This is a genomic window from Butyricicoccus sp. AM32-19 (genome assembly GCF_003480365.1).
GTDB classification, from domain to species: domain Bacteria; phylum Bacillota; class Clostridia; order Oscillospirales; family Butyricicoccaceae; genus Agathobaculum; species Agathobaculum butyriciproducens.
Genome location: NZ_QUIX01000002.1, coordinates 1 through 57,671, shown reverse-complemented (window position 1 = coordinate 57,671; position 57,671 = coordinate 1). Strand labels below are relative to the sequence as shown.

At 50.9% G+C, this 57,671-nt stretch carries 46 protein-coding genes; 40 read left to right on the top strand and 6 right to left on the bottom strand.

The features are described from left to right. Positions 1-196 precede the first annotated feature (196 nt). The 10 genes from DW806_RS02375 (at position 197) to lysS (ending at position 10,370) form a co-directional block, all read left to right on the top strand. Positions 197-1,138, top strand: a complete 942-nt coding sequence (locus DW806_RS02375; RefSeq protein WP_116704996.1) for a magnesium transporter CorA family protein — start codon at positions 197-199, stop codon at positions 1,136-1,138. Positions 1,139-1,227: 89 nt separating this feature from the next. Continuing rightward, complete coding sequence (locus tag DW806_RS02370) at positions 1,228-1,716, top strand: DUF4830 domain-containing protein (RefSeq protein ID WP_118728977.1); 489 nt, start codon at positions 1,228-1,230, stop codon at positions 1,714-1,716. A gap of 181 nt (positions 1,717-1,897) precedes the next feature. After that, the gene (locus DW806_RS02365) at positions 1,898-2,617 is read left to right on the top strand and encodes a pseudouridine synthase (RefSeq protein ID WP_118728976.1); all 720 of its coding nucleotides are present in this window, start codon (positions 1,898-1,900) and stop codon (positions 2,615-2,617) included. Between the two features lie 224 nt (positions 2,618-2,841). Further along, positions 2,842-3,933: a PucR family transcriptional regulator gene (locus tag DW806_RS02360; protein ID WP_117554966.1), complete on the top strand. Its 1,092-nt coding sequence runs from the start codon at positions 2,842-2,844 to the stop codon at positions 3,931-3,933. A 208-nt stretch (positions 3,934-4,141) separates the two neighbouring features. Next, positions 4,142-4,822, top strand: a complete 681-nt coding sequence (gene ftsE / locus DW806_RS02355; protein ID WP_110436343.1) for a cell division ATP-binding protein FtsE — start codon at positions 4,142-4,144, stop codon at positions 4,820-4,822. Next, positions 4,819-5,706 carry a permease-like cell division protein FtsX gene (gene ftsX, locus DW806_RS02350; RefSeq protein ID WP_118728975.1) on the top strand — a complete coding sequence of 296 codons (888 nt, stop codon included), beginning with the start codon at positions 4,819-4,821 and terminating at the stop codon, positions 5,704-5,706. The genes ftsE and ftsX overlap by 4 nt, the downstream gene beginning before the upstream one ends. A gap of 29 nt (positions 5,707-5,735) precedes the next feature. Next, positions 5,736-6,980 (top strand): murein hydrolase activator EnvC family protein, encoded by a 1,245-nt coding sequence (locus DW806_RS15865; RefSeq protein ID WP_118728974.1) that lies wholly within the window; start codon positions 5,736-5,738, stop codon positions 6,978-6,980. A gap of 61 nt (positions 6,981-7,041) precedes the next feature. Next, a complete protein-coding gene (locus DW806_RS02340; protein WP_118728973.1) occupies positions 7,042-8,205 on the top strand; it encodes a S41 family peptidase in 1,164 nt (387 codons plus the stop codon). A 130-nt stretch (positions 8,206-8,335) separates the two neighbouring features. Then, positions 8,336-8,809: a transcription elongation factor GreA gene (gene greA, locus DW806_RS02335; RefSeq protein WP_117489347.1), complete on the top strand. Its 474-nt coding sequence runs from the start codon at positions 8,336-8,338 to the stop codon at positions 8,807-8,809. Positions 8,810-8,864: 55 nt separating this feature from the next. Beyond that, positions 8,865-10,370: a lysine--tRNA ligase gene (lysS, locus tag DW806_RS02330; RefSeq protein WP_199677250.1), complete on the top strand. Its 1,506-nt coding sequence runs from the start codon at positions 8,865-8,867 to the stop codon at positions 10,368-10,370. Positions 10,371-10,412: 42 nt separating this feature from the next. Here the strand turns inward: lysS and DW806_RS15000 are convergent, their stop codons facing one another. Beyond that, positions 10,413-10,706, bottom strand: a complete 294-nt coding sequence (locus DW806_RS15000) for a hypothetical protein (RefSeq protein ID WP_147358066.1) — start codon at positions 10,704-10,706, stop codon at positions 10,413-10,415. Between the two features lie 328 nt (positions 10,707-11,034). On the opposite strand from DW806_RS15000, the gene DW806_RS02325 reads away from it, so the two are divergent. The 5 genes from DW806_RS02325 (at position 11,035) to DW806_RS15360 (ending at position 16,940) form a co-directional block, all read left to right on the top strand. After that, positions 11,035-11,361, top strand: a complete 327-nt coding sequence (locus DW806_RS02325) for a hypothetical protein (RefSeq protein WP_110436349.1) — start codon at positions 11,035-11,037, stop codon at positions 11,359-11,361. 68 nt (positions 11,362-11,429) lie between these two features. Further along, positions 11,430-12,257: a ParA family protein gene (locus tag DW806_RS02320; protein WP_118285606.1), complete on the top strand. Its 828-nt coding sequence runs from the start codon at positions 11,430-11,432 to the stop codon at positions 12,255-12,257. Beyond that, on the top strand, positions 12,211-13,149 hold the full coding sequence (locus DW806_RS02315; RefSeq protein WP_118285605.1) for a ParB/RepB/Spo0J family partition protein: 939 nt from the start codon (positions 12,211-12,213) through the stop codon (positions 13,147-13,149). Before DW806_RS02320 ends, DW806_RS02315 begins: the two co-directional genes overlap by 47 nt. A gap of 263 nt (positions 13,150-13,412) precedes the next feature. Further along, positions 13,413-16,682, top strand: a complete 3,270-nt coding sequence (locus DW806_RS02310; RefSeq protein ID WP_118285604.1) for an S-layer homology domain-containing protein — start codon at positions 13,413-13,415, stop codon at positions 16,680-16,682. 108 nt (positions 16,683-16,790) lie between these two features. Next, positions 16,791-16,940, top strand: coding sequence for a hypothetical protein (locus DW806_RS15360; protein ID WP_199677249.1), 150 nt, complete (start codon positions 16,791-16,793; stop codon positions 16,938-16,940). Positions 16,941-17,139: 199 nt separating this feature from the next. Here DW806_RS15360 and DW806_RS02305 read toward each other — a convergent pair whose 3' ends face one another. Then, positions 17,140-17,751, bottom strand: a complete 612-nt coding sequence (locus DW806_RS02305) for a stalk domain-containing protein (protein ID WP_118285603.1) — start codon at positions 17,749-17,751, stop codon at positions 17,140-17,142. Between the two features lie 120 nt (positions 17,752-17,871). Here DW806_RS02305 and DW806_RS02300 point away from each other — a divergent pair, with 120 nt between their 5' ends. The 8 genes from DW806_RS02300 to DW806_RS02265 all read left to right on the top strand — a co-directional run bounded on the left by DW806_RS02300 (position 17,872) and on the right by DW806_RS02265 (position 29,772). Next, positions 17,872-18,591 carry a hypothetical protein gene (locus tag DW806_RS02300; protein ID WP_118285602.1) on the top strand — a complete coding sequence of 240 codons (720 nt, stop codon included), beginning with the start codon at positions 17,872-17,874 and terminating at the stop codon, positions 18,589-18,591. Beyond that, positions 18,588-19,139: a hypothetical protein gene (locus tag DW806_RS02295; protein ID WP_118285601.1), complete on the top strand. Its 552-nt coding sequence runs from the start codon at positions 18,588-18,590 to the stop codon at positions 19,137-19,139. The genes DW806_RS02300 and DW806_RS02295 overlap by 4 nt, the downstream gene beginning before the upstream one ends. A 15-nt stretch (positions 19,140-19,154) precedes the next feature. Continuing rightward, positions 19,155-19,604: a hypothetical protein gene (locus tag DW806_RS15355; RefSeq protein WP_199677247.1), complete on the top strand. Its 450-nt coding sequence runs from the start codon at positions 19,155-19,157 to the stop codon at positions 19,602-19,604. Positions 19,605-20,031: 427 nt separating this feature from the next. Continuing rightward, a complete protein-coding gene (locus DW806_RS15585) occupies positions 20,032-27,186 on the top strand; it encodes an N-6 DNA methylase (protein ID WP_442861137.1) in 7,155 nt (2,384 codons plus the stop codon). A 12-nt stretch (positions 27,187-27,198) separates the two neighbouring features. Then, entirely contained in the window at positions 27,199-27,693 is a 495-nt protein-coding gene (locus DW806_RS02280; protein WP_118285600.1) for a hypothetical protein, read from the top strand. Between the two features lie 86 nt (positions 27,694-27,779). Next, positions 27,780-28,109 (top strand): DUF3848 domain-containing protein, encoded by a 330-nt coding sequence (locus tag DW806_RS02275; protein ID WP_118285599.1) that lies wholly within the window; start codon positions 27,780-27,782, stop codon positions 28,107-28,109. Further along, a complete protein-coding gene (locus tag DW806_RS02270) occupies positions 28,109-29,044 on the top strand; it encodes a toprim domain-containing protein (protein WP_118285598.1) in 936 nt (311 codons plus the stop codon). Before DW806_RS02275 ends, DW806_RS02270 begins: the two co-directional genes overlap by 1 nt. After that, positions 29,041-29,772 carry a DUF3846 domain-containing protein gene (locus DW806_RS02265; RefSeq protein ID WP_118285597.1) on the top strand — a complete coding sequence of 244 codons (732 nt, stop codon included), beginning with the start codon at positions 29,041-29,043 and terminating at the stop codon, positions 29,770-29,772. Before DW806_RS02270 ends, DW806_RS02265 begins: the two co-directional genes overlap by 4 nt. 180 nt (positions 29,773-29,952) lie before the next feature. Here the strand turns inward: DW806_RS02265 and DW806_RS02260 are convergent, their stop codons facing one another. Next, positions 29,953-30,672: a Fic/DOC family protein gene (locus DW806_RS02260; RefSeq protein ID WP_110436359.1), complete on the bottom strand. Its 720-nt coding sequence runs from the start codon at positions 30,670-30,672 to the stop codon at positions 29,953-29,955. Further along, positions 30,665-30,868, bottom strand: a complete 204-nt coding sequence (locus tag DW806_RS02255) for an antitoxin VbhA family protein (protein WP_110436360.1) — start codon at positions 30,866-30,868, stop codon at positions 30,665-30,667. The genes DW806_RS02260 and DW806_RS02255 overlap by 8 nt, the downstream gene beginning before the upstream one ends. A gap of 55 nt (positions 30,869-30,923) precedes the next feature. On the opposite strand from DW806_RS02255, the gene DW806_RS02250 reads away from it, so the two are divergent. The 17 genes from DW806_RS02250 to DW806_RS02170 all read left to right on the top strand — a co-directional run bounded on the left by DW806_RS02250 (position 30,924) and on the right by DW806_RS02170 (position 55,241). Continuing rightward, positions 30,924-31,247, top strand: a complete 324-nt coding sequence (locus tag DW806_RS02250; RefSeq protein ID WP_118285596.1) for a plasmid mobilization protein — start codon at positions 30,924-30,926, stop codon at positions 31,245-31,247. Between the two features lies 1 nt (position 31,248). Beyond that, complete coding sequence (locus DW806_RS02245; RefSeq protein WP_118360351.1) at positions 31,249-32,667, top strand: relaxase/mobilization nuclease domain-containing protein; 1,419 nt, start codon at positions 31,249-31,251, stop codon at positions 32,665-32,667. Then, complete coding sequence (locus DW806_RS02240; RefSeq protein WP_110436363.1) at positions 32,609-33,388, top strand: PcfB family protein; 780 nt, start codon at positions 32,609-32,611, stop codon at positions 33,386-33,388. Before DW806_RS02245 ends, DW806_RS02240 begins: the two co-directional genes overlap by 59 nt. 2 nt (positions 33,389-33,390) lie before the next feature. Further along, entirely contained in the window at positions 33,391-34,278 is an 888-nt protein-coding gene (locus DW806_RS02235; protein WP_243022613.1) for an ArdC-like ssDNA-binding domain-containing protein, read from the top strand. Positions 34,279-34,283: 5 nt separating this feature from the next. Beyond that, a complete protein-coding gene (locus DW806_RS02230) occupies positions 34,284-34,475 on the top strand; it encodes a hypothetical protein (protein ID WP_110436364.1) in 192 nt (63 codons plus the stop codon). Further along, entirely contained in the window at positions 34,462-36,282 is a 1,821-nt protein-coding gene (locus DW806_RS02225; protein WP_118728971.1) for a VirD4-like conjugal transfer protein, CD1115 family, read from the top strand. Before DW806_RS02230 ends, DW806_RS02225 begins: the two co-directional genes overlap by 14 nt. Further along, complete coding sequence (locus DW806_RS02220) at positions 36,272-36,613, top strand: glutamyl-tRNA amidotransferase (RefSeq protein WP_110436366.1); 342 nt, start codon at positions 36,272-36,274, stop codon at positions 36,611-36,613. Before DW806_RS02225 ends, DW806_RS02220 begins: the two co-directional genes overlap by 11 nt. A gap of 60 nt (positions 36,614-36,673) precedes the next feature. After that, positions 36,674-37,510, top strand: a complete 837-nt coding sequence (locus tag DW806_RS02215) for a hypothetical protein (protein ID WP_110436367.1) — start codon at positions 36,674-36,676, stop codon at positions 37,508-37,510. Positions 37,511-37,523: 13 nt separating this feature from the next. Then, on the top strand, positions 37,524-37,889 hold the full coding sequence (locus tag DW806_RS02210) for a PrgI family protein (RefSeq protein ID WP_118285593.1): 366 nt from the start codon (positions 37,524-37,526) through the stop codon (positions 37,887-37,889). Continuing rightward, positions 37,882-40,221, top strand: a complete 2,340-nt coding sequence (locus tag DW806_RS02205) for a VirB4-like conjugal transfer ATPase, CD1110 family (RefSeq protein WP_118684101.1) — start codon at positions 37,882-37,884, stop codon at positions 40,219-40,221. Before DW806_RS02210 ends, DW806_RS02205 begins: the two co-directional genes overlap by 8 nt. A gap of 36 nt (positions 40,222-40,257) precedes the next feature. After that, the gene (locus tag DW806_RS02200; protein ID WP_243022137.1) at positions 40,258-42,201 is read left to right on the top strand and encodes a CHAP domain-containing protein; all 1,944 of its coding nucleotides are present in this window, start codon (positions 40,258-40,260) and stop codon (positions 42,199-42,201) included. A 69-nt stretch (positions 42,202-42,270) separates the two neighbouring features. After that, the gene (locus tag DW806_RS02195) at positions 42,271-42,501 is read left to right on the top strand and encodes an LLM class flavin-dependent oxidoreductase (RefSeq protein ID WP_118285591.1); all 231 of its coding nucleotides are present in this window, start codon (positions 42,271-42,273) and stop codon (positions 42,499-42,501) included. After that, positions 42,480-43,109 carry a recombinase family protein gene (locus DW806_RS02190; RefSeq protein WP_199677244.1) on the top strand — a complete coding sequence of 210 codons (630 nt, stop codon included), beginning with the start codon at positions 42,480-42,482 and terminating at the stop codon, positions 43,107-43,109. The genes DW806_RS02195 and DW806_RS02190 overlap by 22 nt, the downstream gene beginning before the upstream one ends. A 300-nt stretch (positions 43,110-43,409) precedes the next feature. Next, complete coding sequence (locus DW806_RS02185) at positions 43,410-46,316, top strand: S-layer homology domain-containing protein (RefSeq protein ID WP_158578264.1); 2,907 nt, start codon at positions 43,410-43,412, stop codon at positions 46,314-46,316. A 13-nt stretch (positions 46,317-46,329) separates the two neighbouring features. Then, on the top strand, positions 46,330-49,905 hold the full coding sequence (locus DW806_RS02180) for an S-layer homology domain-containing protein (RefSeq protein WP_118728969.1): 3,576 nt from the start codon (positions 46,330-46,332) through the stop codon (positions 49,903-49,905). 58 nt (positions 49,906-49,963) lie between these two features. Beyond that, positions 49,964-53,119 (top strand): S-layer homology domain-containing protein, encoded by a 3,156-nt coding sequence (locus tag DW806_RS02175; protein WP_118728968.1) that lies wholly within the window; start codon positions 49,964-49,966, stop codon positions 53,117-53,119. Between the two features lie 325 nt (positions 53,120-53,444). Then, complete coding sequence (locus DW806_RS02170) at positions 53,445-55,241, top strand: sensor domain-containing diguanylate cyclase (protein WP_110436375.1); 1,797 nt, start codon at positions 53,445-53,447, stop codon at positions 55,239-55,241. 427 nt (positions 55,242-55,668) lie between these two features. Here DW806_RS02170 and DW806_RS02165 read toward each other — a convergent pair whose 3' ends face one another. Continuing rightward, the gene (locus DW806_RS02165; RefSeq protein ID WP_118285582.1) at positions 55,669-56,853 is read right to left on the bottom strand and encodes a tyrosine-type recombinase/integrase; all 1,185 of its coding nucleotides are present in this window, start codon (positions 56,851-56,853) and stop codon (positions 55,669-55,671) included. Between the two features lie 82 nt (positions 56,854-56,935). Next, positions 56,936-57,127, bottom strand: coding sequence for a helix-turn-helix domain-containing protein (locus tag DW806_RS15085; protein ID WP_158574641.1), 192 nt, complete (start codon positions 57,125-57,127; stop codon positions 56,936-56,938). Between the last annotated feature and the right edge of the window lie 544 nt (positions 57,128-57,671).

Below are 57,671 nucleotides of genomic sequence, written 5' to 3'. Positions count from 1 at the left end.
TATTGCAAGAAACCGCGCCTCATCAGTACGCAAAATTTATTCGCAAATCGCTCTTGTTCAATTATGCGGTATTGCCTTAAATGAAATCCATATTAAAGGAGAGTGATCACCGTGAGTACGGACCCTGGAAGTAGACAGATGAATATTACTCGCGGTGGCATTTTCGAGGAGTGCCGCTGCTGAAAGGCGGTATAATATGGTTGAATTTTTCAAAACGGTGGACGGCCGCATCACAGAAGTGAGCGAATTCACCGAGGGCTGCTGGGTCAACATGGTGCATCCTAGCTCGGACGAGCTGGAGCAGATCGCGCAGGCGGCTCAGGTTGAGGAAGAGTTTGTTCGCGCGGCGCTCGACCCAGAGGAAAGCTCGCGTGTCGATACCGAGGACGAGCAGCTTCTCATGATCGTCGATATCCCGATGGTGGAGAAAAGCTCGGTCGAGGACGGCGGACAGATGTTCACCACCATTCCTATGGGTATTGTTGTAGCGCAGAATGCGGTCATCACGGTTTGTCTGGAGGACAGCATCATCTTGCGCTCCATCGCGGAAGGCGCGGTAAAGGGCGTGCATACCTCACTCAAGACGCGCTTTGTGTTCCAGATTCTGCTCCGCATCGCGGGCCGGTTCCTGAAAAACCTGCGTATGATCGAGCGCGACTTTACCCGCATCGAGAAGCGTCTGTACGACTCCCTCAAAAATGAGGAGCTCATCCAGCTGCTCGGCCTGAGTAAATCGCTGGTTTACTTCTCCTCGTCCCTCAAGGGCAACGAGGTTACGATGGAAAAGGTGCTGCGCGGCCGCGTGCTCAAGCTGTATGAGGACGACCGCGACATTCTGGAGGACGCGCTGATCGAGGTCCGTCAGGCCATTGAGATGGCGAATATCTATTCCAACATTATGGCGGGCACGATGGATGCTTATGCTTCTGTCGTTTCCAACAATCTGAATATTATCATGAAGGTTTTGACCATCCTGACCATCATCATGACGATTCCGAATATTGTGTTCGGCTTCTTCGGTATGAATATCGGTGAAGGACGGATACCGGGCGACTGGGTCTGGTGGATGCCGCTGGCTATTACAGTGGTCGGCTGCTTCTTTGCATGGTGGATGCTGAAGAAGAAAAATCTGGACTGATACAAGCTGCGCTTCCGAGAAATACTCGGAGGCGTTCTTTTTTGCCTTCTGTACACATAGGATAAAGTAAAAGCAGGAGGGACAATGCCATGATCGTTTTTGCGGCAAAGGTATCGGTGAGGAAAATCGTAGTGGGCGTGCTGGCGGTCGGGCTGGTGCTGGTCGGCGCGGCAGCACTGCTGCCGAAAACGGCAGAGGCGGATACCGCGGTCAGCGCTGAAGGTGCAGCGCTCAGTGCAAAGCTGAAAACGAACGAGGACCGGGTAGCTCTGCTGACCGCCTGCGGATGGTCGGTGGAGAACGAACCGGTCGGCACACAGGAGGTGCAGATACCCGACACCTTCGACGAGGTATATGAGCAGTACAACGCTATTCAGCAGGCGCAGGGACTGGATCTTACGCCGTATCAGGGCAAACGCGCCACGCTGTATACCTACGCGCTGACCGCCTATCCTACCGGAGAGCAGGGCGTGACCGCCAACCTTTTGGTGCGCAGCAACCGCCTGATCGCAGCGGATATCACATCCGCGCAGACGGATGGATTTGTGCATGGCCTGCTGGATATGCCGCAGACCTGACAGTGGTTGACAATGACTTTCGGAAATTGCATAACTGTGCAATTCAACGAAAAAGTTATCATAGGTTTATGGTATCTATTGGTAACTTTCGGGGGATTGCACTTTTTTTGCATTTAGCTATTGTGCAATTTGCGAAAAAGTGTTATCCTTATAAAAGAAATGTATTGGCGGAGGGGACAAAATGCCACAGATGCGATTGGACAAATTGCTGTCCCACCTGAACTGCGGCAGCCGCAAGGAAGTGCAGGCACTCATTCGTGCGGGACGCGTCTCGGTGGACGGCACCGTGCAGAAGGATCCGGCGTTTAAGGTCGATCCCGACCGGTCGCAGACGGCGGTGGATGGCACCGTGCAGCGCTACCGCGCACAGCGGTACTATATGCTCAACAAGCCGATGGGTGTTATCACGGCAAGCCGCGATGAGCGTCACGATACCGTGCTTGAGCTGTTTCCGGCCGAGCTGCGACGCGGCCTGTTTGCGGTGGGAAGGCTGGACAAGGACACCGAGGGACTGCTGCTCATCACGGACGACGGCGCGCTCAGCCATGCGCTGATGAGTCCGAACCGCCATGTCGAAAAGGAGTACGAGGCGGTCGTGGACGGCGCACTGGCAGCGGATGCAGTCTTGCGTTTTGAACAGGGCATGACCCTGCGGGACGGCACGGAATGCAAGTCGGCGAAGCTGGAAATCCTCGAGACCGAGCCGGAGCTGCGCGTGCATGTGACGCTTAAAGAGGGCAAATACCATCAGGTCAAGCGCATGATCGCGGCAGTCGGCGGTACGGTAACGGCGCTCAAACGCCTGCGGCTGGGTGGTCTCTGGCTGGATAAAATACTCGCGCCCGGCGAATTTCGGGAACTGACACAGGAGGAATTGGAAAAACTTACCTCGCAAACTTGAAAAACTTAAAAAATCTACAAATTTTTTTGAGTTTTTTGTACAAAAATGCGCGGACATGTGATATAATGACTTAAAATGTATAGGGAACTTTTGGCGTTCTTGTGAAGAATGTCATAGGCAGAATCACCATTAGCGGTGAGAACACCATAAAGAGTAAGCGTTTCGGCGAACGGATGCGGAGTAAAGCGCCGGGGCGCGTGAAAAAGACGGGAAAGGTGATGGAAATGGCTTCGAGATTGTTCCAGTCGATTGTTTTGCAGATGAAGGATACGGTGGATCGTACGATCGGCATTGTTGACGCAAGCGGTGCGGTCGTAGCATGTACCGATCTGCCTCGTATCGGTGAAATGCGGGAGGAAGCAATCACTGAGCTGGGCTTCGCCGGCGAGATCGTTCGTTTCGGCGGTTATACTTATCATACAACGGGCGACCGTGCGTCGCGTCTGGAATACGCTGTATTCGTACAGGGCGAGGACGAACTGGCGCGCAGTATCTGTTCGCTGGTTGCGGTTTCGATCAACAATATCAAGACGCTGTATGACGAAAAGCACGACAAGGCTACCTTCGTAAAGAATATCATTCTGGATAATATCCTGCCGGGCGATATTTATATCAAGTCCCGCGAGCTGCACTTCGGCAACGATGTGCCGCGCGTGGTATTCCTCGTGCGCCAGCAGGCGCCGGCTGATGTTGCCGCGATCGACGTGGTAAACGGCATGTTCCCGGACAAGCAGAAGGATTTCGTGCTGCATATCTCCGAGACGGACATCGTTGTTGTCAAGGAGGTCAAGGCAGGCAGTGAGATCAAGGATCTGGTCAAGCTGGCAGGCTCTATCGAGGAGACGCTGCTCAGCGAGCTGTCGGTCAAGTGCCTGATCGGCATCGGCTCGGTATCCTCTCAGATGAAGGATATCGCAAAGTCCTTCAAGGAGGCTACGACCGCAATCGAGGTCGGTGCGGTATTCGACACCGAGAAGAACATCATCAGCTTCGAGAATCTGGGCATTGGCCGTCTGATCTATCAGCTGCCGATCACGCTGTGTGAGATGTTCCTGTCCGAAGTATTCCGCAAGGGCTCGATCGACTCGCTCGATCAGGAGACGCTGTTCACGATTCAGAAGTTCTTCGAGAACAACCTGAACGTGTCCGAGACGTCGCGCAAGCTGTTCGTACACCGCAATACGCTGGTGTACCGCCTTGAGAAGATCAAAAAGCTGACCGGTCTGGATCTGCGTGAGTTCGATCACGCGATCGTATTTAAGGTAGCGCTCATGGTTCGAAAATACCTTGCAAGCCGCGAAGAAGGTACCAGATAATCGCTGTCTGTTCATAAAATCTACACAGAAAAAGCGTAAATTGTGCAATAATGCCACAGTTTGTCGGCTTGCACATAAACATGATATCTGTTATAATAGACAAAGGTGTATATGTTTACACCTTTGTCTTTTTTGTTTGCTAGAAGGCGAAAATGCCCAATCCGGGGCATTCGCACGCCTTCTGCGTTGGCACCGAGGAGGATTGCCTGTGATACGAATGAGTGAAGCCACCGTGGTTTACGAAAACGGGACCCGGGCGGTGAACAAGGCGAGTCTGCGTGTAGACGAGGGAGAATTTGTCTTTCTGGTCGGCGCGTCCGGCTCGGGTAAAACCACGATCATCAAGCTGCTGACCGGTGAGGTTCGGCCGAGCGAAGGCCGCGTTATCGTCAACAACTACGATATCGGCAGAATGAAAAAGCGGCAGATTCCGTATCTGCGCCGTACATTGGGCGTTGTCTATCAGGATTTCCGCCTGATCAACACCAAAACCGTTTACGAGAACGTCGCATTTGCCATGCGCGCCATCGGTGCCAAGGGCAAGGCCATCAAGCAGCGCGTGCCGTATGTGCTCGATCTGGTCGGCCTGGCCGACAAGGCGCACGAGAAGCCGATGAATCTTTCCGGCGGTGAGCAGCAGCGTGTCGCAATCGCGCGTGCGCTGGTCAACAACCCGCGCCTTATCATCGCGGACGAGCCGACCGGCAACCTTGATCCTGCGCGTTCGCTGGAGCTGATGACCCTGTTTGAAAAGATCAACGAGCTTGGCACGACCGTGCTGATCGTAACGCACGAAAAGGGTCTGGTAGACGAATTTGAAAAGCGCGTTGTTGTGATCGACAACGGTGAAGTCATCAGTGATCAGACAGGTGGGTATTATCAGATATGAGATCAATCGCTTACTATTGGAAGGAAGGCCTGCGCAACATTTTTAAGCACGGCTTCATGTCCGTGGCGGCCGTGGTGATCATGGTCGTAAGCCTGCTGCTGACGGGCACGGTTACGCTGGTGGCCTACAACATTACGAATAACATTACGAGACTGCAGCAGTCCAACCAGATTGTAGTCTGGATTGACGAGTCGCTCACCACGCGTGAGGCGAAAACGCTGCAGACGCAGTTCGAGAAGATCGACAACATTGCGTCGATCGCCTTCGAGGACCGCGATGTCGCGCTGGAGCAGTACCGCAAGGAGCTGGGCGACGACGCAGACATCCTCGAGGATTACAACGCGGACAACAATCCGCTGCGCAACAGCTATGTGTTTACCCTGAATGATTCTACGCAGGCGGACGCAACGATCAAAGAAATCGAAGCGGTTGACGGGGTTGCAAGCGTACGCGCGGATGAGGATGTTATCCGCAAGCTGATTCAGATTCAGCGCGTGTTCAACATGATCGCGGCGGCGATGATCGTCGGTCTGGCCGTTATCTCGATCTTCATTATCTCCAACACGGTAAAGCTGGCTATGTTTGCCCGCCGTGAGGAGATCTCCATCCAGAAGATGGTCGGCGCGACCAACTGGTTTATCCGCTGGCCGTTTGTCATCGAAGGCATGGTGCTCGGTCTGGTTGCCGGCGGACTGGCATTCCTCGCGGAATGGGGTCTGTACACCGAGCTGTATAACGTGGCAGGTACGGTTTCTCTGTCCTCGTTCCATCTGCTCTCGTTCGATGTGCTGCGCTGGTGGGTGCTGGGCGTGTACGCAGGTGCAGCCGCACTGTTCGGAATCGGCGGCTCGGTAACGAGTATCCGCAAGTTTATGGATGTATAACGACTGCATAAAGGAGCGAATGTTTCAATATGATGAAAAAGAAAACCGTGCGCCTGATTTCCTGCATTATTGCGGGCATCCTGGTCGCAGCGATGGTGTTCTCGATGATTGCCTCCGGTCTGGTTTATGCCGGTGCGGTGAGCAGTAAGGAACTGAAAAGCAAGCTGTCCGATCTGGAGGATCAGAAGACATCGGTCAAGGCGGAGCTGGATAGTCTGGCAGGCAAGGTGGATGAGGTTGCAAAGACCCGTGCCGCCCTGCAAAAAGAGATCAAGCTCACCAAGGAAGAAATTACGACGGTAACCGCGTATATCGACCGCCTGCAGGACCAGATCGACGTCAAGACGACCGAGCTGGATGCTGCGATCAAGGCGCTGGACAGCAAGAAGGAGCGTTTTTCTGAGACTGTCCGCACGACGTATGAGCAGGGCGAGACCAGCTATCTGGAGGTTCTGCTGAACGCGTCCAACTTCTCTGATCTGCTCAGCCGTCTGGAGATCGTTTCCGCGATTATGGACGATAATAAGAAGATCGTAGCGGAGTACACCGCTGCCAAGGAGGATATTCAGCAGAAGCGCGATGACCTGCAGGCCACCCAGGACGAGCAGGTACAGTATCAGGAAAACCTGAAGTACAAGGCTGAGGAGCTGAAATCCAGCGAGGAGCAGCAGAAGGCACTGCAGCAGAGCCTGCAGGCGTACCAGAAGGAGCAGAAGGCCGAGTACGAGCGCATCACCAGCGAGATGGACACCGTAAGTGACCAGATCGCAGAGCAGTCCCGCAAGGAAGCTGCTGCGGCAGCAGCAGCGGCTGCTAAGAAGAAGGGCGGCAGTTCGTCCTCGAGCACGACCACCACGACCAGCAGCGGCGCGACCCGTTACAGCGGCACGTTCACCTGGCCGCTTCCGGGTTACACCAATAATTCGAGTGCCTATGGCTGGCGTGTACATCCAATCTTCGGTACCCGCAAGTTCCACAAGGGCGAGGATATTCCGGCACCGACCGGCACACCGATCGTAGCAGCCGCATCCGGCACGGTTACTACCGCAGGCTGGGTTTCCGGCTACGGCAACTATACGGTCATCAATCACGGCGGCGGCGTCATGACGGCTTACGGCCATCAGTCTGCCATCCATGTTTCGGTTGGCCAGACGGTTTCCGCCGGTCAGACCATCGGTCTGGTAGGCTCTACCGGCAACTCGACCGGTCCGCATCTGCACTTTGAGGTGTATGTAAACGGTTCGACGCAGAACCCGATGAGTTACTTCAACTAACGCAATTACATAAAAGGGGAGAGTGTAACGCTCTCCCTTTTCTCGTGGAGGAGGACAAACCATGAAAAAACTGCGGGAGAGACAGGTCTCTCTGCGGATAGCGCTGACCATGTGTGCCGCGGCAGGCGCGATAACGGCAGTCATCTGCCTGATTTCCACCGGCTGGAACACCAACGAGGTCGGGAAAAAGCTGCGTGAGATCGACCGGCTGGTATCGGACAAGTACGTTGGTGAACTGGACGCGGACAATGTTGCGGATTATGCTGCGGCAGGCTACATTACCGGTCTGGGAGACAAGTGGTCGTCATATATTCCGGCGGAAAACTACGAAGCCTACCGCATGAGCGGTGAGGGCAAGGGCTGCGGCATCGGCGTTTCGGTGACGAGCACCGAGACGAGTATTCGCGTTACGCTCGTGTACGATGATTCGCCTGCGGCGAAGGCCGGCATCGAAAAGGGCGATTACATTCTCGGTACGGGAGATCTGACGACCGAAAAGGACGGTTCGAGTGCGGTTATCAGCGCGATTTCCGGCAAAGAGGGAACCGATGTGACCGTCACGGTCAAGAAGGCAGACGGCTCCGCCAAGGAGCTGACCATGCAGCGTGCCGTTGTCACGCAGAAGATGGCATGGGGAAAAATGCTGAATGATAAAATCGGCTACATCCGCATCGAGAATTTCCATGACGGCTGCGCCGATCAGTTCAAGACGGCGCTGCAGTCGCTGACCGACAGCGGCGCACAGTCGCTTGTCATTGACGTGCGCCACAACGGCGGCGGTCGTGTCAAGGAGATGAGCGCGGCACTCGATCCGCTGCTCGGCGAGGGCACCATTATGACGCTGCGCATGAAAAACGGCTCGGAGACCGTTTACACCTCGGATGCAGACCGTATTGACCTGCCAATCGCGGTGCTCATTGACGACCAGAGCATTTCGGCAGCAGAATTTTTCGCGGCGGCGCTGCAGGAGTACGACCGCGCAACGCTCGTCGGCACGCACACCACCGGCAAGGGACGCGCTCAGCGCACCTACCAGCTGAGCGACGGCTCGGCGGTCAATCTGTCTGTCGAGGAATACTTTACGCCCAAGGGCAAAAGCCTTGCAGATGTCGGCATTGTGCCGGACATTGAGGTGAAGCTGACCGATGAGCAGACACAGAACTTTTTCTTCCTGACGCCGGAAACCGATCCGCAGCTTCAAAAAGCGATGGAAACTGTGGGATAATCGAGCACTCCGGCAGAAAATCGGACAGAAAATGGTCGAATCGCTTGACATGGCATTGGTGCTTAATTTATAATATAGTGTACTGTACGGCTCGAAAGCCGATGACACTGAGTAAGAAGGGTTTGCAAACATGGCAAAAGAAATTAAACTGACACAGGAAAGTCTGGACGCATATAAGGACGAACTGGAATATCTGAAAACTACCCGTGCGGATGAGGTTGCAGAGCAGCTGAAGGAAGCACGCTCTTTCGGCGACCTGTCCGAGAACGCCGAGTATGATGAAGCCAAGAACGAGCAGGGCAAGCTGTATTCCCGCATTGCCGAGCTTGAGGAGATCATCAAGCACGCAGTCGTTGTAACCGGCGACAGCTACGCTGCAGACGAGGTTTCTCCCGGCTGCCGCTTTATTGTTAAGGATCTTGAGGAGGACGAGGAAGAGGAGTACCACTTCGTCGGCTCTCAGGAGGCCGATCCGATGGACGGTAAGATCTCCGATGAGTCTCCGTTCGGTAAGGCTATGCTGGGTAAGAAGGTCGGCGATGTTGTTGAGGTCGAGGCACCGATCGGCATCGTAAAGTACGAGATCATCAAGATCGAGAAGTAATTCGATTCGTCCTAACGGACGTTAAATGTAAATCTATATGAAAGATGGGGAAGATATGGCAGAACAGCATCAGGCGCAGGATCAGCACGAGCAGACCGCGGAGGAACTGCACGAGCTGAAGCGCATTCGCCGCGAAAAGCTGGCAGAGCTGCAGGCTGCGGGCAAGGACCCGTTCCAGCAGGTGCGCTTTGAGCGCGATCATTATACCACCGATATTCACGAGCATTTTGACGAGCTGGAAGGCAAGACCGTCCGTCTGGCAGGCCGCATGATGTCCAAGCGCATCATGGGCAAGGCTTCCTTCTCGGATATGCGCGACCGCTACGGCCGTCTGCAGCTTTACATCAAGCGCGACAACGTAGGCGAGGACGTATACAAGGGCTACAAGAAGTTCGATATCGGCGATATCATCGGTATCGAGGGCGAGGTATTCCGTACCCAGAAGGGTGAGATTTCGGTTTCCGTAACCGAACTGACGCTGCTCTCCAAAAACCTTGCACCGCTGCCGGAGAAGTGGCACGGTCTGAAGGATACCGATATGCGTTACCGTCAGCGCTATGTTGACCTGATCGTCAACCCGGAGGTACGCGATACCTTTGAGAAGCGCTCCGCTATCGTGCGCGAGATCCGCAACTTTATGGATTCCCGCGGCTTTATGGAGGTTGAGACCCCGTGTCTGAACACCATTCCGGGCGGTGCTGCGGCTCGTCCGTTCATCACCCATCACAACGCGCTGGATATTGATATGTATCTGCGTATTGCGACCGAGCTGCACCTCAAGCGCCTGATCGTAGGCGGTCTGGAGCGCGTATACGAGATCGGCCGTATTTTCCGCAACGAGGGCATGGACACCAAGCACAATCCGGAGTTCACCACCATCGAGCTGTATCAGGCTTACACCGATTACCACGGCATGATGGATATTACCGAGGACATGGTAATCCATGTCTGCGAAAAGGTTCTGGGCGGCACCAAGGTGATGTACCAGGGCACCGAGATCGACTTCACCAAGGGCTGGAAGCGCATGACCATGGCCGAGGCGGTCAAGGAGTACGCCGGCATCGACTTTATGGCGCTCTCTCCGGAGGAGGCGCTCGAGGCTGTCAAGGCCAAGGGCCTCGAAATCGAAAAGGGCAAGGAGAGCTGGGGCGACCTGATGAGCCTGTGCTATGACGAGTACGTTGAGGAGAACCTCATGCAGCCGACCTTCATCACTGATTACCCGGTTGAGATTTCTCCGCTGGCAAAGCGCAAGCCGTCCGACCCGCGTCTGACCGAGCGCTTTGAGTGCTTTGTTTACGGCCGCGAGCTGTGCAACGCATTCTCCGAGCTGAACGACCCGATCGACCAGAAGGAGCGCTTCGAGCGTCAGGTTGCTCTGCGCGCCGCAGGCGACGAGGAAGCCGGCATGATGGACGAGGATTTCATCAACGCGCTGGAATACGGTATGCCTCCCACGGGCGGCATGGGCATGGGCATCGACCGTCTGGTTATGTTCCTGACCGACGCGGCATCCATTCGCGACGTTCTGTTGTTCCCGACAATGAAACCTTTGGACTAAAAAGTTCGAAAGTTTGCCGTGTTTGTAGGAATTTCTGCATGATTATGATACAGAAAAGCCGGGCTGTATGCCAACGTGTGCCAAGCGTATGCCAATCCGTGTCGAAGTCGGTAGAATGCCCCAAAAATCACACATTTGCAAAAGTTTTACCGTCGCATCAGAGTAATCTGGTGCGGCGGTTTTTGCGTTTACAACTGATTTCGTGTACTGAAAAATAACCTCTGTTTCCAATGTGGAAGCAGAGGCTTTTTTTATGTTCCAAAATTTTTTGAAAAATCTCAAAAGTTTTTTATCAGTTTTTGAGGTTGAAGGTTGTAGTTGATTAGTGAGAGGCAAAGTTGATGGCCTCCCGCAGAACTGAATAACAGTCATCAGGTACGTTACCTGCACCGAGGGAAACCTCAAGCCGCTATCGACGGTGCGCCATGATTCCGGAAACGGAGGAGCGATCCAACCGATTCGATTGAAATCCGGACTGCTACCGGCGGAGGCGATGAAAGGTGCAAGGGATAATGATACTTCCGTAATTCGCGGCCCGGTCATAAAGAAGGCGGGGAGGTGAGATGCCTATGGAGCTGGTTCGCAGCCAGCCGCCTGATGATGCCCGGCACACAGGGCATAGAGAAGAACAGTGTGCGTACATAACCCAAAGGAGGAAAATGTTATGAATGAAGAATTAACTCTCGAAAAGCTGGCAGATCTGGCAGTCCATTACCCGGAGTACCTGATTGATGCGGCGGCAGAACACTTTAACGGTGATGAATGTAAACTGGAGGCTATCGCGGTTGTGGTCAGTGGACTTAACGATCTGTATATGCCGAGTTCCACACTGCTCTTTATTCGGGTGCTTTCCAAAATGCTTGATATGGAAGTTGAACTTCCGGCTGAACTGATGGACGACCCGTATCTCTGCGCATGGTTTATGCGTGAATTCGCCTATTGGCTGCTTCAGTATGTGGATGACTACTGCAAACTGTCGCAGGATGAGTGAGCGCCTGGGCGCTCACATACATAGCTGCCTGATTCAGACAGCTTAAAATGAGAAAGGAGGAAACCAATATGGAACAATGCAGAGTAATCGCAATTACCAATCAGAAAGGCGGCGTTGGAAAGACCACCACAACGGTGAATCTGGGTGTCGGCCTGGCGAAACAGGGAAAGCGAGTGCTGCTGATTGATGCAGACCCGCAAGGCAGTTTAACAATCAGCCTTGGAGAGCGTAATCCGGATCAGCTGAGCGAAACACTCTCTGATGTAATGGAATGCATCATCAACGATAAGTCGTTACCGGAAAACTTCGGGTTATTGAGAAGTTCGGAGGGCGTTGACCTGATGCCTGCGAATATCGAACTGTCCGGTACAGAAGTCGGCTTGTTCAATGTGATGAGCCGAGAGTATGTGCTGAAAAGCTACATTGATTCGGTCAGCAAAAACTATGACTATATCCTGATTGACTGTATGCCGTCACTCGGCATGATGACCATCAATGCGCTGGCAGCGGCTGACCGGGTGATTATCCCGTCGCAGCCGAGTTTTCTGTCAACGAAAGGTCTGAATCAGCTGATGCACTCGGTTGCCAAGGTCAAACGCCAGATCAATCCACGTCTGAACATCGATGGCATTCTATTGACGATGGTGGATAACCGAACTAACAACGCAAAAGCCATTTCTACGGCGTTGAGAGCCGCTGTAAGCGATCGAGTCCGCGTCTTTGATACGCAGATCCCCTTTTCTGTTCGTGCCGCTGAGAGCGCCCAGGAAGGGCAAAGCATCTTTGCCTATGATAAGGGCGGAAAGGTTGCGGCTGCGTATGAGGCGGTGACGAAGGAGGTGTTGGAGCATGAGTCGAAAGAAAGACATCGATCTCGATCTGACGGGGTTCGCTGAACTGTTTATGAATGATGAGGGGCGCGCAGAAAGTCGCTTGCCGCGTATCTATGATATTCCCTTATCTGAGATTGACGATTTCCCGAACCACCCATTCAAAGTCAAAATGGACGAGGACATGAACCAGCTTGTGCAGAGCGTGAAAGAGCGCGGTATTATCACGCCGGTTACGCTTCGTCAGAAAGAAGATGGCCGGTATGAGATCGTGTCAGGGCATCGACGGCGAAAGGCTTGTGAACTGGCAGGACTGGAGCGCGTTCCCGCAGAAATCAAGGAGTTGTCCAGAGATGAAGCAATCATTCTGATGGTGGAATCCAATTTGCAGCGCTCAATCATTCTTCCGAGTGAAAAGGCGTTCAGCTACAAGATGCGTCTGGAGGCGATGAAGCGACAGGGTCAGAGAACGGATTTAACTTCGACACCAGTGGTGTCAAAGTCGCGTAGTAATGAAGAACTTGCTGAACAGATAGGAGAAAGCAGAGAACAAGTCAGACGCTATATCCGCTTGACAGAACTCATTCCTGAGCTTCTGGATATGGTTGATGAGAACAAGATTGCGTTTCGTCCTGCGGTGGAGCTTTCCTATCTGACGGAAACGGAACAGCACAATCTTCTGAACAGCATCAGCTACAATGATGCCACGCCATCACTCCCGCAGGCCATTCGGCTCAAAGAGTTCTCCAAAGCTGGAAAGCTGAGTGCGGAGGTCATCGAAGCGATTCTTGGTGAGGAAAAGCCAAACCAGAAAGAGAAAATCAGTTTCAAGGCAGAACGGCTGCGTCCGTATATTCCCTCGACAGTGCCGCTGGAAAAGACCGAGGATTATATCATCAAGGCGCTGGAATATTATCAGCGTGCAAGGGAGCGGCAGAAAAGGGAACAAGCAAGATAACCTTCATCATGGGGAAAGTATGCCCATTTGCGGTACAACTGTCCCCACTTCCCTGCTCTTTCATTCCCCCTCTCACACTCTCCCCTTTAGTAAACCATCTGTATTACTACCTGAGAAGTAAGTATAGGGGCTGCAAAATCGCGAAGGAGGTGGTTGCAATGTAGCTATGATTGGACACAAGAAAACAGCGGCGGATTTTCCTCCACAGCAAGGACTGTGGAGTTTTTTCATGCCGCAAATCAAGACAAACGGAGGTATCTCAAATGAAAGCTAGAACGAAAAAGTTCGGCACGAGAGCCGTTGCCATGCTGCTTTCGGCAGTGACGGCATTTTCGCTGTTTCCTGTTTCGGCTGGTGCGGCACAGGTAAACAGCTATCACGATCCTGCGGAGCACTGGATGCAGGCTTCCGGTCGAACGAATGAGCTGGATGTCAATGCGGTTGTAACGCATGAAACCTTCAACTGTGGTGTATGCGGTAAGGCAACTTCTTTTCAGGCGTTCCGCATTCCGGAGTATACGAGGGACGGACAGACTGCTATGAACCGGAATGTGAAGTATTCGGACGGTACGATGGTCGGCGGCTCGGGTACGGGCACGATCCTGGATGGCGTTCCCGGTCAGAACGCGAGCTATACGGGTTATCACTGGACGAAAGCCGTGTGTGAGATCTGCGGTACGGTCAACAGCAACATGAGCATTAACGATTATGGTTTCGGCAAGAACGTCTATTGGCTCTATGACTGTGACTCGAAATTCATGCAGGAACTGCCCGAACAGAAAAACTATGACTATGTGGACAGTACCTATCACAAGGTCACAACGACCGGCGGTGAGTATTGCGCGTTCTGTTACGGCACGAATCACACCAAGAGCAGTGTTCTGGAACGGCATGACATGGAGAAAGAAATCCTTTCTCAGCCTGCCAATGGCCGGTTTGCCATCGTAGAGAAGTGCAAGGACTGCGACTACGCAAAATACGAGTATGTGGGTGCAAAGTCCGTTGTTGCCAGCTACTACGGTGTTGTGGACGGAGCACCGCACACCATCAGTGTGACAGACCTTTCTGATGCCGGTGTACGCACGGAAATCCGCTACGGCAACAGTGCAGACAGCTGCACAATGACCAGCGCGCCGAACTATACCGACAAGGGACAGTACGATGTGTATTATCAGATTACCTACACCTATCAGGGCGTAGAGATGACCGAGAACGGTGTAGCAAACGTCTGGCTGCATGATGAAACCACTAAGGATGACGGTAAGTGCAGCTGCGGCTGCTCTGACCCGAACTGCGGCTGCGAGGATAAAAACTGCGGCGGCAACTGCTGCACAGATAAAGGCTGCGGAGAAAAGCATCATTTCACGCTGCTGGATTCTGTAAAGGCCGGCTGCAAGACGCTAGGTTATGATCGTTATTTATGCACAGCCTGTGGAAAGATCGAAAAGCGCGATTATGTAGATTCTCTGGGTCATGTATGGCAGAGTGTAAAGATTCGCGAAGCCACCTGCGAAGCAGACGGCAAGCAGCTGGAGCTGTGCTCCCGCTGTGGTGAAATGAAAGAAACGGCAACGCCCAAGGGTGAGCACAAGTTTGAAACCCATTCGGTTGCGGCTACCTGCACCAATCCCGGCTATACCGTTCGTGAGTGCTCGATTTGCGGAGAGCGGCACATCGAAGATATTACTGCGACTCTGGCACACAAGTACGAAGACCATGTGATTCCCGCCACCTGTGAATATGGCGGCAAGACCATTCATCGCTGCGATGGCTGCGGCAGTGCATTCGTAACAGATTATACGGAACCGCTCGGCCATAGCTGGGACAAGGGTACTCTGGTGACGAATGCAACCTGCACCGGTGAGGGCGTGATGGAATATCACTGCGTTCGCTGCGGTGAGCACAAAATCGAGGGAAATGCTGCTGCCGGTCATGTTCCCGGTTCTGCGGCTACCTGTACGGAGCCTCAGCTTTGTACAAAATGCGGTGCGGTTCTGAATAAGGCACTGGGCCATGACTATAAGACCGAAATCACTAAGCCGACTTGCACGGAGATGGGTTACACCATGATGACCTGTACTCGCTGCGGCGATTCCAGCAAGACCGATTATACCAAGGCAACCGGTCACAAGCCGGGTGACTGGATCATCGATAAGCAGCCTACTGCGGACTCCGAAGGCAGCAAGCACAAGGAGTGTACTGAGTGCGGCGAAAAGCTGGATACGCAGCCGATCGAGAAAATCTACAACAGCGGTATGACTGACAGCAAGGGCCAGGCTGTTGTGGGCGGTTATCTGGTGACGGTAACGGATACGGAGGATAAAACGCCTGTTTCCAATGCGTCCGTGGTGCTGAACAAGGACAACAGCATTTCCATCCGTCTGCCGAACAGCAGACTGCTGGACTATGATGATCAGACCACTGTTCTGGTACAGCTGGTAAAGGATAAGAGCGCCGTTCAGGGTATGCGTATCGCTGTGACCGACAAGAATGATAACTATGCAGCAGATCAGACCGACAAGGCCGGTCAGATTACGGTTCCCATTGGAAACGGAAAGACCAACGAGGATGGCAAGATTACGGAGGGTTACGAAGATGCAGATCGTGACCGCTGGACGCTGACGATCAAGGTGGTTCACACTGACACCGGACGTCCGATTCAGGGTTCTGAGGTGTCCATTGGCAAGACCGGCAATATTACGGTTGAACTGCCCAAGGGCGTTGATATGGACAACAAACATCAGGTGACGGTGATTGTAACCGACCCGCAGAAGGTGCCGCAGAAGAATATCAATGTGATTGTGAAGAACGATCTGGGTGACAAGGCCACCGGCAAGACTGATAAGAACGGTGAGGTTACGGTTCCCGAAGTCGAGAGAACGGAACATCACAGCGCTTATGTCGTTGGCTATACGGACGGTACGTTCGGACCGGAACGCAACATGACCCGAAGCGAAGCAGCGGCGATTTTTGCACGACTGCTGGCAGATAAGAATGGGGACAACATTTCCCCTGTGGCAAAGACCAAGTTCAGTGATGTGCCTGCGTATGCGTGGTACAGCGGCTATGTGAAATACCTGAACAACAACGGTGTGACCTATGGCCACAGCAAGACTATTTTTGCGCCGGACGAGCAGATTACCCGTGCCGAGTTTACAACTATGGCGGTCCGCTTCTTTGATGTGTACGGCGATGGTGATGCTGAAATCATGGAGCAGTTCAAGAGCTTTGATGATGTGAGCGACGGCTACTGGGCGGCAGAGTATATCAAGGCCGCTGCAAAGCATGGCTGGATCACCGGCTATGGGGACGGTTCGTTCCGCGCTGACCGTCAGATTACTCGCGCAGAGGTCATGACGATTGTGAACCGACTGCTTGGCCGTGCGGCTGATCTGGAGTATGTCAGCGATAATCTGAGGAAGCTGAACACCTTCCCCGATGTAAGCCGCCGTTACTGGGCGTACAGCGATATTCTGGAAGCAGCAAACGCACACAATGCCATTCTGGGCACTGAGGAAAGCTGGTACAAGTAAGGCTTTCCAGTGGTCTGTCAATCGACAGGCCACATACATACCGTTTGCATATTTGCAAACACTTCTTACGGCATATATGATGAAGTCAAGAGAAAGGAGTGCTTGCAAATGTTCAAACGAGAGAATACAGTTCAGCTGGAAATCACATATAAGGAATTGCAGATGCTCCGGAGATATCTGCTCATCTGGAGAAATAAGCTGCTGGCGCAGGGACATATTACCGATCCGGTTGATGAACTGCTGGTCAAACTGGGCTGAAAAGCGAATAGACTTACATACATCGGCTGTTGCTGTGCAATGGCCGATGTTCTTTTATCCAGGAGGAGGGTTGAAAATGAGAAAGCGTGTAATCTGCGGCACAGCGGCAGCAGCGACTGTCATTGGTGTATTGCTTTGGCGCTGGTGGCGAAAGTAGAACAACACCCTGTCCATTATGGACAGGGTGTTGTCATGAGAATTACTTGATCCAGACAGAGGCGGGGTCGAAGTTGCTGAATGTGCAGCCGGATTGTGCAAAGGCAGTGCCGAGATTATAAGAACCAAAGCTGAAATACATGGTGATTTCGGAGCCGAGGAGGTCAGACTGAGCCTTCAAAGCCATTTGTTCTGCCTGCGCCTTCAGATCAGCGGCATTCATTGACTTCCACCAGCTTTTGAATTTGTCCATGGAAAGCGGGCCGGAATAAACGGCAGTGAAGATATGCTCATTACCGTATCGGGTGACCGGCTTTTCCGTGACCGTCCACTGAGAGGAAAAACTGCCAGTTTGATTAGCGGCCTGTGCAGCACCGTCAACAGTAGCCATGTTTTTGGCCGAATCATAACCGACGGTCAGACCATATGCTTCAGCCAGCGCACGAACCGGTGCATAGGTCGTGCTGTTGTAAGTGAAAACAAGAGCATCACGACCCTGTGCATCTTTAGGCTGAAAAACCTCGCCGTTGACCATGACCTGTGCCGGCTGGACGTTGAGGGTGATAAGACCGCCGGCTGCAAAGGCGGAAACTGTTGCAGAACTGATCAGCAGAGCCGCCAATGCACCGGACAGAAAGTATGTAATTCGTTTCATGGGAGTACCTCCGATTCATTTTGATGAATTTAGTATAAGGGCGAAACTGCACAAGCGCAAAGGTACGGCTACATACACTGCAAGCAGCGTATAAAATCACATAGATGAGGAGGAAAGACGATGGATATTGAAGTAAGACCTGCCACAAAGACCGAGCAGATGTACTGCTATACGCAGTCTGACCAGATTATGGGACAGACCGGCTGTATCGGTCATTTGCGTGCAGATATGGGTGACAGCGGCGATCAGTTCTTTCATGACTGGACCAGTCATTGTGAGAGGCTTCTGACGCCCGAGTTTGATGACGAGTTTAATCAGTTAATCAATCAGCTGAGAGAAGATGACGGTTTTCTGAAAAGCAGAGCGGCGGTATCAGCGTACTGTTACCGTCAGATCGACAGTGCGATTGACCTTGCGGGTCAGGATTTCGCGTTCCGTGCGGATACAAAGGATTATTCTTATCTTCTGCGGCTGAATCCACAGAAAGGAATGTATACGGTTTACTGCTACTGCTACAAGAGAGAGTTTCTGGACCATCATTTGCATCAGGCAGAAAAAGGGATTCGCTTTATCACATCGGATTATACGGCGCTCTTTCGCCTGCCAGATGGCGGTAAAATTCGTATCCTGCGGCAAGACGGAACCCATATAGACAGGGTTTGCAGGTACATCGACGATTACCATGTAGAAATCGGCTCCAGCTGGGACTCGATATATCATATCTGCCAGTTTGCCGAACAGATGGAACGTTGCCATAACACGGTGCTGCCGCTGGATACGATGGAGAATACTACCCGAAATACACGCAGCCGCCCAAAGGATCGAGGTGATGCGCGATGACAGAGCCGAAATACCTGATTTGGAGCAATTACTCGTTGGATTACGAGGATTGGCGTGAGGACCTGGAGGCAGAGTATCCCGAACTTTCCGAACAGGAACGGGAGGAAAAGATGTATGAACGGAATAGCGAATATCTGGACGATGAACGCATGAATCTCGATATTCAGCTGGATAAGCCGATTCTGGTGATTGTCGATCTCGGCCTCTGGAATGGACGTTACAGCGGCTACAAGGAAATCAAGAGCGGCAACATCAAGGACTGCCTGTTCTCGGAGTGCGACTATGTAACCTGGTATGTTGACAGGCTGGGTGATATGCGCTGTGATGCGGTTCACCATGATGGCACCAACCATTATCTCTATCGAACCTATAAGGACGGTGTCAGCGATGCGAAGATTGAGAATCTGAAAGAGAAAATTTATCGCGGCACCGCAACAAGGGCGGATATTACGCGCATAACCCGCCGGCTGGGCGATGAAATCGGCAAGGTCTATGGCTGGGATTTCCCGAAACAGAGCTTGTCAAGTGTGCAAAGAGATGCACGATGATGGAGGAAGGAGCGTATGGATAAGAACGCAGCACTGTGCGTGTATCTGAAGAAATATCACACCGGAAAAGAAAAAGCTGTTCCGAGCACAGAGCTGGAGCAGCTTTTTTCCTTGAACGGGCGTAACCTGCGCCGCAAGATCAATCGCTTGCGTCAGGATGGCGTTCCTATTTGCAGTGACCGGAGCGGATACTACTTTGCAGCAAATCAGGAAGAAGTGAATGCGACGGTCTTTCGTTTGACTGGACTGGTGACGAAAATATCCAATGCCCGGACAGGACTGCTGTATTCTTCGCTTTTAGGAGAGCTGCCGATTCCTGTTGAAGTGACAATTCAGATTGATGATGGAGGTGAGCGAGATGCCGAGCAAGTATCAGGTGATCACGGAGATGGAGGCGGAACATCTGCGGACTTTGACAGTGGATACGAATCACTATATGGACTTCTTGACCACTGCGGCGAATAATTTCAAATATTCGTTTCAAGAGCAGCTGCTGATTTTCGCACAGAAGCCTGATGCGACAGCCTGCGCCGAAGTCAGCTGGTGGAATAAGCATGGCCGCTGGGTTAATCGCAATACCAAAGGCATTGCGCTGCTGGTCGATACGGATGCACCGTATAAGCTGCGTCATGTGTTTGATGTATCCGACACCAACAGCAGAGCGGGCAAAGAAGTTCCCATCTGGAAGATGGAACAGAGATTCGTTGAGCCTGTCAAAAAGGTTTTGGCAGAACGATATGAGGTTGATACCCATGAGTCACTGGAGGATTGTCTGCTCAATGTGGCGGTCACATTCGTTAATGATAATTATCAGGATTATCTGGCAGAGCTGATGGAGGCAAAAGCGGGCAGCCTGCTGGAAAAGCTGGACGAGGACAATACACGCCTACAAATGCTGACCGCACTCAGTTACAGTGTCGGCTATATGCTGCATATCCGCAGTGGACTTCCGGGCAGAGCATATTTCGGAAATTCTCTGGACAAGGTCTGCAATTTTAATACGCCAGAGGTTATCTCCATTCTGGGAGCAGCAGTCAGTGATATGTCTGAGGTTCTGCTCCGCGAAATCGCAGTTTTAGTGCAGGATTTGCAGCGAGAAGAAAGAAATCAGAATCGCACATTTGAGGTTCCGGCGGACAGCCGGTATGATGTGAACAGAACAGCAACAACAGAAGGGAGCGCTGAATATGGAAGTGACCTATCACAAGGAGGGCGAGTATTATCTGCCGGATCTGATCGTGCCGGAGGCACCGAAGGTTGGGAGGTATGGAATGCTGCGGCGGAGATTCCTTCGGGAGAACCGGAACGGCACGTACACAGCGATGCTGCTGACCGGCAAGCTGAATCAGCACCTGGAGGAGATCGACCGTCAGGCGAACGAGATGATGGAAACGCTGACCGCGCAGATGGCAAAGCAGGAGGGCGTGAACGAGAGCCTGAAAGCGGAGAACCAGATGAAGTGGGTCGGGCTGATGAACAACATCCAGGCAGCAGCGGAGGAAATCGTGCTGAAGGAACTGGTGTACCGGTAACGCGAGATATTGGCGCTGCCACGATGCGGGCCGTTGGCTCGACCGGATTGGAGGTCTTTCACGATGAGTGGTACAAGGACTCCAAGGCGCCGTATTACCACTCCGATGAGGAAAAGAATGAGCTGCTGCGTACCAGTGATGCGCTGAAAGGCCATCGGACAGAAATCGCTTCATTTTTTTCTGACCATGAGGACAAGAATGAACGTGCAGATTTTATCAAAACGTTCTTTGATAACACGTTCACCGAAATGATACTGAGCAACGGTCAGCGGGCAGGCTATCGAGCATTTGACACAGTGTTTATGATGTGGCGAGGCTCGGCAAGCGACCCGGATCAGAGAGTGATTATGAAGTGGAGCACGGTTGCAGACCATATTACCGGAATGATCGTGCTGCATGAGTGGCTTTCACCGGATGAAGCAGTTTTGCCCAGCGTAAATGAACAGCTTTCTCTGATTGGCGAAGCCGAGTCCAAAAAAGACTCGGCTTTTGTTATGCCGCAAGACGCGATTGATTATGTACTCAGCAGTGGCAGCGGATTTGAAGACGGAAAACGGCGCATCTACCAACAGTTTCTCAAGCAGGAAGGAACAGAAGCGAATGTTCGGTTTCTGCGGCGAGAGTACGGAATCGGCGGCCATTCTGATGCCATTCCCGGTACAGACTACTGGCTGGAGTATGATGCAAAGGGGATTCACCTCAGCAAACTGCATGATGACGGCAGCAAGGCAGTTAATCTGTCCTGGAATATTGTTGAGAAGCGCATTGGTGAGTTGATTGCACTGGGACGGTATCTGAGTAAGGCAGAAATTGAGCGAATCAGTGCGGAACAGTCTTCAACGAAAGCGGATCAATCGACTGCTGCCCCGGCAAATGAAGAAGAACCGGTGCAGCGGCACTACTCACTTGGCGATAAGGTTTATCTGGGCGTTAAAGAATATGAAATTCTTGCAATCGACGATCATATGGTTCGGTTGTATGATTCGGAGTACCCGCTGTTCAACGAAGAACTGAGCCGCAGTGACTTTGATCGGCGCATTGCAGAAAATCCGCTGAATGACCAGCCGAAAGAAAGCAGTGGCGAACAAACAGCAGATGTAAAACCGCTGGCTGTTGGTCGATTGGACTATCTGGACTCGAACGGACACGTCGGGGAACAGGTGGAATATGATGACGAAACCCAGCTTGTCGAGCAAGTCAAAGAAGACGTAGATACAGGTGCACCGTTTACCATTACCTTGTATCGTGACCAGAACGGCACTACCATTCCACAGGATTTCCTGACAGACCTTGGAACACCGCCAAAGGGCTTTGCAGTCGTGGACTACGCAGAGGGACACAGAGAATATCTGCTGAACGAAAGCATACGCATGATCAACCTGTACGCGCTGGAGTGCTTTGAGGAGGAAGCGGATTTCAGCGACTTGACCGCAGTGCCGCTGGCGTACAGCACAACGGGTGACGGCGAGCATAGTATTCAGGTGGATGTAGATCTTGAGAACAGTCGTATGCTTTATGCGGTGGACAATGAAGAAATTGCCCGGATTCAGTTTGCGGATTTGAGTGACCTGAATGAGTCCCTTGCAAATATGACATTCGATGAACTCATTGCCTTTGGTGAAAACGAGTATGCTGCACAGCGCCAGAAGCCAGAGCAACCGAAGGAAACTTTGCTTATACCACCAGCTGCAAGGAAAAAGGAGATAGCGGCACCGCTGACACTGCTGCCGGAAATTCCGGATGCAGAACGCGCAGAGTACCATATTTCCAATGATCTGCTGGGTGTCGGAACGCCGAGGGAGCGATATGCACGAAATATCCGTGCCATTACCACGCTGAAAAAAGTGGAGGCCGAACACCGGCTGGCAACGCTACAGGAGCAGGAAGAACTTGCTCAATATGTTGGCTGGGGTGGGCTGTCAGACTGTTTCGATGAGCGCAACAGCCATTATGCCGAGTTGAAAGCACTGCTATCCGATGACGAGTACGAAGCCGCGCGCGAATCGACGCTGACAGCGTTCTACACACCGCCTGTTGTGATTCGGTCGATGTATCAGGTTTTAGAAAGGCTTGGATTCCAGCGTGGTAATATTCTGGAGCCGTCCTGCGGTGTTGGCAATTTCATCGGTATGCGTCCGGATAATCTGTCCGACTCGAAAATCTATGGCGTGGAGCTGGACAGCATCAGCGGACGAATCGCGCAGCAGCTATATCAGAAATCGTCTATCGCTGTTCGTGGGTTTGAAAAAACAGATCTGCCGGACAGCTTTTTTGATGCCGCCATTGGTAATGTGCCGTTTGGCTCTTTTAAGATTGTGGACAAGCGGTATGACAAGTATAACTTCCTGATCCACGACTATTTCTTTGCCCGCACTATGGATAAGGTGCGGCCCGGCGGTATTATCGCGTTCATCACCAGTAAAGGCACGATGGATAAGGAAAATCCGTCTGTACGCAAATATCTGGCACAACGAGCGGAGCTGCTCGGAGCAATCCGACTGCCCAATAATACGTTCAAGGATGCAGCGGGAACAGAAGTCACCACAGATATTCTCATTTTGCAAAAACGTGATCGCATGGTCGATCAGCTGCCGGAATGGGTCAACCTTGGCATTGATGTAAATGGTTTGCCCATGAATCAGTATTTTGTAGATAATCCGAATATGGTGCTTGGAACCATGCAGGAAGTGAGCGGTCCATATGGTCCGGAAACGGCCTGCTTGCCGACTAACGGCAGCAGTCTGGAAGAGCTCTTGACGGATGCAATTCAAAATATCAATGGGTCTGTGATGGAGTACGAAGTTGATGACCCGGAAAGTGAGGAGGAAGATCGCTCTATCCCGGCTGACCCGTCCGTACGCAACTTCAGCTTTACTGTTGTAGATGGTCAAGTCTATTATCGGGAAAACAGCATCATGCACCCGGTCGATTTGTCTGTAACCGGCGTAAACCGAGTTAAAGGCTTAATTGCAATCCGCGAGTGTGTCCGTAAGCTGATCGAATATCAGACAGAAGATTACCCGGACACAATGATTCAGCAGGAACAGACTAACTTGAATGCCCTGTACGATGCATTTGAGAAGAAGTATGGGCGCATCAATACCAGAGCAAACAAATCTGTTTTTGCTGATGACAGTTCCTTCTGCCTGCTTTCTTCCTTGGAAGTGCTGGATGACGAGGGAAACTTCGTGCGCAAGGCAGATATGTTCAGCAAGCGCACAATCCGGCAGCACACGGAGATTACCAGCGTTGATACCGCCTCGGAAGCTCTGGCAGTTTCTATGGGCGAAAAGGCAAAGGTGGATATGCCGTATATGATGCAGCTGACAAGTAAAACGGAAGAAGAAGTATTTGCAGATCTCAGTGGTGTCATTTTTCGGAATCCGCTCTATGAGGAGAACGGCACTCAGGCGAAATACCTGACCGCAGATGAGTACCTTTCGGGCAATGTGCGTGAAAAATTGGCGGTGGCGCGGAGACTGGCAGAAAGTGAGCCGGTATTTGCAGCGAATGTGACCGCGTTGGAAGAAGTTCAGCCAACGGACCTGACTGCAAGCGAGATTTCGGTTCGTCTTGGCGCAACATGGCTTCCGGAAGATGTGGTGCAGGAATTCATGTATCAGCTGCTGGACACGCCGTATTACGCACAGTGGAAAGTGAAGGTGCATTATTCCCGCTACACCGGCGGGTGGAATGTAGAGGGCAAGTCCTATGACCGCAGCAATATCAACGCGATCAGCACCTATGGTACAGATCGTGTAAATGCTTATAAGATCATTGAGGATACACTGAATTTGCGGGATGTGCGTGTTTTCGACTATGTGGAAGACGAAAACGGAAAACGAGTACCGATCCTGAATAAGAAAGAAACAGCAATTGCACAGGGTAAGCAAGAATTGATTAAGCAAGCGTTTCAGGACTGGATTTGGAAAGACCAGCCGAGAAGAGAACGGCTGTGCAAGCTCTACAATGAGCAGTTCAACGCATTGCGACCCCGTGAGTATGATGGAACTCACTTGAAATTTGTTGGTATGAACCCCGAAATCCAGCTCCGGCAGCATCAGCTGAACGCAGTTGCACACATTCTCTACGGAGGCAATACGCTGCTTGCACATGTTGTGGGAGCAGGGAAAACCTTCGAAATTGTTGCCGCAGCTCAGGAGAGCAAACGGCTTGGACTGTGCCGAAAATCGCTGATTGTCGTGCCGAATCACCTGACAGAACAGTGGGCGGCAGAGTATTTACAGCTGTACCCTTCTGCCAACATTCTGGTTGCAACAAAGAAAGACTTTGAAAAAAAGAACCGCAAACGCTTCTGCGGCAGAATTGCAACCGGCGATTTTGATGCCGTTATTATTGGCCACAGCCAGTTTGAAAAGATTCCAATGTCCGTTGAGCGGCAGCGTTATATTCTGGAGCAGCAGTACCATGAAATCATGGACGGTATCCGAGAACTGAAAGAACAGAACGGAGATCGTTTCTCGGTCAAGCAGTTGGAACACTCTAAAAAAGCAGTGCAGGCAAAGCTGAATAAGCTGAACGACCAGAGCCGGAAAGATGACCTTGTTACCTTTGAAGAACTAGGTATTGATCGACTGTTTGTGGACGAGGCACATTACTATAAAAACCTTGCCGCATTTTCTAAGATGCGGAATGTGGGCGGTATCAGTCAGACGGAGGCGATGAAATCCAGTGATTTGTATATGAAAAGCCGTTATCTGGACGAGATTACTGGTGGCAGAGGCACAGTATTTGCGACGGGCACCCCAATCAGCAACAGCATGGTGGAGATGTACACGATGCAGAAATATCTTCAGTATGGAACGCTCAAAGAGAAAAACCTGCTGCACTTTGATGCCTGGGCAAGCACCTTTGGCGAAACTGTTACTGCCATTGAACTGGCACCGGAGGGGACTGGGTATCGAGCGAAAACACGCTTTGCCCGGTTTTATAACTTGCCGGAGCTGATGTCGATGTTTAAGCAGACGGCGGATATTCAAACGGCGGATATGCTCAAGCTGCCGGTACCGAAAGCAAATTATCACAATGTTGTGCTGAAACCGTCGGCGTATCAGGTGGAAATGGTAAAGGACCTCTCGGAACGAGCTGAGCGTGTGCGTAATCGTATGGTTGATTCCAGCGTAGACAATATGCTGCTTATCACCAACGATGGCCGTAAGCTGGCACTGGATCAGCGACTGATGAACCCTATGCTGCCAGACGATGAGAATGGCAAAGTCAGTGCCTGTGCAAAGAATGTATTTGAAATCTGGCAGAAAACTGCGGAACAGAAATCAACACAAATGGTGTTCTGCGACCTGTCAACGCCGCATAACGATGGAAATTTCAATGTCTATGATGGCATTCGGGATAAACTGCTGGATATGGGTATTCCCAAAGATCAGATTGCCTATATTCATAATGCAGCCAGTGAGGCGCAGAAGAAGGAACTGTTCGGCAAAGTCCGCAGCGGCGAAATCCGAGTGCTGATTGGCTCAACGCAGAAAATGGGTGCCGGTACGAATGTCCAGAAAAAGCTTATCGCCCTGCACCATGTCGATTGCCCGTGGCGACCGTCCGATTTACAGCAGCGCGAAGGCCGCATTATCCGTCAGGGCAATGAGAACCCGGAAGTTGAGATTTACACCTATGTAACAGAGAATACATTCGACAGCTACCTCTATCAGATGGTTGAGGGAAAGCAAAAGTTCATTGGTCAGGTCATGACTTCCAAAGCACCGGCCCGATCGGCGGAGGATATTGATGAAACAGCATTATCTTATGCCGAGGTGAAAGCACTTTGTACCGGTAATCCGTATATCAAGGAAAAGATGGATCTGGACATTGCAGTTCAACGGCTGAAAATGCTGAAAGCAAGCCATTTGAGCCAGAGATATGCACTGGAGGATAAGATCGCAAAAGCGTTTCCCGATCAGATTGCGGCGCTGGAACAGAAAATCAGCGGATACAAGAGTGATATTGAGCTGCGAGAGGCACAGACAATGCCGAATGAAGACGGTTTTTCTTCAATGGAGGTCGAGGGAACCGCCTATATCGAAAAGAAAGCTGCGGGCAGCGCATTGCTGGCAGCGGCGCATAATATGACAAGCCCTGATGCGATTCCAATCGGAATGTATCGGGGCTTTGCCATGGTCCTCTCGTTTGACACCTTTGCAAAGGAGTATCGACTGAATCTGAAAGGCCAGCTCAGTCATCCGATTTCTCTTGGTACAGACCTGTTTGGCAATATCCAGCGCATTGATAATATGCTTGCCGGATTGGAGAGCGATCTCCGGCAGTGCGAAGCACAGCTGGATAATGCAAGGGTTCAACTGTCCAATGCCAAGGCGGCAGTGGACAAGCCGTTCCCGCAGGAAGATGAACTGAAAACCAAGCTGGCACGACTGGATGAACTGAACATTCTACTCAATCTGGATAAGCGGGAGAATGAAATTGTGGACGGCGAACCCGATGAGGGGGAGCCGAAAGAAAAGAAACGCGAAATGGAACGATGAGGAGATGAGAGTTTGACAACAGCAATGAGTCTCGGCCTGCTGTTTATCGCTAAGATGGCAGACAACGCCTTGAGCACCGTAAAAACGATTATGATTCAGAGAAACCGGAGTCTGCTGGCAGGCGTAGCAATTGCGCTTTCCAGCTTTCTTTATTTCTGGATTACACGCAGTGTGGTTCTGGCAGATAGCATGTTGACTACGCTGACTGTAGCAGTGGCCAGTGGTGTTGGCTGCTTTTTGGTCAGCGGCATCAATAACAAGCTGTCCAAGGATCGCACCTATGTCAATGTGGTGATGTCTGATGATATGGCAGCGATGCAGGACTTTCGGGATTACCTTGCCAAACACCATATTACCAATGTTGCGTCAGATAGCTATACGCTGGACTGGAATCGCAAGACGCTGACCGTAACAGCATACGCAGAAACCAAGGAGCAGAGCCGAATCATCAATTCATATATGGAGAACTCGGATACCAAATATAAACGGGTGATTCATAAAGCCTGAATGAACTTGCGTAGGGGAATCTCCTCCCCTACCCTACATAGCTGCTTTCGTATCAGCTGTGAATTGAAATTAGGAAGGTGATGAAAATGAACAACGAGGAACTGAATACTGCGCTCTATCAGAAGATGGAGCGTGAGCAGGACAAATATCGCAAGTGGCTCGTTCAGTGTCCGCCAGAGGAAATTCTTTCCCATGCTTATGAGTATGTTGTGCGCGAGGATATTCTGATGTCTATGGAAGAATTGAATCTGCCGGACGATCAGGCGATGGCACTGCTCAAACAGCGTGGGCCGCTCGACGACGTATTCAAGGATTTCAGCAAACTGGAAACCGACTACATGGAAACGGTGCGCGGTGCGATCGAGTCGTTTGCAGAGCGGAAAGCGGCAAAGGACCGGAACTGGGAGGCGAGGTAATGCCGGTTGTATCAAAAGAAGAAATCGCCAATGCCAGAAAGATGGATCTGCTGTCATACCTCAGAGCGTATGAACCGGGCGAGTTGGTGCGCTTTTCGGGTGAAACGTACTGTACCAGAACGCATGATTCGCTGAAAATCAGTAACGGAAAGTGGTATTGGTTTTCGCAAAATATCGGCGGTCGGTCGGCGCTGGATTATCTGGTTAAGGTGAAGGAGATGTCGTTCCCGGAGGCAGTGAAAATGCTCAACGGGCAGGCTGTTCAGCCGATATGCTACGAGAAACCGCCGCCTGCCCCGAGAAAGCTGCTTTTGCCGTTATTGGACACCAATACAAGCAAAACAGAGGCGTATCTAAAGAGCCGAGGAATCCATCCGCAAATCATAGCATATTGCATTCAACACGGATTGCTGTTTCAGTCAGAGAACGCCAATGATGTTATTTTTGTCGGATACGATACCAAAGGAACCCGGCGTTATGCAGCGCTGCGCTCCATGACTACGGATTACAAGGGTGAGGCAACCGGCAGTGATAAGCACTTTTCCTTTGCACTGGTTGCGGATGACAGACCAGTTAGAGAGGTTCATGTCTTTGAGGCCGCGATTGATGCCATGAGCTATGCATCGTTGAAAATCATGTATCACAAAGACTGGAGAAAAATCGCGTATCTGTCGCTGGCAGGCGTGTTCGCGAGTAAACGGGCGAATGTAGTGCCGGTAGCGCTGGAGCAGTTTTTGAAAGACCACTCGCAGATTACGAAGGTGGTTCTGCATCTGGATAATGACCGGGTGGGTCGGCAAGCGGCGGAAAGTATTATGGGCGGCTTAGATAAGAAGTATACGGTCCTGAACCGCCCGCCGCGAGCCGGAAAAGATGTGAACGATTATCTGCGAATGGAGATTGTAAATCGGAATGGAAAGGAGCGAGAACGATGATGGACATTATAATCTATCAGATCAATTTGAGCAGAGATGACGACCGGGTTGCGTACTTGGGACTTTCTCAGCTTGATAAGTTTCAGGGAAGTTCGGAAGTAAACAGTGGGATTTACGATAAGGTGTTTGAGGGAGCGGTTGAGGTCGATACGCTGGAAGGCGTATATCAGATGTTCAACTGTGACTGCCCGGAAGATTTTCAGGGACACTCGCTGTCGGTTTCTGATGTGGTCGAGATTGTTAACGGTGAAAATGCTGGCTTCTATTTCTGTGACAGCATTGGCTTTCAGCCTGTGAAGTTTGAGCCCGAACAGACACAGAAACTGGATACGAGAACGATGCGAGTTGTTCTGGTGGAGCCGGGCAAGGCAGCGCGTGTTGCAGAGATTGATGGTTCTCTAGAAGGAATGCAGAAAACGGTTAGCGGTTATATTCAGGCGGTCTATCCGTTTGAAGAAACTGTGTGTCTGGTCTGCAATGAGGAAGGCAAGCTGCAGGGACTTCCGCTGAACCGCGCCTTGCGGGATGAAGACAATCGCATCTATGATATTGTGGCGGGAAACTTTTTTGTGTGCGATTGCAGTACGGAGAACTTCAAGAGTTTGAGCGAGGAACAGCTGAAGCGCTACACCGAAAAGTATAAGCGCCCTGAACGATTTGTGCAGATTGATGATCAGATTCTTGCAATTCCGATGCCGGTCAAATCGGATAAGGAACGGGAGCGCTGAAAAAGGCAGAATACCGAACTGCCGTAAGAGAGCATAGCGGTATCGGTCTAACAAGCAACGGATTTGATTGTGCAAATCCAGCTTGACAGGGGCGAGAACCCCTATGACCCCTATTGGCTCTAACAGAATGAATAAAAAAGGAGAACGCAGGCTGTCGTGGGAAATGACAGTCTGCGTTCTTCAAGTTTCACGCTTGTAATGTGGTAGAGGTTTGTAGGGCTCTCTCTGATATTTGGAATAGCGGTCTGACGATGGGGAAATCGAGTTGCAGAGCGTTTCAACATCATAGTGAATGGGTGCGCTTTGAACAGCATCTAAGAGGATTCGTTCCAAATGCTCGTATTCAGATAATTGATCCAGTGATGCCATGACGAAAGAATCACGGACGTAACCAGCACTGGCGGCGAGCAATTCCTGATCCATGAAATAGCCGTGCTGCTCGACAAAAAAAGTCATCATCATTACTACGGTATGAGTATTGCCCTCGCGGAAAGGATGAACCTGCCAAATACGAGGGAAGCATCGACTGATAGCACTTACAAATTGCTCACGAGTCAGACTATCCCAATTCGGCTGGTATAGTGCGGAAAATGCACTTTCCAAATCATTGGGAATTTCCTCATCATTGCTATACCAAACACTGCGACCAGCTAACAATCGCTCACGCTTTTCAATGTTGATAATGCGGTATTTGCCAGCCCAATCATATAAATCGCCAAAAAGAAAATGGTGGATTTCACAGAGACCCGATGGGGTGAAGTCATGAAAACCGCGTTCGTACAGGAGCATCATGTTTGCCCGACTTTGCTCTGCCTCGATTCGATCAAGTGTGTTCTCATCTTTAATGCCTAACGAATTACGGAGAACAGGCACATCGTCATACAAGTATAAATCAGCCATTTTGGTGTACCTGTGATGCAATCTTTCGATGAAAAGACATTAGTGCGGATTTCATTTGTTCGCCAGTAATCTCGCCTTTCGCCCAGCTAAGAGAAAGCATCCGGGCATAATCAGAAACTGGTGCACCTTCGATTGCATTAATTGCATCAGCGGTCTTTACTGCCGCAACACGTCTATTAAACTGCTGTGTAGTCATAAAATCAACTCCTGACCACAGTATACCATGCTGACAATTAGAAAGGAAGAAAAATATGCGTAAGAGAAATTGCCGTGTAGAAATCTATTTTACCAAGGACGAACTGGAGAGCCTGACCAAGAAGGTTCGCAAGTCCGGCCTGTCCCGTGAGAGCTTTTGCCGCCACCTACTGAATGGCGCGGAGATCAAGGAAGCGCCTTCTGCAGACGTGCCGATGCTGATCAATGAGGTGCGTCGCGTTGGCTACAACATCGATCAGATCCTGCGCATGGCGAATGCGCGCGGCATGCTCGATGTACCCAAGCTGCGCGAAGCGCTGACGGAGAACCGCAAAGTTGAGAAGATGATTACGGCGGCATATACGATGCCGGAAGACTGATATGGCAGTCACTTCAATTTGGCCGGTCAAGAGTCGCTTGGACCATGTGATCAATTATGCGCGAAATCCGGCGAAGACAAGGGAAAGATCTTTGGTGGCACAAGCTTCACTTCATGCAATTGACAACGTGATTGAATATGCGGCGGATACAATCAAGACGGAGGAACGCGCATATGTTTCGTGCCTGAATTGCCGAGAAGACGATGCAGCAGCGCAAATGATGGAAACGAAACGATACTGGGGAAAACCTGATGGGCGGTTGTGCTTCCATGGGTATCAGTCTTTTGCGGAAGGTGAAGTGACAGCGGAAACCGCCCATGCAATCGGAGTGGAATTAGCAGAAGAATTGTGGGGAGAACGATTTGAAGTTGTAATTGCTACACACTGCAACACAGGCCATTACCACAATCATTTTGTAATCAACTCGGTTTCATGGGCAGACGGCTATAAGTTCAATAATTCGAAGTCGGATTATGCCGAGATGAGAAAAATATCAGATCGCTTATGTCGAGAGCATGCAATTTCTGTGATTGATGTGCCGAGCGGCAAAGGAAAACACTACGCACAGTGGTCTGCCGAAAAGAATGGCAAACCAACGTACCGCAGCATGATTCGCGCTGATATTAACCGGGCAATCCGGGCATCGACTACGGAACGGGATTTTATCCGCATCATGCAGGAGATGGGGTATGAACTGAAGACGCGCGGAAAGAGTGGTGAGCCGCTCAAATACCCCGCAATCAAGCCGCCGGATGCCAAAGGATATTTTCGCTTTCACAAGCTGGGCGAGGAGTATTCGCTCGATGCGATTAAAGATCGTATTTTGGACAACATCTCAAAGCAGTATCCGTTTCCTGCTGTAGAGCATCATGCACCACGTAAATATCGAGTGCGCGGAAACGTGCGCAGATCAGTGACAGGCCTTCAAGCCCTGTATTTTCGATACTGTTATGAACTGCATATTCTGGTGAAGCATCCGACATCCGTAAAGCGGGTGTCTTTTTTACTGAAAGAGGATGTTACCAAACTGGATCGACTGGATGCGCAGACAAGGCTTTTGGCAAGAAACCACATCCGTACAGGTGAAGATTTATCTGCATATCAATCAAATGTAGAAGCTGCGGTACAGGCACTCGTTGGAAAACGACATGAATTGCGAAATGAACTGAAATGCGTTAAACGCAGAAATGGTGTTGATGATGCAGTCAAGGCACAGATTAAGGACCTGACTGCGGAGATCAGAGCGAAGCGAAAGGAGGTGGTTTTATGTAGTGAAATAGCAAAGCGTTCCGAACAAGTGCGAGAGAAGTTGGAACGGCTGAATAAACAGAAGAAACTGGAACGAAAGGAGCGAGATGAGCATGAGTTATTCGGGCGACGCGGCAGAACAGGTCGTGAGAATGTCGCTGGAAGGGGCTGAAGTTGCCGCCAAAATCACCGGTGCAGGCGCGAAACAGGTCGCTGTTCTTCTGTATGCCATTCTGCGTGAACAGAAAAAGACCAAGGGTAAGACGCGGCTGACGAATATGCTGCGAAGCGGCAAAGAACTGAAAGTCTTTGCTGTGAAGGACACTGATCTGAAGCAGTTTTGCGAGGCATCCAAGAAGTATGGTGTGCTGTACTGCGTGCTGAAGGACAGGAATGCTGATGACGGTATTACGGATGTGATGGTTCGAGCGGAGGATGCAAGCAAGATCAACCGCATTTTTGAGCGTTTTCAGCTTGCAACGGTTGATATGGGCAGCGTTAAGAGTGAAATCGAACGCAGCCGCCGCGAGAAAGCCGCAGAGGAATTTCCGGAACCGGAGCGCAGCGCAGCCGAGTCGGATAAAACGGCACAGTTGGTAGATTCCATGTTGCAGAAACCGGACAAGGAGCAAGAGGGGCATACACCAAACCCCGCACAGGCTCGGACGACAAAATCCCCTCAGTCCGAGCCTATCTCAAGGCCCAGCGAACGAAGCGAGCGGGATATCTCTAATCGAGAACGGGTACGGCCATCTGTACGGCAGGAACTGAAAGACATTAAGGCAGAGCAGGCTGCGAAGGCCGCAGAGAAAGCGAAGGACCGTGCTGAGAAAATGCCTGCGACTGAGCATCATGCCCCAAAGAAGAAGCGCAGGAAGAGAAAGGAGCGTTGAGCATGGAAAACAATGACGGTCTGGTTCAGAACAGCAATGCTGAACCTTTTGATAAGGAAAAATGGGCAAAACAGAAACGTGAGGAGCGCAAAGTTGTCTATCAAATGATTGACGATGCAGCGGTCGCGGCAGTCAGCAGCGGTGAGAAGTTTCAGGCGTTTCTGAATATTCAGGCGCAGTTTGACCGGTATTCTGCCAGTAATGCGCTGCTGATTGCCCATCAGTGTCCGGATGCGACGCAGCTGGCAGACTTTGCTGCCTGGAAGAACACTGGTGTTCACATCAAGAAAGGGGTTTGCGCCATCAACCTTCTGGAACCCGGACAGGAATATACGAATCAGGACGGTACGGTAAAAACCTCTTACAAGGTGAAAAAGGTGTTCGATGTGTCGCAGACAACGGCTTTGCAGAAGCATGAGACGTTGGTATCCCATGATAAAAAGTTGCTGCTGAATGCGCTAGTTGATCATCGGCCTTGCGAAATTGAGGTTTCGGATGACCTGCCGGAACGAGTGAATGTACTGTATCAGCCAGCGGACAGCAAGATTTACGTTCGTCAGGGCACGGATGCAGAACCGCTGTTTCGCGGACTGGCACAGGAAATTGCAAAGGTCCATCTGAAACAGAAAAACCTGACCTGTTGTAACCCTGCTTTTACGGCATATTCGGTGGCATATGTGCTGTGTCGGAAAAATCAGCTGTCCTGCGAGACGTTTCGTTTTGACCGAATGCCAGCGGAGTTTGGCGGTATGGACGCCAAGAGCGCCAGACAGGAGCTTAGTACGATCAGGCGTGTTTCCAACGTGATGATTGGTGATATGAACCGAGTGCTAGATACACATGACCGGAAACAGCCGCAAAGAGAGAACGCCAACAGAGAGGAACGGTGACAAAGATGGCATCTGATAAGAAAGTTGTAACGCTGGAGGAACACGAGCAGCGGCTTATGGTGCGCGGTCTGGCAGATTACCGAAACGATGCAATCCGGGATGGTAAGCCGACGGACGATATTGATGACTTGCTTCTCAAAGTGATCGACGCACCGCCCAAACGGAAACGGGGGCTGTGGCGGAATGAAGCAAGATAAGTTTTCGCCAGTAAGCCTGATCTGCTATGCCTGCGGTTGCATACCGGTCATCTGGATAGCGCTGTTGTTCGCTCCGTATTTAGATGATGGATTGATCGGTTTGATTAAGAATGCCGGTGCCGCATTTGCAAATCCGTTTCATATCATGCTTTGTAGGGATAGTCTCCGAGCTGTCCTTATTTTTCTACTGATTTACGGGTTGGCTTTGGCGGTATTTCTCTCGAGTGACCGAAATTACCGCAGGCGCGAGGAGCATGGTTCAGCACAGTGGGGTTCTCCAAGGGAAATCAGTCGAAAGTATGCAAATAAGGCTGCGCCAGAAAATAAAATCCTGACGCAGACTGTTGCAATCGGACTTGATGGTCGAAAGCACCGACGAAATCTGAATATTCTGTGCTGCGGCGGCAGCGGTGCTGGCAAGACGCGCTTTTTTGCAAAACCCAATGTGATGAATGCGAATACCAGCTTTGTTTGTCTTGACCCAAAGGGCGAACTCCTGCGCGATACAGGCAATCTTCTGAAATCCAAGGGCTATGAAATTAAGGTGATCGATCTCATCAATATGGAGAAAAGCCACTGTTACAATCCGTTTGTCTATCTGCGGAATGATAATGATATTCAGCGCCTTGTGACGAACCTGTTTAAGAATACCACACCTAAAGGCAGTCAGTCGCAGGACCCTTTCTGGGATCAGGCGGCGCAAATGCTTCTGCTGGCTCTAATTTTTTATCTTCATTATGAAGCTCCGGAGGACGAACAGAACTTCCCCACGGTGATGGAGATGATTCGAGCGGGTGAAGTGCATGAGGACGATGATGGTTTTGTTTCGCCGCTGGACGAACTGTTCGACCGACTGGAGATGCGTAATCCGGAGCACATTGCCCTGAAATATTATCGCAACTACCATTCTGGCAGCGGCAAAACGCTGAAATCCATTCAAATCACACTGGTTGCCAGACTGGAGAAGTTCAATCTGGAGTCCCTTGCTGGTATTACGCAGACCGATGAAATGGAGCTATGGAGCGTAGGCGAGAAGAAAACGGCTGTGTTTGCAGTGATTCCGGATAATGACAGCAGCTTCAATTTCCTTGTCGGTATGCTGTACACGCAGCTGTTTCAACAGCTTTACTACCAGGCAGACATTGTTCATGGCGGCAGACTGCCGGTTCATGTGCATTTTGTGATGGACGAGTTTGCAAATGTCGCCCTGCCCGATGAGTTTGATAAGCTGCTGGCTACGATGCGCAGCCGTGAGATTTCAGTGAGCATTATTATCCAAAACCTTGCACAGCTGAAAGCATTATTCGAAAAACAGTGGGAAAGCATCGTGGGCAACTGTGATGAGTTCCTGTATCTCGGCGGTAACGAGCAGTCTACGCATGAATATGTGTCCAAGCTGCTCGGCAAGGAAACGATTGATACGAACACCTATGGACAATCCAAAGGTAGAAACGGCAGCTACTCGGTCAACTGGCAGATCACAGGCCGAGAGCTGATGACACCTGATGAAGTGCGTATGCTGGACAACCGCTACGCACTTCTTTTTATACGCGGTGAGCGACCGGTCAAAGACTTCAAATACGATGTTTTGAAACATCCGAATGTGAAACTCACCACAGACGGCGGTATGGAGCCTTACCAGCATGGACAGGACACACGCAGTATCGCATCTGTCGTACTGGACGCTGAACTTGCTAAAAAGGCAGAGAAACTGACCGTTTCCAGTCAACATGACTTCTTGCTTCTCACAGAAGAGGAGCTAGAAGAACATTTCAAGAAGATGGAGGAAAAACAACATGAAAAATAAAAATGAAAACCGGAAGCCGGTGCCTGACAAGGTGAAAAAGGGCTTCCGTCGCTACTGTACGGCGGTGATGGCTGCGGCAGTGCTCTGCTGCTGCACCGTCCCGGCGTTTGCGGCAGACGATCCGCTGGCAGTGATCAACAACCTGAGCAATTTTATTTTCGGCCTGATTCGCGCTGTTGGTCTGATCCTGCTTGGCTGGGGTATCGTGCAGGTAGGTCTGTCGCTTCAGTCCCATGACCCCTCTCAGCGTTCTAACGGCTTTCTGACACTGGCAGGCGGCATTGTCATCACCTTTGCCAAGGAAATCCTGACGCTGATTACCGGCGGCTAAGATACGTTATCCAACAGTTTGGGGCAGGCATGATGCCTGCCCCGGAAGGAGGTGCTTGAAGTGTCGGATAACTGGGTCGTACAAAACCTGACCAATGCGCTGGAAACATGGAATGATAAGCTGTCAGAGATTTGGCTGCTCATTACGCAGTCGCCAGAAAACTTTAAGGGCGGCGCGATTTGGAGTGTGATCGTCAGCATTCATGGCGCACTCCAGGCGATTGGATATGCGCTTCTGGTGGTTTTCTTTGTGGTTGGCGTGATGAAAACCTGCGGCAGCTTTGCGGAAATCAAGAAGCCTGAACACGCAGTAAAGCTGTTTGTGCGGTTCGCCCTTGCCAAAGGACTGATTTCCTACGGCATGGAATTGATGCTGGCTCTGCTCAATATTGTACAGGGCGTTATTTCTTCGATTATGAATGCCGCAGGATTTGGAGGAGCACAGCAGACGGTATTGCCACAGGAGATTATTACAGCCGTAGAAGAATGCGGCTTTTTTGAAAGCATTCCTCTGTGGGCCGTCACGCTGATCGGCGGACTGTTCATTTGGGTGCTGTCTTTTGTGATGATTCTAAGTGTTTATGGGCGGTTTTTTAAGATGTTCATGTACACGGCAATTGCGCCGATTCCGCTGTCCAGCTTTGCAGGAGAACCAAGCCAGAACATCGGTAAGAGTTTCTTAAAAGGTTATGCTGCGGTTTGCCTGGAGGGAGCGATTATCGTCCTTGCCTGCATTATATTCAGCGTATTTGCAGCATCGCCGCCGGTGGTTGATGTGGATGCGGCAGCAGCATCCATGGTATGGAGTTATATTGGCGAACTGATTTTCAATATGCTGATTCTGGTTGGCTCGATAAAAATGGCAGACAGAATTGTGCATGAGATGATGGGACTGTAAGGAGGGAAAGGCATTGGAAGTTAAAATCAATCGAGAGATTCGGAACTATACCGAATCCATGTTCTTCGGACTGTCTATGCGGCAGTGCGTGTTTACAGTGCTTGCAGCTAGTGTAGCGATTCTGCTGTACTTTGTCCTCAAACCGTATGTCGGCACAGAAACGGTTTCATGGATGTGTATCCTTGGTGCTGCCCCGTTTGCTGCTATGGGATTTGTGACATATCACGGTATGACGGCCGAGCAGTTTGTATGGGCATGGCTGCGGTCAGAAGTGCTGGAGCCAAAAGTCATTCGATTCCAGTCGAATAATATCTATTATGAAGCGTTAAAGCCTGAGCTGGAGAAGAAAGAGAAAGAGGGAATGAAGAACCATGATTAAGAGTATTCGTACCATCATGAAGCAGGATAAGGAACGCTACAAGGTACCTCGCAAAGTGCAGGATGTCATCCCTATCAGGCGCATCTGGCCGGACGGTATTTTTCAGGTGGGCAGCAAGTTCACTAAGATGTATCGGTTTACGGATATTAACTATTTGGTGGCCTCCCGCGAGGATAAGGAGAGTATGTTCCTGACCTATTCGGAACTGCTGAACAGTCTGGACAGCGGCGCGACTACCAAACTGACGATTTATAACCATCGTCAGAACCGCGCCAGCTTTGAAAAATCCATTCTAATGCCGATGAAGGAGGACGGACTGGACCAGTACCGCAAGGAATATAACCAGATGCTGCTGGACAAGGCTACGGGCGCAAACGGTATCATGCAGGAGAAATACCTGACGGTCTCGGTAGCCAGAAAGGACGTGGAGGAAGCAAGAACGTATTTTTCACGCATTGGCGCTGACCTGTCGGCACATTTTGCAGCGCTCGGTTCCAAGTGTATGGAACTGACGGCGGCAGAACGCCTGCGTATGCTGCATGATTTTTACCGTGCCGGTGAGGAAACTACGTTTGACTTCGACATTAAGAGCATGGCGAGAAAGGGCCATGATATTCGGGATTTTATCTGCCCTGACTCCATTGAAAAGAACAAGGATCATCTGATTCTGGGCGATCAGTATTGCCGGGTGCTGTTTCTCAAAGACTATGCCAGCTACATTAAGGACAGCATGGTTACGGAACTGACTGACCTGAACCGCAATATGATGCTTTCCATTGATATTCTGCCCATTCCGACCGATGAGGCAGTGCATGAGGTGGAGAGCCGCCTGTTGGGTGTGGAAACAAACATTACGAACTGGCAGCGCCGCCAAAATGCAAACAACAACTTCTCTGCTGTTGTTCCGTATGATATGGAGCTTCAGCGCAAGGAGAGCAAGGAATTCCTTGACGACCTGACCACCCGTGATCAGCGCATGATGTTCGCAGTGCTGACAATGGTGCTTACGGCAGATACCAAGGAGCAGTTGGACGCAGATACAGAAACCGTACAGGCGATTGCCCGAAAGCATATGTGTCAGCTGGCTGTGCTGAAATATCAGCAGCTTGATGGACTGAATACAGTGCTGCCAATCGGCTCTCGCAGGATTGATGTTTTTCGAACGCTGACAACGGAAAGCCTTGCAGTGTTTATGCCGTTCAAGGTACAGGAAATCCAGGATAAGGGCGGCATCTTCTTTGGAGAGAATGCGATTTCGCATAATCTCATCATGTGCAATAAAGCGAACCTGCTGAACCAGTCTGCATTTCTGTTGGGTGTGCCTGGCAGCGGCAAATCGTTCAATGCAAAGGAGCTGATTACGTTCCTGATTCTGAATACCGATGATGATATCCTGATCTGTGACCCGGAAGGAGAATATGCGCCGCTTGCGGAAGCAATGGGCGATATTTCGTCTGTGATTCGTGTTTCGGCTGGCGGTAAGGACAGACTGAATGCCATGTACATGGTTGATGGCTACGGCGAAAACAACCCGATTGTAGTGAAATCGCAGTTTATCATGTCGCTGGTAGAGCGTATTGACCCGAACGGTGTCGGTCCGCAGCAGAAGTCCATCATTGACCGATGCGTTGCGGCGGTGTATCAGGAAGCGGAGCAGTCCGGCACAGTGCCCACGCTGTCAACACTGCGTGAAATGCTGCTCGATCAGCCGGAAGAAAAGGCCAAGGACATTGCGCTTGCACTGGAGCTGTTTACCACCGGTTCTCTGGATATTTTCGGTCATAAAAGCACGGTCAATCTGGACAAGCGGGTGGTTGTGTTTGACATTCATGGACTGGGTGAACAGTTGAAGCCGATCGGCCATCTGGTCATTACGGATACCATGCTGAACCGCGTAACGCTCAACTGGAAACGCGGCAAGCGCACGCATGTATTCATTGATGAGTTCCATGTCATGTTTGAAAACGAGTTCAGTGCGGCCTTTTTCAATTCGGCATGGCGGCAGTTTCGAAAGAGAAATGCGTACCCGACCGCTATCACGCAGAATGTGGAGTATCTGCTGGATTCCGTTCAGGCAAGTACCATGCTCTCTAACTCGGAGTTTATTGTCATGCTCAATCAGGCAGCATCCGACCGTGAAAAGCTGGCGCATTTGCTGAATATCTCGAATGAGCAGATGAGCTATATCACCAACGCAGATGCAGGCTGCGGCCTGATTAAATATGGCAGCGCACTGGTGCCGTTCATCAACCGTTTTCCGCAGAATACGAAACTGTATGAGCTGATGACGACCCGACCTGGTGAGGGTCAGTTTGCACACGGGCAGGAGTAATCCTGCCCGTTTCTGCGTATGGAGGTGAGTAGGAAAATGCCAAAGATCAAGACAAGAGAAAAGGTGCAAGGCATTAAGACGTTGGATAAGGCGGCGGTTGCGGGAGAACGCATGAAGGAGGTATATATCCGTTCCAAAGAACAGTTTACAAATTTGACAGATGACCGTTCGGAAAATCCCAATGCCTATGCTGGGGACAAGGTGCAACGAGCAGCGGAAAATGCGGCGGAAGATACTGCTCGTGTTGCTGCGGCTGGTGCAAAACTGGCAGTGAAAAAAGGAACAGCGGCAATCAAGCAGCGCAGGGAACGATATGCGGAACCGATGCAGGAGCCGGCGATGCCCAATCAGCCATGGGGTGAAAATGACATCACACCTCAGAAACAATCGCAACGGCAGGCTGCAATTCGTGCACAACAAGTGAAAACGAACCGGAAAACTGCCGGAAAAGATGCTCCGAGAATAAAAATCGGACAGCAGACTGTGAGTAGAGTTTCAAATGACCCGGTGGAACAGGGACGTACATTGGCAAAGAGCAAAGCTGCCAAGAAGTTGAAATCTGCTCGAATCAAAGAGCGGCAGTCTGCGATTGCAGGTTCAGATCGGACTATTAAACCTGCCGAAACGAGTTTCCATGATTGCGTAGTGCATGGTTCACAGCATAGTGCAAATCCAGAAAAAAGCGTCATAAAGTCGAGAGAAACAGTATTGCACAGCAGCAAAACTGCTGCAAAAGAGGCAATTTCGCCTAAGACAACTCGGTTGAGAATCAAGACTGCTGCACGAAGGGTGCAGTCAGCCAGACAAACAGCGCAGTATGCAACTGCGGTTCAGCATCGTTCGGCGGAGGCTGCAGTGAAATCTGCTGAAATTTCGGCCCAGACATTTCGAGCAGCGACAAAGCGGACGGCAACCATGTCTAAACGAGCGGCAGAAGCCACGAAAGAGGTGCTTAGGGCAATTATTGCCGGTATGCGGTCGATGGTTGCGGCTCTGACTGCCGGCAGTGGAGTGACCTGCATGGTGATTGTTGTTGTGTGCTTGATTGGCATGATGGCAGGCTCCTGCTTTGGTATCTTTTTCTCAGGCGAAGACAGCGGCACTGGCATGACCATGCGGGACGCAGCACGAGAAATCAATCAGGAGTATAACGAGAAGATAGAAAAAATCAAAACAGACAATCCCTATGATAAATTGATCCTATCCGGTTCGAGAGCCACATGGCCGGAAATCCTTTCGATTTATGCAGTAAAGACCACATCCGACCAGAGTGATGGTCAGGAGGTGGCATCAATGAATGATATGAAGCTGGAGCTGCTGCGTAAGGTCTTTTGGGATATGAACAGCATTTCCTATCGTGTGGAGCGCCATACAAAAGGTAGCGGCAAAGATAAGACAACGGTAGTATATCTGTACATTACAATTTCGCATAAAACTACTGACGAGATGGCAGATCAGTATCATTTTAATGCTGACCAGAAAAAGCAGCTGGCAGAATTGTTGGATGAGAAGTATCGGTCGCTTTGGAGTTCCGTACTTTACGGTATCGGAACAGGTGATGGTGAAATCGTGACAATAGCGCTGTCGCAGCTTGGTAATGTGGGTGGTCAGCCTTACTGGAGCTGGTACGGCTTCACATCACGTGTGGAGTGGTGTGCTTGCTTTGTCAGCTGGTGCGCGAACGAGTGCGGCTATATTGATGCGGGAGTGATTCCGAGCTTTTCGCTGTGCAGTGATGGTTCGGACTGGTTCAAGGCACGCAGTCAGTGGCAGGAGCGTGATTACGAACCGTGTGCCGGTGACATTATCTTCTTTGACTGGGGCGGCGATGGCGTACCGGATCATGTGGGTATTGTCGAAAAAACGGAAGGCGGTACGGTGTACACCGTAGAAGGTAACTCTGGCGATGCCTGTCGGGAGAATAGCTATCCAGTAGGCGATGCGCGAATTTATGGGTATGGAGTGCCGATGTATTCATAATGATGAAAAATTCGACACCCAGTGTTAAGTGCAATACTGGGTGTCGGATAACTTGTATGGGAGGATAACATGAAAAGAGCAAATGCAAGAAACTACGGACACGAGGTAAAGGGATATATCATTGCAAATGGTATGACATTGACGTGCATGGCTGCACAGCTCGCTGAAAAGTACGGGCGGAGCAGCTGTATGCAGAACCTGTCCGGTAAACTGCGTCGCGGCACTTTCAGTTATACTGAAGCTGTCGAGATTGCTGATATTCTCGGCTATGATATCGTATGGAAGAAAAGGAAGTGTTGACAATAGCAGAGATTTACGGATATGTCCGAGTTTCAACGAAAGAACAGAATGAGGACAGGCAGATGATTGCACTGAGGGAATTGGCTGTGCCGGAGAGAAATATCTTTATAGATAAGCAATCGGGTAAAGATTTTGAACGGCCACAGTATAAAAAACTGCTGCGTAAAATGAAAAAAGACGATCTTCTCTGCATCAAGAGTATAGACCGTCTGGGACGCAATTATGAGGAAATATTAGCACAATGGCGGATTCTTACGAAAGATAAAGGCATCGACATTATGGTTTTGGATATGCCACTGCTAGACACCCGGCGCGGAAAGGATCTGATGGGAACCTTCCTCAGCGATATCGTATTACAAGTGTTGTCCTTTGTTGCGGAAAACGAGCGTATTAATATCCGCCAGCGGCAAGCGGAAGGTATCGCGGCTGCAAAAGCGAAAGGGGTTCGCTTTGGGCGACCCCCGAAACCTTTACCCGGAAATTTTGAAGAGGTGTATCGACGTTGGGAAAAAGGCGAAATAACAGGCACAGCCGCAGCGCGAGGATGCAGAATGCCGTTGTCTACCTTTCGCAACAAGGCATTTAAAATCAAACAAAGTATAAAATGAATTTAACCGAGAATGCGAGAATGTGTACTTTTTGGCATCTTCACTGCCTATAATTTTTCTCTATTATAGCACGGTTTCATAGGAATTACTACTATTAAACCTTTATTATGTACAATGTCTACTTTGACTAACAAAAAAGTACACCTTTTGACATCTCGTAACTGCCATTGCACGGAAGGAGGACAGCACAGCATCAATGCGGCGGACGAAAGAACTGCCGCGCAAGATCAGAAACCTGTCAGGATATTGCTTAGTGGCCTTGCCTTGGCAGGTATTACTATATGTAAAGGAGCATTTGATGTGAAAACGAAATTATTGTCATGGCTGTTGACAGTAAGTCTGCTCATGACCATGCTTCCGACTGCTGCGCTGGCCGCTGCGGCTCCCGGAACAAGCAGCGGAACAAGCAGCGGAACAGTTATATATGTATCCGGAAGCGGCGATGATTCAGCCGCCGGCGATGAGAGCGCACCCCTAAAAACAATTGGTGCGGCATTTACGAAGGCAGCTGACGGAGATACCATCTGCCTGCTTTCAGACATAGTTTTGCCGAGTAAAACCGTCCTGTCAGGTGATAAGTCAATCACGCTGGCGGGTAATGCCGGAGAAGCTGCACCTACGATCAAATATAGTTGGGATAGTGTCACACCCAATAACCTCTATATGATTGAAATCGGTGCCGAAAGTGGTACAAGCACACAGACGAATATTACGCTGCGAAATCTGACGGTAGATGCAGAAGCCCAGGATATTCGCTGCGTCCGTGTTTGCCCTGGCAGTCAGCTTATCCTTGCAGATGGTGCGACTGTTCGCAATGGCCGAGCAATCAATCAGGATGAAACGACTGGTACCAACGACTGGGGTGGCGGCATCGTTGTAGATAACGGCGCCAAACTGACGATGGAGGATAGCTCCAGTATCACCGGCTGTTCTGCCGAATGGGGTGGTGCTGTCTATCTCAGCGGCGAAATGGAGATCAACGGTGGCGAGATCAGCAACAATACTGCCGTTGGTGACAATTACGAGATCAACGGCGTTAATCATTCCGCCAGCGCACACGGTGGAGCGATTATGATCCGTGCTTGTCGTGCGGATTATGATACTGCCTATGATGCTCCTGCCAAACTGACCATGCGTGGAGGTACGATCAGTGGAAATGCGGCTACCAGCGATGTCAGCGCCTTTGGCGGTGCGATTTCTATTATCGGTACACGCAATACAGGAAACCTGACGAACACATTTGTCATGTCTGGCGGTACGATCTCCAACAACAAGGCAAGTTACGGTGGTGCCGTCTCGGCGTATGCAGCCGACAATTATTGGCAGGGCAATACCAGCATCCAGCTGTCGGGCAATGCTAAAATCACAGATAACATCGCTCGAAACTATGGTGGTGCTATCTGCTTGTTCGGCAACAATACACAGAATTATACCGACACGCTTACAATGAGCGGCGGCATGATTTCCGGCAACAAAGCAAACTCTGCCGGTGGCGGTGTGTATCTCTCTGCCCATGGCGACCAGATGTTTATGACCGGAGGCAGCATCCGAGAGAATGAAGCCGGTTATGGCGGAGGTCTGTCAATCCGTTCCGGCAACAGCGGTGCAAATCCTAATGCCGCTGTATATCTGCTGGGTGGCACCATCTCGGATAACCAGGCAACGAGTGGCTATCCGACAGATGATAGTCATTCCGAGCGCCTTTATTGCGGCAACGCAATCGAGCAGAGCGGTGAGCTTTATCTGGACGGAACACAGATGAATGTCAGCGGAGATATTCGCGTAGGATGTACGACTAATTTCCGCACTGGAGCAATCGAGACTAACCGCTATGTCACATTGGTAGGCGCATCTGATTCCATGCAGAATTACGAACTGACCTCTTATGATGATGAGTCTTTGGATGGCAGAGTGGTTGTTGCCCCCGGTACGATTACTTATGGCACAGAAACCTATAGCGTAGCAGATGCCGAGCCGTATCTGTCGCATTTTACACACAACCATAAGGAAATTATTACAGATACTGATTATACGGCAAAAACGGGAACTTCTTCTCAGGCGAAGAGCCTTGTTCTGTACGGAGCGATCCAAAAGTTTTCTGTTACCTACACAGACGGTATCGGCGGCACCAGCTTTGCGGATGAGGTAACCAGCGACCTGCGCCGCGGAACCCCCACCCCTGCATTTACCGGCGGAACACCGACCCGCAGCGGTTATACCTTTACCGGCTGGCAGCCGTCCGTAGCCGCAACGGTAACGGACAATGCCGTTTATACCGCACAGTGGACAAAGAACAGCTCCTCTTCCCATCATTCGACCCGCTATACGCTGCACTATGAGCCGAACGGCGGCACAGCTTACAAGGATGAGCGCTATTCTTCCGGCACGAAGGTGACGCTTGACAAGACCCCGACACGCGAGAGCTATACCTTTACCGGCTGGTATGCGGACAAGGCGCTGACGCAGAAGATCACGACCGTGACGATGAACAGCGACAAGACGGTCTACGCAGGCTGGGAGGCTACCGGTGTGCCGGACAAACTCAACGGCGATGACCACTACGCCTATGTGATTGGCTACTCGGACGGCAACGTTCGCCCGAACGCGAACGTCAGCCGCGCTGAGACCGCGACGATCTTCTTCCGACTGCTCAAATCCGACATTCGCGACGGAAATCTTACCGCCGACAACGAATTTTCCGATGTTTCGGACGGCCAGTGGCACAACAAGGCGATTTCCACGATGGCGAAGCTCGGTATCGTCAAGGGCCGCCGTGCGGACCGCTTTGACCCCAATACCTCGATCACCCGTGCGGAGTTTGCGGCGATCTGTGCGCGATTCAGCACCAGAACGGTCGAGAACAGCGGCAGCTTCTCCGACATTTCCGGTCACTGGGCGGAAAACGAGATCGAGAGAGCGGCGGCGTTCGGCTGGATTTCGGGCTATCCGGACGGCACGTTCCGCCCCGACGCCCGCATCACCCGCGCTGAGGCTATGACCATGATCAACCGCGTACTCTGCCGTATGCCGCAGAGTGAAAGCGACCTGCTGGACAGCATGGTAACGTGGCCGGACAACAAGCCGTCCGACTGGCACTATCTCGCCGTGCAGGAGGCCACGAACAGCCATGACTTTAACCGTCAGGGCGAGGTCGGCGAAAGCTGGACGAAGCTGACGAGCGTCCCCGACTGGAAGCAGTATCAGTAAGGGGGAGAAATTTATGAAAAAACGAATCCTATCAGGGCTGTTAGTAGCGGCAATGCTGCTCACATCATTGCCAACAGCCGCATTTGCGGCGGATGATACGAATGCTGAAGCGCCTGACACCGGTGAAACCCAAACGATCCTACCTCAATCAGAGGAGGATGCGGAGCAGTCGACTGTCACCGCGCCAAGCTATGAAGTATCTACTACAGCTGAACTCAGCAACGCGCTAACGCAGATTGCGGTATCGGAGTCTGGTGAAGCTATGATCGTACTGAAAGCGGATGTCAATGCTCCGGCAGAAAGCAATGTTGCGTCCTTCGGCGCAAACGGCAAGCATATCACCGTTTGCAGCACGGCAGGCAATCTGTTTAAGCTTAATATGGCGAGTCGTGGTATTCTGACCGGTGACTGCACCTTTGATAATGTTGATGTGACCGGCAGCAGACTGTTCTGCAACGGTTATCGGACGATTTTCACCGAAAACGGTCAGATCCATTTGAGTGAAACGCTCTACGGCGGCGGTTACAAAAAAACGGTAGCCAGCACCTATGTTGTGATTGCGGCAACCGGTTATATCAACCCGACTTCTTCGAGTGGTTTGCACGACGTGATCGGCGGCTCCTATCAAGGCTCCGTTGAGGGAGATACCTATTTGGAAATCACGGGCGATATTCAAATGCAGAGCGGCAACCATCTGAACCCCGGCTGCATGAAGGGCGACGGCAGCAGCGGCGATGGCAGGAACGTGCCCGATGTCTATGTCGGCGGCAATGCTACGCTGATTTATGACAACAAAAATAGTACCGCTACCGCGTCTCCCTCAATTGAAGGCACATACGGCTGCGAAATGAAGGGGAATGTTACTCTGGATGTTCGTGCAGGCAGTGTAGTGGGCATTGCCGGTACGGAGGAGCCGCTGGAGAAATCCATCATTCGCGGCGATTTGCATATTATCGCAGGCAATCCTGATTATGAGAATACCGATCGGATTCTGCGGTTAGGTAGCAACTGGCCGATTGTCGGCGCAGGCAACCGCTTTGCAACCTATCCCGGTGTTGAGGGCAATTATACGGTAGGCGGCAACATTACAATCGACACCTATGAGAATGTCTGGAGCTGGGATAAGGGTGTAGACCCTACGACTGATCACGACAAGTGGTATGATATTCCTGAAATCTATGGCGCCATCCGTGGCAATGTTGGTGGTAGCATTACTATCAATGCTCATGGTTCTCATGTGGAAAATATCACCGGTGCATCGGATTCTTCGACGGTCGGCGGCGATGTGACCATCAACGCCACGAATGTTGAGCTGAAGAACTACTATTATGAGGACCCGGATTACGATGAGGGCGATATTTATGCAAATTACAGAAGTATAATCAATGGTAAATGCGCCATCAATGTGGATGGCGGCGATGTAAATATCGTTCGGTTGACCAATGGCAAAACGGTCAACGAGGATTCACAGATCACGATTACCGGCAGTCCCAAAATCCGTACTGGCGTACTTTCTACTTCTAATTATGACAAAACCCCGAAGAATGTAGCTGTTACGCTGACCGACTGTACTGCAACAATTCCGTTTATTCAATCATCTACGCATACCCGTGTGATCAACAATTCTGATGTGAAATTAAACGGCTTATGGCTCACAGGCAGTTTGACAGTTGACGAAGGCAGTATTCTCAAAACCGATGATTTAGACGATATGGAACTGTCTGGCAATGTGGTCGTAAACGGTACATGGGAACAGCTTTTTATCAACAGCTCGAGAGCAGCGGCCTATGATGTCACGATTGCAGGGACGATGGCAGTTGGGAAAAGCGGTAAATATATTGGTCACGGTTCAACTCATGTTGCTGGTGATGTGAATTCCTGTGGCATGATGGCGTTGATGAAGCCGTCTGAGTTTGGCGGGAACTATGCAGGCACAAACGCAGAGCTGCGCTTACCGGCAGTCGTGACGAATTACACAGCTGCTGATATCCCGTTGAAAATCGGCGGTCTTTCCACCGGCACCACCACGGTCAACACGATGGACCCCGCTGACTGGCAGACTCTGAAAAAGCCTGCACTTGGTGACAACTACATTCTTTCCGAGAAAAACACCGATTCTCCCGCGCAGAATGTGTTTGTACTGGGCAATGCCGATGCCGTGGAAGACGGCTGGTTCCTCAAGCGCATGGCCGATGCCGATGGCTCGAACAATTACTATATGTGGCAGGTGGCAAACGGTATCCGCGTCATCTTCGATAAGAACGGCGGCGACACCGAAGCCTCTCCGCGTATTATGTCGCAGGAGAAGGTTGCAGGCAGTGCAAACCATTTTGACCTGCCGACGACCAATCCGACCCGCAGCGGCTACATATTCACGGGCTGGAATACTAAGGCAGACGGTTCGGGCGATGCCTTTACTGCTGCGACCGATGTGACCAGCAATATTACGGTTTATGCCCAGTGGAAGGACAGCACGACTTATTCCGTAACCTACAAGGACGGCGTGGATGGCACTGTCTTTGCCGATCAGACGACCGCTGATCTGCACGTCGGCGATACAACACCGGCTTTTTCCGGTACACCGACCCGCAGCGGCTACACCTTTACCGGCTGGGAGCCGTCCGTAGCTGCAACGGTAACGGACAATGCCGTTTATACCGCACAGTGGGCAAAGAACAGCTCCTCCTCCCATCATTCGACCCGCTATACGCTGCACTATGAGTCGAACGGCGGCACAGCTTACAAGGATGAGCGCTATTCTTCCGGCACGAAGGTGACACTCGATAAGACCCCGACCCGCGAGAGCTATACCTTTACCGGCTGGTATGCGGACCAGGCACTGACGCAGAAGATCACAACCGTGACGATGAACAGCAACAAGACGGTCTACGCAGGCTGGGAGGCTACCGGCGTACCGGACAAGCTCAACGGCGATGACCACTACGCCTATGTGATTGGCTACTTGGACGGCAACGTTCGTCCGAACGCGAACGTCAGCCGCGCTGAGACCGCGACGATCTTCTTCCGACTGCTCAAATCCGACATCCGTGACGGAAATCTGATCGCCGACAACGGATTTTCCGATGTTTCGGACGGCCAGTGGCACAACAAGGCGATTTCCACGATGGCAAAGCTCGGTATCGTCAAGGGCCGCCGTGCGGACAACTTTGACCCCGATGCCTCGATCACCCGTGCGGAGTTTGCGGCAATCTGTGCGCGCTTCAACACCAAACCGGTCGAGAACAGCGGCAGCTTCTCCGACATTTCCGGTCACTGGGCGGAAAACGAGATCGAGAGAGCGGCGGCGTTCGGCTGGATTTCGGGCTATCCGGACGGCACGTTCCGCCCCGACGCCCGCATCACCCGCGCTGAAGCCATGACCATGATCAACCGCGTGCTCTGCCGTATGCCGCAGAGCAAAAGCGACCTGCTGGACAGCATGGTAACGTGGCCGGACAACAAGCCGTCCGACTGGCACTACCTCGCTGTACAGGAGGCCACGAACAGCCATGACTTTGACCGTAAGGGCGAGGTCGGCGAAAGCTGGACGAAGCTGACGAGCGTCCCCGACTGGAAGCGGTATCAGTAAAAAAGTTAAAACGATATACAGGAAATTTAGTACAATAGCGTTATTCGAAAAGGACATTATGAATAAAAGAATTATTGCAAGTATTTTGACGGTTATAATGCTCATGACCATGCTTCCGACTGCTGCTTTTGCGGCAGACGGAGAGAGCACGGAGACAGGTGACTCGACCACCCCGGAAGCCGCCATTTATCTCGACCAGCAGCATGGCGCAGATGATAATGACGGACTGAGCAAAACGACTGCTGTAAAGACCATCGAAAAGGCAAACGAGCTTGCAAATGAAAAGAATATCAATGATATTTGTCTTTCGAGTTTTTATAAGGTCACAGGGACAGAAACTTGGGACCTTGGCGGAAAGACACTGCACCGCTATGGGCTCGGCGGCTATATGATCGAACTCGCCGATGCGTCTGCCTCGCTGACACTGAGTAACATTGTGATTGATGGCGCAGAGTGTACTGTGGATGCAGCACACGCTGCGGAGACCGACTCGATCATCAAGGCGGCGAACGGCGGCACTATCGTGCTGAACAGCGGTGCTATTTTACAAAACAATAAGGCGGCTCAGTTTGGTTCCGGTATTTTGGCGAATAACCGCGTCAACATAACGATGGAAGACGGCGCAATCATTCGTAACAATACAAACCGCAACTACGAATTGGGCGGCGGCATTCTGATTGGCAACAGCAGTACCTTCACCATGAACGGCGGCGAGATCAGCGGCAATACGGCGAATGGCGGAGGCGGTGTCGCGATCATCGGCTCAACGATGGTTATGAACAATGGTACGATCTCCAACAACAGCACCTACCGGACATCCGGTCAGGGCAGTTACGGTGCCGGTGTTTATGTTGCGGATTACGCCAACTCAAGTGGCGGCGATACATTGTTTACAGCTACACCGGCCTCTTTTGAAATGAATGGCGGCAAAATCACCGAAAATAAGGCACTTGACTACGGCGGCGGTGTTGTCACCTTCCCGCAGTACAGTAAGAAAATTACCATCAATATTAACAACGGCGAAATTTCCGGCAATAAGGTTACAGGTGGAAGCGGCGGCGCAGTCGCAGCGTTCTTCGGCGTAACTGAGCTGAATATCAAGGACGGCACGCTAACGGGAAATAGCGCTCGAAGCTACGGCGGCGGTGTTTTTCTGTATGACGCAACGAATGTAACGATTTCCGGCGGTACAATTTCCGAAAACAAAGCCTCGCAGGGTGGTGGCGTATACTTATGGCCAACATCCGCTGCTAAACAAACCGACGGTTCCATTGAAAACAATGTTGCAAATGCAGGCGGCGGTGTTTGTGGCGGCACCTATACCATGACAGGCGGTGTCATCAAGGATAATAACAATTCTCTGACCGAGGAAGCACGGCTTTCGACCAGAGGTGACGGTGTTTATGTAGGAACTGCCTTCAATCTGGGGGATGATGCTGAGATCAGCACGAATAACGATGTCTATCTGGTAAAGGGCAGCAGTATTCCCAAGGAAGGCCGTTATATCAATGTGATCTCCCAGTATACGGGCGCAAGCACCGCGAAACCGATTCAGATCCACAGCGAGGATCGCACGGTAGAGAATACCGAAATCGGTACGCAGCTTGTTCGTTATACGACGGACGCAGGCGGTGAAACTGCGGCGGCGACGGCCGATGCGGACGGTATTTTCGTCCCGAGCTGGAAAATGCCGGAGGGTCTGGCCATTGGACAGAGCAAGGCGGCAGGAAAGACCGACTGGATGACCTACGTACCGGCTGTTAAAATCCAGTATCAGTGGGTCAGCACGGATAACCCCAACGATGTAACACCCCCTGCGAATGATTATATCCGTACCGGCAGAGCATATACGGCGAAAGCACAGCAGAATTCCCACCAGGGATATACCTTTGATGGCTGGTACACGGATACCACATGTACAGTGCCGTATGTGAACGGTACGGTTCTGAATACGGATACGGTTCTTTACGGTCGCTGGAAGGCGGAGCACGGCAATCTGTCCGTTGCCAAGACCGTAGCCGGAAACAACGGAGATACCTCCAAGGCGTTCAACTTTACCGTGACGCTCGGCGATACCGGCATCAACGGCACATTTGGTGAAATGACTTTTGCCGATGGAGTCGCAACCTTCGTTCTGAAGCACGGTGAGAGCAAGACTGCTGTCGGACTGCCTGCAGGAATCACTTATACCGTAACCGAGGCGGAGGCAGATAAGGACGGCTACACCACAACGTCTGTCAACGCCAGCGGCAGTATCATCAAGGATGACACCGCAGCGGTAACCTTTACTAACACCCGAAACAGTTCCTCCTCCCATCATTCGACCCGCTATACGCTGCACTATGAGTCGAACGGCGGCACAGCTTACAAGGATGAGCGCTATTCTTCCGGCACAAAGGTGACGCTCGACAAGACCCCGACCCGCGAGAGTTATACCTTTACCGGCTGGTATGCGGATAAGGAACTGACTCAAAAGATCAGCAGCATCAAGATGACCAGCGACAAGACTGTCTATGCAGGCTGGGAGGCTACCGGTGTGCCGGACAAGCTCAACGGCGACGACCATTTCGCCTACGTCATCGGCTACCCGGACGGCAAGGTACACCCGAAGGGCAATATCAGCCGCGCGGAAACGGCGACAATCTTCTTCAGACTGCTCAAAGCGGACATCCGCGACGGAAATCTGACCGCCGACAACGGTTTTTCCGATGTTGCGAACGGCCAGTGGCACAACAAGGCGATTTCCACGATGGCAAAGATCGGTATCGTCAAGGGCCGCCGTGCGGACAGCTTTGACCCCGATGCCTCGATCACTCGTGCGGAATTTGCGGCGATCTGTGCGCGCTTCAACACCAAACCGGTCGAGAACAACGGCAGCTTCTCCGACATTTCCGGTCACTGGGCGGAAAACGAGATCGAGAGAGCGGCGGCGTTCGGCTGGATTTCGGGCTATCCGGACGGCACATTCCACCCCGACGCCCGCATCACCCGCGCTGAGGCTATGACGATGATCAACCGCGTGCTCTGCCGTATGCCGCAGAGCGAAAGCGACCTGCTGGACAGCATGGTAACGTGGCCGGACAACAAGCCGTCCGACTGGCACTACCTCGCCGTACAGGAGGCCACGAACAGCCATGACTTCAACCGTCAGGGCGAGGTCGGCGAAAGCTGGACGAAGCTGACGAGCGTACCTGACTGGAAGCAGTATCAGTAATACAACAAGGAATTTTCGGAGCAGTGGCTCTCAAAGAATGACAACATCCCCTCTGCTACTCCAAGACGGCAAATATCTATACATTCACTATGCTTGCGGCATAGTGAGAGTAGAGTTGTTTTTCCCCGTTCAAGACACAGCCAGAGTTAAGGATGTTGCGAACGATTCCTATTTTTCACGGAAAGCTGGGGCATTTGCCCCAGCCTTCTCCAAGCGCTTGACCACTGGTGGAGCGCTTGGAGAAGGTTCTCAGAATGATACCATATATTCCGCGCAAAGAAAGATTTACTGATTGATACAGAGATAGACAAAGGAAATTGCAGATATGGATATTCACAAAAATTTGAATCAGACCACAGAACTGGATAGCGCACGGAACGATCTGTCAGTGGAAAAGAAGCTGCTTGACTGTATTGAAAACCTTGTCATGAACGATGACTTCACAGCAGCGGTCAACTCTGGGCTGACGACTATCCTCGAATATTACGATGCGGATCGTACCTACATATTTGAATTTCAATGGAAGGAAAATCTTACTCGGAATACCTACGAAATTTGCAGAGATGGTATCTCTCCGCAGATTGAGAATCTGCAGACAGTGCCCGTTGATGTAGTAGCACGATGGGTGGATAGTTTTGAGGACCAGGAACAGAATACCATCATCTTTATCGGAGATGTTGATGCACTCAAGGATGATCCTACCCACCGCCTTGAGTATGATTGCCTGCATCCGCAGGGGATCAAGAGTCTTATTGCCGTTCCCATTTTTATAAATGGCAAACTGCACGGCTTTCTTGGAATCGATAATCCCCGTAGCCACATGGATGCGCTGACGTTGTTAACGCAGCTTACTTATATCATTGCAAACGAGCTGCAAAAGCGCCTGCTTACAGAAGCACTGACGAAAAAAAGCTATCAGGACCCGCTGACCGGTCTAAACAACCGCTTGGCCTATGACGAGATGTTGGATCATTTGCGCGGAAAGGAGTTTCCGGTAGGCGTAGGATTTTTGGACATCAATGGGATGAAATGGATCAACGATACGCTCGGTCATGACATGGGCAACAAAGTGATCCAAAAGATTTGCACTATTCTCAACGAGCACATCGAACAGCAGTATATCTACCGCATCAGCGGCGATGAGTTCGTTATGATCTGGCCAGATGTTGATTATAAGGTTTTTATGAGCGCCGCAAAAAAACTGGAGGCGGCGCTGTTTGACGAGAAAAACATTGCATCGTTTGGTTTTGTATGGGGAAAAGAAGAAGATACGGGTATTGCCGTTCGCAAGGCAGAGAAAGCAATGCAGACAGCAAAGAATAAGTTCTACGCCGCAAATGCCGAATTAAAAGATAGTCGCCCCGGCTATCTGGACGCACTATTGCAGGAGTTTCGGGACAGCACCTTTATCCCATATTTGCAGCCGCTTTACAGTATCCAGTATAACCGTGTTTACGGTGCAGAAGTTCTCGTCCGTAAAATCGATCCGCATGGTAATATCCAGGCACCCGTGGAATTCATTGACGTTATGGAGCGTGAGCACATGATCTCTATGGTGGACTTCACAATGCTGCGGCAAGCCTGCGAACTGATCCAGAAATGGAAACCGGTATGGCCGGATATTGTGCTCAATGTAAACTTTTCACGCAACACACTGATGGAGCCAGACTTTCTGGAGCGGATCGATCAAATTCTTTCCGAGACCGGTGCTGACCCGGCGCAGCTTATCTTTGAGATCACGGAATCTTCGCAAAACATTCAGCTGGAATCCCTGTACAGTCTGTTGGATGAAGTGAAACAACGAGGTATTTCGCTGGCAATTGATGACCTTGGCACCGAGGCTTCCTGCCTTGAAATGCTTTATCTGCCGCAGATCAGCGTTGCAAAAATTGATAAAGGTTTGATCGACAAGGCTGAACACATCGACCGTGAACAGCTTGTCATCAAACATGTTGTCGACCTGTGCCACGATTTGAATATGCGCTGTGTGGCAGAGGGTATCGAAACAGACAGCCAGATCGAATTACTGAAAAAACTCGGATGTGATAAGCTGCAAGGCTATAAGATTGGTAAACCCATGCTGCCGGAAGACTTCCTTCGCCAGTTTGGAAATAATCGATAAAATAACAACAGCGACATTAAGCATGCTATCGAAGGATAGCAATTCAAATAATACACGAAAACAGGAAAACGGATTATATTGCTGCATATTCTTACTTTGTCAGTGTCGGCGGCAATGATTTCTTTCAATATTGCTTAAGCTGTTCTGGCGCATTGAGTGTCTCTCTGAGCAAAAAATCCACATCGCACGCTTTTCTTTGTGGGGATGTTTGACGGTTACGAACAAAAACAGGCTGCTTTTTAGCAGCCTGTTTTCGTGTTACGGGAAGTTATGCGTTTTCATCATAGACTTCGATATCACAGTATTGGTGAGCGATCAAACCGCAGATCTATCCCTCTTTTACTAAAACCCCGCACCACATCTAACAATTTCGGCATTTTCCCTTTGTCGTGATACCGAATATATACCAAAGTGGCTTTGAAAATTTTTAGATAGCTTCGAGAAGCGTTACCGCCGTAGTTTCTACGGATTCCAACACATGAATATAGGTGTTATAAGTAACAGATACATTCGCGTGTCCGAGCCACTTGCTTACTACGGTAATCGGGACACCGGCGTTAAGTGTCTGTGTTGCAAAGGTGTGACGAAGCTGGTGAAGCGTGAACGGCTTGCTGATTTCAGCATATTTCAGCACACGATGGAGTACACGCTGCAACTGGTCGTTAGACAGCATATTGCCATTGAGCGACGCTACCACATTCGGACTGCAAATTCCTTTCTTGCGGTAGATGGTGTGCAGGTTTTTCAAAGCGGCAATCGCCTTTGTGTTCAGCGGAACAATGCGGTTGCCGCTTGTCGTTTTCGTGCCCTTGATTTTCGCCTTTTTGTGATTCTTCCGTTCACCGTTTCGGTCGCGGTCGCAGACCATAGACAGGTTCTTGTTCACTGTAACCGTTTTACTGCAAAAGTCAATGTCAGACCATTTCAAAGCCTGCAACTCACCGCAGCGCAAACCGGTATGCACGAGGAACACAATCAGATTCGCGTGCGTAATCAACGGCAGACCGTTCTTTCGCTTCATTACTGCTACCTGCTCCAACGCCCGCACTTCCTCGCTTTCCAGCGCGATGATTTCGCGTTCCGGTTTGAACAGCGTCTTTTTCGGCATCTTCACATTGCGCATGGGATTCTTCGCAATATCGCCCTCGGAATGAGCATACTGAAACAGTTCCGACAAAAGGAAATTGATCTTCTTCACTACACTGTACGAAAGCGTTTTGCTTTTCGCAACCAGCAGATTCTGAATCTCCTCACTGCGGATAGACGCAATCTGAATATCGCCCAATACAGGCTTGATATGATGCAAATAAATGCTTTCGTAACGGTCAAAACTGCTGTTTTCGACAGAGTGCTGCTTGAACGTGTAAAACCAGTTATCTGCATAATCACGAAAAAACACTTTCTTGCACGCAGTCAGACCGCGTGCCGTCTGCTTTTTCCAATCCCGCAGCTTGCGGCGAACCTCAGCTTCGGTCGAACCATAAAGGTACTGCGGTTTCGCCATGGCTTCATCGCGGTATTTTGCTACCCAGCGGCCATCTTTGTGCTGATAAATACTGCCCTCCCCGTAATGACGATTCGTTTTCGTTACTTTTTCTGTTGTATTGCTCATTTTCGCTCCTGACCCGGTGCGGCAGCTACAACAGCTAACATTGTTATTATACGCCATACTCTGCATGGTTCGCAACGTCTGGTTAATAGAAGATTTCACGTCCGCGATTGGCCGCGAACCAGCGGTCAAGTTCTGCTCGAATGGTGATGTAATCACGTCCAACTTTGGTGACGGGCAGAACACCGGCCCGCAGTAAGGCGTTGAGTTTTGACCGGCCGAACGGAAACAGTTCCAGCAGATCATTCTGTGATAAAATTTCGTAATCAAATGACATGTAAAACCTCCATGAAGTGCGAAACCGGAAGAATACACGCAAAGAAGCGGTATTCTTCCGGTTTTATAATGATTTATACTGTTACTGTCAGTCTATTCGGCCTCACCCCCGACTGCGGGAAGCACCAAGCGATCGGCGGCGTACCGATTCCACAGGAATTTCACCTATCCGTTGTCCGACCTCATTGCCTGCGACGTTTTCACGCTCGGACGGTGACTGGTCGGGAGTATCATTATCTTCCGCGCGGGTCATTGCCATGATAGGAGCCACCCACAGTTCACAGCTTTCCGCTGCAGCTCTCCGCGCCGAATTTGTACCTGATGCCTGAGTATGCGGTTGTCAAAGGACATTGGAAATATTTCCTCTTTTACTATAACGCCGAAATGTGGTCAATGGAATAGCCCCTGAAAAATATTTTTAATCATGCACAAGATTCAACTTCAGTTTTTGTGCGATATGCTAATATCTTATCAAAACGCCGGTAAAAACCGCTTTTGAGGTGAGGGGAGAGGAACGAAATCCGCGCCGCCCGCGTCTTTCCTCT

What these genes read in the sequence shown, in the direction of transcription:
- DW806_RS02200 (WP_243022137.1), top strand. Translation starts at nt 40,258, where the DNA reads ATGCCAAAGATCAAGACAAGAGAAAAGGTGCAAGGCATTAAGACGTTG.
- DW806_RS02225 (WP_118728971.1), top strand. Translation starts at nt 34,462, where the DNA reads ATGAAGCAAGATAAGTTTTCGCCAGTAAGCCTGATCTGCTATGCCTGC.
- DW806_RS02250 (WP_118285596.1), top strand. Translation starts at nt 30,924, where the DNA reads ATGCGTAAGAGAAATTGCCGTGTAGAAATCTATTTTACCAAGGACGAA.
- DW806_RS02315 (WP_118285605.1), top strand. Translation starts at nt 12,211, where the DNA reads ATGAGTCGAAAGAAAGACATCGATCTCGATCTGACGGGGTTCGCTGAA.
- DW806_RS02255 (WP_110436360.1), bottom strand. Translation starts at nt 30,868, where the DNA reads ATGACTACACAGCAGTTTAATAGACGTGTTGCGGCAGTAAAGACCGCT.
- DW806_RS02170 (WP_110436375.1), top strand. Translation starts at nt 53,445, where the DNA reads ATGGATATTCACAAAAATTTGAATCAGACCACAGAACTGGATAGCGCA.
- ftsX (WP_118728975.1), top strand. Translation starts at nt 4,819, where the DNA reads ATGAGATCAATCGCTTACTATTGGAAGGAAGGCCTGCGCAACATTTTT.
- DW806_RS02300 (WP_118285602.1), top strand. Translation starts at nt 17,872, where the DNA reads ATGGATATTGAAGTAAGACCTGCCACAAAGACCGAGCAGATGTACTGC.
- DW806_RS02175 (WP_118728968.1), top strand. Translation starts at nt 49,964, where the DNA reads ATGAATAAAAGAATTATTGCAAGTATTTTGACGGTTATAATGCTCATG.
- DW806_RS15085 (WP_158574641.1), bottom strand. Translation starts at nt 57,127, where the DNA reads ATGTCATTTGATTACGAAATTTTATCACAGAATGATCTGCTGGAACTG.
- DW806_RS02270 (WP_118285598.1), top strand. Translation starts at nt 28,109, where the DNA reads ATGCCGGTTGTATCAAAAGAAGAAATCGCCAATGCCAGAAAGATGGAT.
- DW806_RS15360 (WP_199677249.1), top strand. Translation starts at nt 16,791, where the DNA reads ATGTTCAAACGAGAGAATACAGTTCAGCTGGAAATCACATATAAGGAA.
- DW806_RS02235 (WP_243022613.1), top strand. Translation starts at nt 33,391, where the DNA reads ATGGAAAACAATGACGGTCTGGTTCAGAACAGCAATGCTGAACCTTTT.
- DW806_RS02310 (WP_118285604.1), top strand. Translation starts at nt 13,413, where the DNA reads ATGAAAGCTAGAACGAAAAAGTTCGGCACGAGAGCCGTTGCCATGCTG.
- greA (WP_117489347.1), top strand. Translation starts at nt 8,336, where the DNA reads ATGGCAAAAGAAATTAAACTGACACAGGAAAGTCTGGACGCATATAAG.
- DW806_RS15865 (WP_118728974.1), top strand. Translation starts at nt 5,736, where the DNA reads ATGATGAAAAAGAAAACCGTGCGCCTGATTTCCTGCATTATTGCGGGC.
- DW806_RS02260 (WP_110436359.1), bottom strand. Translation starts at nt 30,672, where the DNA reads ATGGCTGATTTATACTTGTATGACGATGTGCCTGTTCTCCGTAATTCG.
- DW806_RS02245 (WP_118360351.1), top strand. Translation starts at nt 31,249, where the DNA reads ATGGCAGTCACTTCAATTTGGCCGGTCAAGAGTCGCTTGGACCATGTG.
- DW806_RS15355 (WP_199677247.1), top strand. Translation starts at nt 19,155, where the DNA reads ATGGATAAGAACGCAGCACTGTGCGTGTATCTGAAGAAATATCACACC.
- DW806_RS02295 (WP_118285601.1), top strand. Translation starts at nt 18,588, where the DNA reads ATGACAGAGCCGAAATACCTGATTTGGAGCAATTACTCGTTGGATTAC.
- DW806_RS02375 (WP_116704996.1), top strand. Translation starts at nt 197, where the DNA reads ATGGTTGAATTTTTCAAAACGGTGGACGGCCGCATCACAGAAGTGAGC.
- DW806_RS02180 (WP_118728969.1), top strand. Translation starts at nt 46,330, where the DNA reads ATGAAAAAACGAATCCTATCAGGGCTGTTAGTAGCGGCAATGCTGCTC.
- DW806_RS02195 (WP_118285591.1), top strand. Translation starts at nt 42,271, where the DNA reads ATGAAAAGAGCAAATGCAAGAAACTACGGACACGAGGTAAAGGGATAT.
- DW806_RS02240 (WP_110436363.1), top strand. Translation starts at nt 32,609, where the DNA reads ATGAGTTATTCGGGCGACGCGGCAGAACAGGTCGTGAGAATGTCGCTG.
- DW806_RS02370 (WP_118728977.1), top strand. Translation starts at nt 1,228, where the DNA reads ATGATCGTTTTTGCGGCAAAGGTATCGGTGAGGAAAATCGTAGTGGGC.
- DW806_RS02205 (WP_118684101.1), top strand. Translation starts at nt 37,882, where the DNA reads ATGATTAAGAGTATTCGTACCATCATGAAGCAGGATAAGGAACGCTAC.
- DW806_RS02305 (WP_118285603.1), bottom strand. Translation starts at nt 17,751, where the DNA reads ATGAAACGAATTACATACTTTCTGTCCGGTGCATTGGCGGCTCTGCTG.
- DW806_RS02320 (WP_118285606.1), top strand. Translation starts at nt 11,430, where the DNA reads ATGGAACAATGCAGAGTAATCGCAATTACCAATCAGAAAGGCGGCGTT.
- DW806_RS02265 (WP_118285597.1), top strand. Translation starts at nt 29,041, where the DNA reads ATGATGGACATTATAATCTATCAGATCAATTTGAGCAGAGATGACGAC.
- DW806_RS02190 (WP_199677244.1), top strand. Translation starts at nt 42,480, where the DNA reads ATGGAAGAAAAGGAAGTGTTGACAATAGCAGAGATTTACGGATATGTC.
- DW806_RS02325 (WP_110436349.1), top strand. Translation starts at nt 11,035, where the DNA reads ATGAATGAAGAATTAACTCTCGAAAAGCTGGCAGATCTGGCAGTCCAT.
- DW806_RS02275 (WP_118285599.1), top strand. Translation starts at nt 27,780, where the DNA reads ATGAACAACGAGGAACTGAATACTGCGCTCTATCAGAAGATGGAGCGT.
- DW806_RS02220 (WP_110436366.1), top strand. Translation starts at nt 36,272, where the DNA reads ATGAAAAATAAAAATGAAAACCGGAAGCCGGTGCCTGACAAGGTGAAA.
- DW806_RS02360 (WP_117554966.1), top strand. Translation starts at nt 2,842, where the DNA reads ATGGCTTCGAGATTGTTCCAGTCGATTGTTTTGCAGATGAAGGATACG.
- DW806_RS02165 (WP_118285582.1), bottom strand. Translation starts at nt 56,853, where the DNA reads ATGAGCAATACAACAGAAAAAGTAACGAAAACGAATCGTCATTACGGG.
- DW806_RS02230 (WP_110436364.1), top strand. Translation starts at nt 34,284, where the DNA reads ATGGCATCTGATAAGAAAGTTGTAACGCTGGAGGAACACGAGCAGCGG.
- DW806_RS02340 (WP_118728973.1), top strand. Translation starts at nt 7,042, where the DNA reads ATGAAAAAACTGCGGGAGAGACAGGTCTCTCTGCGGATAGCGCTGACC.
- lysS (WP_199677250.1), top strand. Translation starts at nt 8,865, where the DNA reads ATGGCAGAACAGCATCAGGCGCAGGATCAGCACGAGCAGACCGCGGAG.
- DW806_RS02365 (WP_118728976.1), top strand. Translation starts at nt 1,898, where the DNA reads ATGCCACAGATGCGATTGGACAAATTGCTGTCCCACCTGAACTGCGGC.
- DW806_RS15585 (WP_442861137.1), top strand. Translation starts at nt 20,032, where the DNA reads ATGCTGACCGCACTCAGTTACAGTGTCGGCTATATGCTGCATATCCGC.